Source organism: Pseudomonas sp. LH21 (assembly GCF_036549575.1).
Taxonomy (GTDB): Bacteria; Pseudomonadota; Gammaproteobacteria; order Pseudomonadales; family Pseudomonadaceae; genus Aquipseudomonas; species Aquipseudomonas peradeniyensis.
Map to the genome: position 1 here is coordinate 4,979,453 of NZ_CP144367.1, position 57,392 is coordinate 5,036,844.

Annotated in this window: 46 protein-coding genes, 3 pseudogenes and 1 riboswitch (2 of these 50 running past the window's edge); of the genes and pseudogenes, 24 read left to right on the forward strand and 25 right to left on the reverse strand. The window is 65.0% G+C overall.

Annotation, left to right across the window (positions count from 1 at the left end):
• Positions 1-369, reverse strand: the start of a protein-coding gene (locus VUG52_RS22655) for an anti-phage dCTP deaminase (RefSeq protein ID WP_082337631.1). It extends 1,359 nt beyond the left edge of the window; the window shows 369 of its 1,728 coding nt (coding positions 1-369); it begins with the start codon at positions 367-369; its stop codon lies off the left edge, out of view.
• A 182-nt stretch (positions 370-551) separates the two neighbouring features.
• Here VUG52_RS22655 and VUG52_RS22660 point away from each other — a divergent pair, with 182 nt between their 5' ends.
• Positions 552-857, forward strand: coding sequence for a hypothetical protein (locus VUG52_RS22660; protein ID WP_050703793.1), 306 nt, complete (start codon positions 552-554; stop codon positions 855-857).
• Positions 854-1,588 (forward strand): YkgJ family cysteine cluster protein, encoded by a 735-nt coding sequence (locus VUG52_RS22665; protein ID WP_331832108.1) that lies wholly within the window; start codon positions 854-856, stop codon positions 1,586-1,588. Before VUG52_RS22660 ends, VUG52_RS22665 begins: the two co-directional genes overlap by 4 nt.
• A 132-nt stretch (positions 1,589-1,720) precedes the next feature.
• Here VUG52_RS22665 and VUG52_RS22670 read toward each other — a convergent pair whose 3' ends face one another.
• On the reverse strand, positions 1,721-3,304 hold the full coding sequence (locus VUG52_RS22670) for a methyl-accepting chemotaxis protein (RefSeq protein ID WP_331832109.1): 1,584 nt from the start codon (positions 3,302-3,304) through the stop codon (positions 1,721-1,723).
• A gap of 222 nt (positions 3,305-3,526) precedes the next feature.
• On the opposite strand from VUG52_RS22670, the pseudogene VUG52_RS22675 reads away from it, so the two are divergent.
• From VUG52_RS22675 to VUG52_RS22705, 7 genes and pseudogenes are all read left to right on the forward strand, one after another.
• A pseudogene (locus VUG52_RS22675) lies at positions 3,527-4,648 on the forward strand (efflux RND transporter periplasmic adaptor subunit); the annotation flags it as partial.
• A gap of 140 nt (positions 4,649-4,788) precedes the next feature.
• Entirely contained in the window at positions 4,789-7,881 is a 3,093-nt protein-coding gene (locus tag VUG52_RS22680) for a multidrug efflux RND transporter permease subunit (protein WP_331832111.1), read from the forward strand.
• A 9-nt stretch (positions 7,882-7,890) separates the two neighbouring features.
• Positions 7,891-8,562, forward strand: a complete 672-nt coding sequence (locus VUG52_RS22685) for a heavy metal response regulator transcription factor (RefSeq protein WP_050703789.1) — start codon at positions 7,891-7,893, stop codon at positions 8,560-8,562.
• Between the two features lie 141 nt (positions 8,563-8,703).
• Positions 8,704-10,119 (forward strand): heavy metal sensor histidine kinase, encoded by a 1,416-nt coding sequence (locus VUG52_RS22690; RefSeq protein ID WP_050703788.1) that lies wholly within the window; start codon positions 8,704-8,706, stop codon positions 10,117-10,119.
• 130 nt (positions 10,120-10,249) lie between these two features.
• A complete protein-coding gene (locus tag VUG52_RS22695; RefSeq protein WP_050703787.1) occupies positions 10,250-10,474 on the forward strand; it encodes a hypothetical protein in 225 nt (74 codons plus the stop codon).
• Between the two features lie 204 nt (positions 10,475-10,678).
• Positions 10,679-11,989, forward strand: a complete 1,311-nt coding sequence (locus VUG52_RS22700; RefSeq protein ID WP_050703786.1) for an OprD family porin — start codon at positions 10,679-10,681, stop codon at positions 11,987-11,989.
• A 212-nt stretch (positions 11,990-12,201) separates the two neighbouring features.
• Positions 12,202-13,698, forward strand: a complete 1,497-nt coding sequence (locus VUG52_RS22705; protein ID WP_050703812.1) for a GGDEF domain-containing protein — start codon at positions 12,202-12,204, stop codon at positions 13,696-13,698.
• A 153-nt stretch (positions 13,699-13,851) separates the two neighbouring features.
• Here VUG52_RS22705 and VUG52_RS22710 read toward each other — a convergent pair whose 3' ends face one another.
• Positions 13,852-14,328 carry a ferritin-like domain-containing protein gene (locus VUG52_RS22710; RefSeq protein ID WP_050703785.1) on the reverse strand — a complete coding sequence of 159 codons (477 nt, stop codon included), beginning with the start codon at positions 14,326-14,328 and terminating at the stop codon, positions 13,852-13,854.
• A gap of 204 nt (positions 14,329-14,532) precedes the next feature.
• Between VUG52_RS22710 and VUG52_RS22715 the strand changes: the two genes are divergently transcribed.
• A complete protein-coding gene (locus VUG52_RS22715) occupies positions 14,533-14,754 on the forward strand; it encodes a DUF3820 family protein (RefSeq protein WP_050703784.1) in 222 nt (73 codons plus the stop codon).
• Positions 14,755-14,897: 143 nt separating this feature from the next.
• On the opposite strand, the gene VUG52_RS22720 is transcribed toward VUG52_RS22715, so the two are convergent.
• From VUG52_RS22720 to ptsP, 3 genes are read right to left on the reverse strand one after another with little or no spacing between them, the layout of a single operon-like run.
• Positions 14,898-16,619 carry a PTS fructose-like transporter subunit IIB gene (locus VUG52_RS22720; RefSeq protein WP_050703783.1) on the reverse strand — a complete coding sequence of 574 codons (1,722 nt, stop codon included), beginning with the start codon at positions 16,617-16,619 and terminating at the stop codon, positions 14,898-14,900.
• Entirely contained in the window at positions 16,619-17,566 is a 948-nt protein-coding gene (gene pfkB, locus VUG52_RS22725; RefSeq protein WP_050703782.1) for a 1-phosphofructokinase, read from the reverse strand. The genes VUG52_RS22720 and pfkB overlap by 1 nt, the downstream gene beginning before the upstream one ends.
• Positions 17,566-20,415: a phosphoenolpyruvate--protein phosphotransferase gene (gene ptsP, locus VUG52_RS22730; protein ID WP_050703781.1), complete on the reverse strand. Its 2,850-nt coding sequence runs from the start codon at positions 20,413-20,415 to the stop codon at positions 17,566-17,568. The genes pfkB and ptsP overlap by 1 nt, the downstream gene beginning before the upstream one ends.
• Positions 20,416-20,711: 296 nt before the next feature.
• Between ptsP and cra the strand changes: the two genes are divergently transcribed.
• The 4 genes from cra to VUG52_RS22750 all read left to right on the forward strand — a co-directional run bounded on the left by cra (position 20,712) and on the right by VUG52_RS22750 (position 23,699).
• Positions 20,712-21,707 (forward strand): catabolite repressor/activator, encoded by a 996-nt coding sequence (gene cra / locus VUG52_RS22735; protein ID WP_028689822.1) that lies wholly within the window; start codon positions 20,712-20,714, stop codon positions 21,705-21,707.
• Positions 21,708-21,709: 2 nt separating this feature from the next.
• Positions 21,710-22,486, forward strand: a complete 777-nt coding sequence (locus tag VUG52_RS22740; RefSeq protein WP_050703780.1) for a TatD family hydrolase — start codon at positions 21,710-21,712, stop codon at positions 22,484-22,486.
• A 156-nt stretch (positions 22,487-22,642) separates the two neighbouring features.
• A complete protein-coding gene (locus VUG52_RS22745; protein WP_050703779.1) occupies positions 22,643-23,281 on the forward strand; it encodes a DUF6036 family nucleotidyltransferase in 639 nt (212 codons plus the stop codon).
• The gene (locus VUG52_RS22750) at positions 23,265-23,699 is read left to right on the forward strand and encodes a hypothetical protein (RefSeq protein ID WP_082337630.1); all 435 of its coding nucleotides are present in this window, start codon (positions 23,265-23,267) and stop codon (positions 23,697-23,699) included. Before VUG52_RS22745 ends, VUG52_RS22750 begins: the two co-directional genes overlap by 17 nt.
• Positions 23,700-23,748: 49 nt before the next feature.
• Here the strand turns inward: VUG52_RS22750 and VUG52_RS27340 are convergent, their stop codons facing one another.
• The 5 genes and pseudogenes from VUG52_RS27340 to VUG52_RS22770 all read right to left on the reverse strand — a co-directional run bounded on the left by VUG52_RS27340 (position 23,749) and on the right by VUG52_RS22770 (position 29,526).
• The gene (locus VUG52_RS27340; RefSeq protein WP_408005701.1) at positions 23,749-24,462 is read right to left on the reverse strand and encodes a methyl-accepting chemotaxis protein; all 714 of its coding nucleotides are present in this window, start codon (positions 24,460-24,462) and stop codon (positions 23,749-23,751) included.
• 144 nt (positions 24,463-24,606) lie between these two features.
• Positions 24,607-25,728: pseudogene (locus tag VUG52_RS27345) on the reverse strand (HAMP domain-containing protein); the annotation flags it as partial.
• A gap of 165 nt (positions 25,729-25,893) precedes the next feature.
• The gene (gene ampE, locus VUG52_RS22760; protein WP_050703777.1) at positions 25,894-26,724 is read right to left on the reverse strand and encodes a regulatory signaling modulator protein AmpE; all 831 of its coding nucleotides are present in this window, start codon (positions 26,722-26,724) and stop codon (positions 25,894-25,896) included.
• Positions 26,721-27,287, reverse strand: coding sequence for a 1,6-anhydro-N-acetylmuramyl-L-alanine amidase AmpD (gene ampD / locus VUG52_RS22765; RefSeq protein ID WP_050703776.1), 567 nt, complete (start codon positions 27,285-27,287; stop codon positions 26,721-26,723). Before ampD ends, ampE begins: the two co-directional genes overlap by 4 nt.
• Before the next feature lie 94 nt (positions 27,288-27,381).
• Positions 27,382-29,526, reverse strand: a complete 2,145-nt coding sequence (locus tag VUG52_RS22770; protein ID WP_050703775.1) for a DUF1631 domain-containing protein — start codon at positions 29,524-29,526, stop codon at positions 27,382-27,384.
• Positions 29,527-29,770: 244 nt separating this feature from the next.
• Between VUG52_RS22770 and nadC the strand changes: the two genes are divergently transcribed.
• A complete protein-coding gene (nadC, locus tag VUG52_RS22775; protein ID WP_050703774.1) occupies positions 29,771-30,619 on the forward strand; it encodes a carboxylating nicotinate-nucleotide diphosphorylase in 849 nt (282 codons plus the stop codon).
• A 167-nt stretch (positions 30,620-30,786) separates the two neighbouring features.
• Here the strand turns inward: nadC and trxB are convergent, their stop codons facing one another.
• Positions 30,787-31,743 carry a thioredoxin-disulfide reductase gene (trxB, locus tag VUG52_RS22780; protein WP_050703773.1) on the reverse strand — a complete coding sequence of 319 codons (957 nt, stop codon included), beginning with the start codon at positions 31,741-31,743 and terminating at the stop codon, positions 30,787-30,789.
• Positions 31,744-32,059: 316 nt separating this feature from the next.
• Between trxB and cysZ the strand changes: the two genes are divergently transcribed.
• Positions 32,060-32,788 carry a sulfate transporter CysZ gene (cysZ, locus tag VUG52_RS22785; RefSeq protein ID WP_050703772.1) on the forward strand — a complete coding sequence of 243 codons (729 nt, stop codon included), beginning with the start codon at positions 32,060-32,062 and terminating at the stop codon, positions 32,786-32,788.
• A 78-nt stretch (positions 32,789-32,866) separates the two neighbouring features.
• Here the strand turns inward: cysZ and VUG52_RS27350 are convergent, their stop codons facing one another.
• Together VUG52_RS27350 and VUG52_RS27355 are read right to left on the reverse strand one after the other, a co-directional pair.
• Positions 32,867-33,298: a methyl-accepting chemotaxis protein gene (locus tag VUG52_RS27350; protein WP_371923703.1), complete on the reverse strand. Its 432-nt coding sequence runs from the start codon at positions 33,296-33,298 to the stop codon at positions 32,867-32,869.
• Between the two features lie 162 nt (positions 33,299-33,460).
• Positions 33,461-34,306: pseudogene (locus VUG52_RS27355) on the reverse strand (PAS domain-containing protein); the annotation flags it as partial.
• A 56-nt stretch (positions 34,307-34,362) separates the two neighbouring features.
• Between VUG52_RS27355 and VUG52_RS22795 the strand changes: the two are divergent.
• Positions 34,363-35,574, forward strand: a complete 1,212-nt coding sequence (locus tag VUG52_RS22795) for a glycosyltransferase family 4 protein (RefSeq protein WP_331832114.1) — start codon at positions 34,363-34,365, stop codon at positions 35,572-35,574.
• Here VUG52_RS22795 and VUG52_RS22800 read toward each other — a convergent pair.
• A complete protein-coding gene (locus VUG52_RS22800; protein WP_262951416.1) occupies positions 35,543-36,646 on the reverse strand; it encodes an NADH:flavin oxidoreductase in 1,104 nt (367 codons plus the stop codon). The two genes, VUG52_RS22795 and VUG52_RS22800, sit on opposite strands and share 32 nt — an antisense overlap.
• A 251-nt stretch (positions 36,647-36,897) precedes the next feature.
• Between VUG52_RS22800 and VUG52_RS22805 the strand changes: the two genes are divergently transcribed.
• Positions 36,898-37,245, forward strand: coding sequence for an HPF/RaiA family ribosome-associated protein (locus tag VUG52_RS22805; RefSeq protein WP_050703768.1), 348 nt, complete (start codon positions 36,898-36,900; stop codon positions 37,243-37,245).
• Between the two features lie 85 nt (positions 37,246-37,330).
• Here the strand turns inward: VUG52_RS22805 and VUG52_RS22810 are convergent, their stop codons facing one another.
• Positions 37,331-38,224: a hypothetical protein gene (locus tag VUG52_RS22810; protein ID WP_156329579.1), complete on the reverse strand. Its 894-nt coding sequence runs from the start codon at positions 38,222-38,224 to the stop codon at positions 37,331-37,333.
• Positions 38,225-38,228: 4 nt separating this feature from the next.
• Entirely contained in the window at positions 38,229-39,707 is a 1,479-nt protein-coding gene (locus tag VUG52_RS22815) for an AAA family ATPase (protein ID WP_256205959.1), read from the reverse strand.
• Between the two features lie 170 nt (positions 39,708-39,877).
• Between VUG52_RS22815 and VUG52_RS22820 the strand changes: the two genes are divergently transcribed.
• Positions 39,878-40,177 carry a DUF3509 domain-containing protein gene (locus VUG52_RS22820; protein WP_050703766.1) on the forward strand — a complete coding sequence of 100 codons (300 nt, stop codon included), beginning with the start codon at positions 39,878-39,880 and terminating at the stop codon, positions 40,175-40,177.
• A gap of 3 nt (positions 40,178-40,180) precedes the next feature.
• Here the strand turns inward: VUG52_RS22820 and VUG52_RS22825 are convergent, their stop codons facing one another.
• A complete protein-coding gene (locus VUG52_RS22825; RefSeq protein WP_050703765.1) occupies positions 40,181-40,651 on the reverse strand; it encodes a phosphate-starvation-inducible protein PsiE in 471 nt (156 codons plus the stop codon).
• Between the two features lie 222 nt (positions 40,652-40,873).
• On the opposite strand from VUG52_RS22825, the gene VUG52_RS22830 reads away from it, so the two are divergent.
• Positions 40,874-41,137 (forward strand): YebG family protein, encoded by a 264-nt coding sequence (locus VUG52_RS22830; RefSeq protein ID WP_050703764.1) that lies wholly within the window; start codon positions 40,874-40,876, stop codon positions 41,135-41,137.
• 69 nt (positions 41,138-41,206) lie between these two features.
• Here the strand turns inward: VUG52_RS22830 and VUG52_RS22835 are convergent, their stop codons facing one another.
• The 6 genes from VUG52_RS22835 to VUG52_RS22860 all read right to left on the reverse strand — a co-directional run bounded on the left by VUG52_RS22835 (position 41,207) and on the right by VUG52_RS22860 (position 51,917).
• The gene (locus VUG52_RS22835) at positions 41,207-41,899 is read right to left on the reverse strand and encodes a sensor histidine kinase (RefSeq protein WP_050703763.1); all 693 of its coding nucleotides are present in this window, start codon (positions 41,897-41,899) and stop codon (positions 41,207-41,209) included.
• Positions 41,896-43,503 (reverse strand): tetratricopeptide repeat protein, encoded by a 1,608-nt coding sequence (locus VUG52_RS22840; protein WP_050703762.1) that lies wholly within the window; start codon positions 43,501-43,503, stop codon positions 41,896-41,898. Before VUG52_RS22840 ends, VUG52_RS22835 begins: the two co-directional genes overlap by 4 nt.
• A 157-nt stretch (positions 43,504-43,660) precedes the next feature.
• Positions 43,661-46,378 (reverse strand): LuxR C-terminal-related transcriptional regulator, encoded by a 2,718-nt coding sequence (locus VUG52_RS22845; RefSeq protein ID WP_331832117.1) that lies wholly within the window; start codon positions 46,376-46,378, stop codon positions 43,661-43,663.
• A gap of 212 nt (positions 46,379-46,590) precedes the next feature.
• Positions 46,591-47,955 (reverse strand): DUF1329 domain-containing protein, encoded by a 1,365-nt coding sequence (locus tag VUG52_RS22850; RefSeq protein WP_050703760.1) that lies wholly within the window; start codon positions 47,953-47,955, stop codon positions 46,591-46,593.
• A 25-nt stretch (positions 47,956-47,980) separates the two neighbouring features.
• Positions 47,981-49,903: a DUF1302 domain-containing protein gene (locus tag VUG52_RS22855; protein WP_050703759.1), complete on the reverse strand. Its 1,923-nt coding sequence runs from the start codon at positions 49,901-49,903 to the stop codon at positions 47,981-47,983.
• A gap of 331 nt (positions 49,904-50,234) precedes the next feature.
• Positions 50,235-51,917 carry a fatty acid--CoA ligase gene (locus VUG52_RS22860; protein WP_050703758.1) on the reverse strand — a complete coding sequence of 561 codons (1,683 nt, stop codon included), beginning with the start codon at positions 51,915-51,917 and terminating at the stop codon, positions 50,235-50,237.
• 190 nt (positions 51,918-52,107) lie between these two features.
• On the opposite strand from VUG52_RS22860, the gene VUG52_RS22865 reads away from it, so the two are divergent.
• From VUG52_RS22865 to VUG52_RS22875, 3 genes are all read left to right on the forward strand, one after another.
• Positions 52,108-53,073 carry a 2-hydroxyacid dehydrogenase gene (locus VUG52_RS22865; RefSeq protein ID WP_050703757.1) on the forward strand — a complete coding sequence of 322 codons (966 nt, stop codon included), beginning with the start codon at positions 52,108-52,110 and terminating at the stop codon, positions 53,071-53,073.
• 52 nt (positions 53,074-53,125) lie between these two features.
• On the forward strand, positions 53,126-54,124 hold the full coding sequence (locus VUG52_RS22870; protein WP_050703756.1) for a class I SAM-dependent methyltransferase: 999 nt from the start codon (positions 53,126-53,128) through the stop codon (positions 54,122-54,124).
• 38 nt (positions 54,125-54,162) lie between these two features.
• A riboswitch (yybP-ykoY riboswitch) is annotated at positions 54,163-54,284 on the forward strand.
• Positions 54,285-54,374: 90 nt separating this feature from the next.
• On the forward strand, positions 54,375-54,959 hold the full coding sequence (locus VUG52_RS22875) for a TMEM165/GDT1 family protein (protein WP_177330817.1): 585 nt from the start codon (positions 54,375-54,377) through the stop codon (positions 54,957-54,959).
• 80 nt (positions 54,960-55,039) lie between these two features.
• Here VUG52_RS22875 and VUG52_RS22880 read toward each other — a convergent pair whose 3' ends face one another.
• Positions 55,040-55,855 (reverse strand): M48 family metallopeptidase, encoded by an 816-nt coding sequence (locus VUG52_RS22880; RefSeq protein ID WP_050703754.1) that lies wholly within the window; start codon positions 55,853-55,855, stop codon positions 55,040-55,042.
• Positions 55,856-56,007: 152 nt separating this feature from the next.
• Here VUG52_RS22880 and VUG52_RS22885 point away from each other — a divergent pair, with 152 nt between their 5' ends.
• Positions 56,008-57,392, forward strand: partial view of a methyl-accepting chemotaxis protein gene (locus VUG52_RS22885; RefSeq protein WP_050703753.1) — the 5' portion only. 757 nt of this gene lie beyond the right edge of the window; 1,385 of the gene's 2,142 nt are visible here — the first part of the coding sequence; its start codon is at positions 56,008-56,010; its stop codon lies beyond the right edge, outside the window.

The window sequence follows — 57,392 nt, forward strand, 5'->3', positions numbered from 1 at the left end:
CACCACTTTCAGGTCAGTTCCCAGTGCCCCGACAAATCCAAGAACCAACTCGGAATCCGCATAGGAATCATCCAGGAAGGACATATTCATAACTTCAGGAGCGTGCGCAAGGCTCTCCATGAGCGGCCTAGCATCGGACAGGGTTTCACCGGACTGTGACAGCATCCTTCTTACCAATTGCTCCAGTTCCTGGGATGACTCCGGCTTCCCCTGAAAACTCAGTTCACCCGTGCCCGGGTACCAAGCCATCACACCACCGCTATGGGTGCGAAACTCAAACTGGTTCGGATTAAGTTCTTTCCATGTTCCAACCTGCGCCAATATTTCCAGGCGCTCCTTCAGCTGCGCGAATGATCCCTCGAAACGCATTCCATGACCTCACCGTTGCCCGTTGGCTTTCGAATCCATACTAGCCACGAATTATCCTCTTTCCAGCGCGAGCAATGCTTGCTAATAAAGTTTCAGCCTTCCGCTAAAAACGTAGGAAAATTCGCAATTTGCGTTGCGCCAATGGGAAGGCATAATTCCCTCTCTTGTTGAGGTCATGCCCCATGCTACGTTCGATACTGCTTAGCCTTTCGTTACTAACCGTTTCCGCCCAAGCTTCGACGCCACAAGCCTGGAGCGACCAGCGCCAGCACATGCTCAAGGCCTGCCTGGCCGCCAGCCAGTTCAAGGATGCCCACGCCCTGGGCAAACCCGCCGAGTTCGACGACCAGGTCGGTTACAGCGCGCTGCTGATCGAGGGCACCTACCCCCAGAAACACATGCAGAACCGCACCGGTACCGAGCTGTGCCTCTACGACCGCCAACGCCAGCAAGCCTTCACCAGCGAATGGGAAGCCGGCAAGCGATGAGCGACAGTATTCGCTTCGCCTGCACCGGCTGCGGCAAATGCTGCACGGGCCATCATGTGCCCCTGACGCTTGCCGAGGCCCGTCAGTGGGCGGCCTCCGGCGGCCAGGTGGTGGTGCTGATCGAAGGATTCATTGCCGATGGCCCTGGCATGCCGGCGGACCAGCGCGAGCATGTGCTGCGCCGCGCGTTCCCGGTGCCCTGTGGCGCTGGGCAGTTGCACGTATCGGTCACCTTCGCCGCCTTCAACCCGGGGCGCTGCCGCAACCTTGATGACAACGACCTGTGCGGCATCTATGAAAGCCGGCCACTGGTCTGTCGCATCTACCCGGCGGAGATCAACCCACACCTGCCGCTGCGGCCGGAAAACAAGGACTGCCCGCCCGAGGCTTGGGAACAAGGGCCTGAGCTGATTCATGGCAGCCTGCCGGTGGATGAGGGACTGCGCGCCTTGATCGAGGCCTCGCGCCAGGCGGACCGCGACGATATCGCCGCCAAGGTTGCGATCTGCCAGGCGCTGGGGATGACCACCAGCGCGCTGAAGGGCAACGGGTTTACCGCGTGGTTGCCGGACATGGCAGCGTTCGCTGCGGTGTTGGAACAGTCGCCAACAGCGGTCGATGGGCCGTGGGTGGTGCATGTGCAGGACGAGGCGCTTGCGGCTGAACTACAGGCCCATCGCCTGCAGGTGACGGGCGAAGCGCCGGTCTACTACGCGTTCATCGGTTTCTAGCTAGGTCCAATCGCGGGGCAAGCCCGCTCCCACGCCCTGCCCCGTCGAGGCTTCGAGGCTTCGAGGCTTCGAGGCCAACATTGTGGGAGCGGGCTTGCCCCGCGATAGGGCCGGCACTGACAACTCAGTCAATCACTGACACCGCCGCCAGAACTCATCCGCCAACCGCCGCAGGTCCTTGGCCAGGTCCGCCACGTCACTGGCACTGCTGTGGCTGCGTCGCCCGACGCTGACCGTCGCCTCGCTGGCCTGGCGAATGCTGGTGATGTTGCGGTTGATGTTCTCGCTGACCTGGCTCTGCTGCTCCACCGCCGCGGCGATCTGCAGGCTCATCTCGTTGATCTGGTTGACCCGCACGCTGATGCTGTCCAGCGCGTCGCTGGCCAACTGCGCCTGCTCGACACTGTGCCCGGCATGGGCGCTGCTCTGCTGCATCACCTGCACCGCCGCACGGGCGCCGTCCTGCAGGGCGGCGATCATGCGCTGGATATCGTGGGTGGACTGCGCGGTGCGCTGGGCCAGGCCGCGCACCTCGTCGGCGACCACCGCGAAGCCACGCCCCTGGTCGCCGGCCCGCGCCGCCTCGATGGCGGCGTTGAGCGCCAGCAGGTTGGTCTGCTCGGCGATGCCGCGAATCACATCGAGCACCCCGGAGATCTCGCTGCTGTGGTTCTCCAGCTGATGGATCACCTCGCTGGCCTCGACCAGCGAGCCGGCCAGGTCCTGGATCGCGCAGCGGTTGCGGTCGACCAACTGGTGGCCGGACTGGGTCTCGTCCTCGGCCTGGTCGGCGGCCATCGCCGCCATCTGCGCGCTGCTGGCTACCTGCGCGACGCTGGCGCTCATCTGGTGGATCGCCGTGGCCACCTGGTCGGCTTCGCTCTGCTGCTCCAGGCTGTTGGCGTGACTGCTGTGCAGGGCCTCGACCAGCGAGCCGGAGTGTCCGGCCAGGCGTGACGAAGTATCGCCGATACGCCCGACCACTGCTCCCAGCTGCGCCTTGAGCATGCGCATGGCGAACTCGATCTGCCCCAGGCCGTCACGCCGGCCGGTGTACAACTGCTGGCTCAGCGAATTGTCGGCGATCGCCTGGGCCTGCTGGCGCAGCCGCTCGTAGGGGCGCAACAGCACCAGGATCGCCAGGCTGCTCAAACCTGCCGCCGCGGCCACTTCTGCCAGCGACTCCAGCAGCGGCGCCCCCAGCCACCACTGCCCGGCCCCCAGCACCAACGCCAGCACGGCTCCGACCGCCAGCGACAGACGCGAACCCAGCTCCAGCACCGGCAAGCGCTCGCGCCAGCCACGCCGGCCTTCGCGCAGACGCGCATAGCAGCGCTCGGCCGCCGCGACCTGCTCGGCCCCGGGCTTGGTCCGCACCGACTGGTACTCCAATGCCTGCCCGCCGCTGCTGATCGGCGAGACGAAGGCGCTCACCCAGTAGTGGTCACCGTTCTTGCAGCGGTTCTTCACCAGCCCCATCCACGAACGCCCGGCCTTGAGCGCCTGCCACATCTGGGCGAAGGCCTGGGGCGGCATGTCGGGGTGGCGGACGATGTGATGGGCACTGCCCAGCAGTTCCTCGCGGGAAAACCCGCTGACCCGCAGGAAATCGTCGTTGGCATAGGTGATGCGGCTGTCCAGGTCGGTGGTGGACAGGATGTTGGCGTCGCCGGGGTAATCCACTTCGCGACCGGTAACAGGCATATTGCACTTCATCGGAGGCTCTCGTTGTTGTACGGGAAATCGGCAGGGCGTACGACTGTAGGGGCAAACGTCGGTGCAATATTGATCCACGACAGGGTATTGGCACTTGGCCATCAACCCACCGAAACTGACAGCCGTGACAGCCAGGCGTCACGCTGCCGACCCGGTCGGCGCGCTATAACCCTGCAATAGCCGAATCTTTTTCCCAGCCCCTTGGCCAAGGTGCCCGCCCCGATGCGACGTCCGTCCCGCTCCCTCGTTCTCGCCGCCCTGGCCCTGGTCCTGCTGGCCGCCGTCGGCACTTGGCTGGGTGTACGCCAAGAGGCCCCGGCCAGCCGCACCGCCAGCGCGATCCCGGTGCGGGTGGTCGCGGTGACCCAGCAGGACGTGCCGCGCTACCTCAGCGCCATCGGCTCGGTACTGTCGCTGCACAGCGTCGAGGTCCGCCCCCAGGTCGAGGGCGTGCTGACCCAGGTGCTGGTCAAGGAAGGCCAGTGGGTCAGCCAGGGCGACCTGCTGGCCACCCTCGACGACCGGGCGATCCGCGCGAACCTGGACCAGGCCCGCGCCCAGCTCGGCCAGACCCAGGCGCAGTTGCAGGTCGGCAACGTCAACCTCAAGCGCTACCAGCTGCTGAGCACCGACGACGGCGTGTCGAAGCAGACCCTCGACCAGCAGCAGGCCCTGGTGAACCAGTTGCAGGCAACCCTCAAGGGCAACCAGGCTGCCATCGACAATGCCGCGGTACAGCTCAGCTACACGCAGATCCGCTCGCCGGTCACCGGCCGCGTCGGCATCCGCAACGTCGACCCCGGCAACCTGGTGCGCACCAGCGACACCCAGAGCCTGTTCAGCGTCACCCAGATCGACCCGATCGCCGTGGAGTTCGCCCTGCCTCAGCAGCAGCTCCCGGTCCTGCAGGGTTTGCTGAAATCGCCCACCGCCGCCGAGGTCGAGGCGTACATGGACGCCGACGGTGAACGCAGCCTGCTCGCCAGGGGCCACCTGATGCTGATCGACAACCAGGTCTCGGCCACCACCGGCACGGTGCGGGTCAAGGCCGAGTTCGACAACAAGGACGGCCGCCTGTGGCCCGGCCAGCTGGTCACCGTGCGCCTGCGCACGGCGGTGGACGAGGACGCCCTGGTGGTGCCGCCACCGGTGGTGCAACGCAGCATCGACGGCCACTTCGTCTACCGCCTGGACGGCGACAAGGTCAGCGCCGTACCGGTCAAGGTGGTGTACCAGGACAGCACGCTGAACGTCATCGCCGGGGTCAAGGACGGGGATTGCCTGGTACTCGATGGGCAGTCGCGGCTCAAGCCGGGGAGCCGCGTGGAACTCAGTGGCGAGTCACAGTGCAAGCAGTCGCAGCGCCTGGCGGATGGCAATCGCGGGGCAAGCCCGCTGCCACGACAACCACAGCAAGGCGTGGGAGCGGGCTTGCCCCGCGATGAGGCCTTCACCGACACCACCAAACCCGAGGCAAGCCAGCCATGAACACCCGCAATGGCGTCTCGGCCTGGTGCATCGATCACCCCATCGCCACCCTGCTGCTGACCTTCGCCCTGGTGCTGCTGGGCGCCATCGCCTTCCCGCGCCTGCCGGTGGCGCCCCTGCCCGAGGCCGACTTCCCGACCATCCAGGTCACCGCCCAGCTGCCCGGCGCCAGCCCGGAAACCATGGCCTCGTCAGTGGCGACGCCCCTGGAGGTACAGTTCAGCGCCATCCCCGGCATGACCCAGATGACCAGCAGCAGCGCCCTGGGCTCGACCAACCTGATCCTGCAGTTCACCCTCGACAAGAACATCGACACCGCCGCCCAGGAAGTCCAGGCGGCGATCAACACCGCCACCGCGCGCCTGCCCCAGGACATGCCCAGCCCGCCGACCTGGCGCAAGGTCAACCCGGCCGACAGCCCGGTGCTGATCCTCACCGTCAGCTCGACGCAGATGCCCGGCAACGAACTGAGCGACTACGCCGAGACCCTGCTGGCCCGCCAGCTCAGCCAGATCGACGGGGTCGGCCTGATCAACATCACCGGCCAGCTGCGCCCGGCCATCCGCGTGCAGGCCCAGCCCGAGAAGCTCGCCGCCATCGGCCTGACCCTGGCCGATATTCGCCTGGCCATCCAGCAGACCAGCCTCAACCTGGCCAAGGGCGCGTTGTATGGCGAGCACAGCGTGTCGACCCTTGCCGCCAACGACCAGCTGTTCCACCCCGAGGACTACGCCAGGCTGATCGTCAGCTACCGTAACGGCGCGCCGGTGCACCTGGCCGATGTGGCCAAGGTGATCGATGGCGCCGAGAACGCCTATGTGAAAGCTTGGTCCGGCGACCGGCCGGGGCTCAACCTGGTGATCTTCCGCCAGCCCGGCGCCAACATCGTCGATACCGTGGACCGGGTACTCGATGCTCTGCCGCGCCTGCAGGAGATGCTGCCGGCGGCGGTCGATGTCTCGGTGCTGCAGGACCGCACCCAAACCATCCGCGCCTCGCTGCACGAGGTGGAGCTGACCCTGATGATTGCCGTGGCCCTGGTGATCGGGGTGATGGCGCTGTTCCTGCGCCAGTGGTCGGCGACCTTCATCGTCTCCAGTGTGCTTGGCGTGTCGCTGATCGCCACTTGCGCGCTGATGTACGTGTTCGGCTTCAGCCTCAACAACCTCACCCTGGTGGCCATCGTCATCGCCGTGGGCTTCGTGGTGGATGACGCCATCGTCGTGGTGGAGAACATCCACCGCCACCTGGAGGCCGGCGACGACAGCCGCACCGCCGCGCTCAAGGGCGCCGGCGAGATCGGCTTCACCGTGGTGTCGATCAGCTTCTCGCTGATCGCCGCGTTCATCCCGCTGCTGTTCATGGGCGGCGTGGTCGGCCGGCTGTTCAAGGAATTCGCCCTGACCGCCACCGCGACCATCCTGATTTCGGTGGTGGTCTCGCTGACCCTGGCGCCGACCCTGGCCGCGCTGTGCATGCGCCGCCCACCCGAGGAGCAGCACGGCGGCCTCGGCCAGCGCCTGATGCGCTGGTACGAAAAGGGCCTGGACCGGGCCCTGGCGCACCGGCGCATCACCCTCGGCGTGTTCGGCCTGACCCTGGCGCTGGCGGTGGCCGGTTACGTGGCCATCCCCAAGGGCTTCTTCCCGTTGCAGGACACCGGTTTCATCCTCGGCACCACCGAGGCGGCGGCGGATGTCTCCTATCCGGCGATGATCGAGAAGCACCAGGCCCTGGCGAAGATCATCGAGGCCGACCACGCAGTGCGCGCCTTCTCCCACTCGGTCGGCGTCACCGGCAGCAACCAGACCATCGCCAACGGCCGCTTCTGGATCTCCCTCAAGCCCCGTGGCGAACGCGACGTCTCGGCCAGTGAGTGGATCGACCGCATGCGCCCGAAACTGATGCAGATCCCCGGCATCGTCCTCTACCTGCGCGCCGGGCAGGACATCAACCTCAGCTCCGGCCCCTCGCGCACCCAGTACCAGTACGTGCTCAAGAGCAATGACGGGGTGGCGCTGAACCTGTGGACCCAGCGCCTGACCGAGCGCCTGCGCGAGAACCCGGCGTTCCGCGACCTGTCCAACGACCTGCAGCTGGGCGCCAGCGTCACCCGCATCGACATCGACCGCCAGGCCGCGGCGCGCTTCGGCCTGACCACCACCGACGTCGACCAGGCGCTGTACGACGCCTTCGGCCAGCGCCAGATCAGCGAGTTCCAGACCGAGACCAACCAGTACAAGGTGATTCTCGAACTGGACGCCCGCCAGCGCGGCAAGGCCGAGAGCCTCAACTACTTCTACCTGCGCTCGCCGCTGTCCGGCGAGATGGTGCCGCTGTCGGCCCTGGCCCATGTCGCGCCGCCCAGCACCGGTCCCCTGTCGATCAGCCACGACGGCCTGTTCCCGGCGGCCAACCTGTCGTTCAACCTGGCCCCCGGCGTGGCCCTGGGCGACGCGGTGCAGATCCTCGAACGCACCCAGCGCGAGCTGGGCATGCCCGACTCGATCGCCGGCAACTTCCAGGGTGCGGCCCAGGCGTTCCAGAGCTCGCTGTCGAGCCAGCCGTACCTGATCCTCGCCGCGCTGGTGGCGGTGTACATCATCCTCGGCGTGCTCTACGAGAGCTGCGTGCACCCGCTGACCATCATCTCCACCTTGCCCTCGGCGGGCCTGGGCGCGCTGATCCTGCTGTGGCTGATGGGCCAGGACTTCACCATCATGGGCCTGATCGGCGTGGTGCTGCTGATCGGCATCGTCAAGAAGAACGGCATCCTGCTCATCGACTTCGCCCTCGACGCCCAGCGCCACCAGGGCATGACGCCCGAGCAGGCGATCCACCAGGCATGCCTGGTGCGCTTCCGTCCGATCATCATGACCACCCTGGCCGCGCTGCTCGGCGCGGTGCCGCTGATGTTCGGCTTCGGCACCGGCGCCGAACTGCGCCAGCCGCTGGGCATCGCCGTGGTCGGCGGCCTGCTGGTGAGCCAGGCGCTGACGCTGTTCACCACCCCGGTCATATACTTGGCCCTGGAGCGCCTGTTCCACCGCCGCCGGGCCGCTGCCGCCCCCGCGCCGACCGCCAGTTGAGACAAGACCATGCGTGTGCTGATCATCGAAGACGAAGAGAAAACCGCCGACTACCTGCATCGCGGCCTCACCGAGCAAGGCTTCACCGTCGACCTGGCCCGCGACGGCATCGACGGCCTGCACCTGGCCCTGGAAGGCGACTACGCGGTGATCGTGCTCGACGTGATGCTGCCGGGCCTGGATGGCTATGGCGTGTTGCGCGCACTGCGGGCGCGCAAGCAGACGCCGGTGATCATGCTCACCGCCCGTGAGCGAGTCGAGGACCGTATTCATGGCCTGCGCGAAGGCGCCGACGACTACCTGGGCAAGCCGTTCTCGTTCCTCGAACTGGTCGCCCGCCTGCAGGCGCTGACCCGGCGCAGCGCCATTCACGAGCCCTTGCAGATTCAGGTCGCCGACCTGTGGATCGACCTGATGGCGCGCAAGGCCACCCGCGCGGGGGCGCGTCTGGATCTCACCGCCAAGGAGTTCTCGCTGCTCAGCGTGCTGGCCCGGCGCCAGGGCGAGATCCTGTCCAAGACCGCCATCGCCGAGCTGGTCTGGGACATCAACTTCGACAGCGACGCCAATGTCGTCGAGGTGGCCATCAAGCGCCTGCGCGCCAAGCTCGACGGGCCGTTCGACAACAAGCTGCTGCATACCATTCGAGGCATGGGTTATGTCCTGGAGCACCGTGGATAAGCTGCGCGATATCGCGCTCACTACGTACATGGCGTGGGAGCGGGCTTGCCCCGCGATGCAGACGCCGCGGTGGATGGCACCGGCTTGGCCGGTGCTCGCGGGGCAAGCCCGCTCCCACGAACCTCCGACGGGCAATCGGACATGAACCTCTTGCGTGCCAAACCCGGCAACTCCATCGCCCTGCGCCTCTCGGCCCTGTTCACCCTGGTGGCCCTGGCCGTGTTCGTGCTGATCGGCAGCGCCCTGTACCGCCAGGTCGACCGCAGCCTCGACCTGCTGCCAGCCGCCGAACTGGACGCGCGCTTCAGCGTGCTCGAATCCACCCTCAACCGCTACGGCACCCCCGAACACTGGGCCAAGATCAACAACAAGCTCAACCTGCTCAGCGAGGAAGACCGGCGCATCCGCTTCTGGGTGGTGAGCAGCAACCCGGCCTTCGAATACGGCCATCCCACCGAACAGGTGCGCGGCTTCGCCGAGGGCGCGCCGGGCATGCGCGACCTGCGCCTGAGCGACAGCCCCTACCCGTACAAGGTGCTGGTCAGCGAACTGCCGGCGCTGGGTGAGCGCCCGCCGCTGCGCTTTCTGATCGGCATCGACACCGAGACCTTCTGGCAGGCCCAGCACAGCCTGCTGGTGGCCATCGTCGGCCTGGCCGCCTTCGGCGTGCTGCTGGCCTCGCTGCTCGGCTACTGGGTCGCGCGCATCGGCCTCAAGCCCCTGCTGGCGCTGTCGGACGAGGCCCAGGCTCTGGCCCCGCCACGCCTGGACGGCCGCCTGCAGACCCGCGACCTGCCGCCGGAGCTGGCGCAGTTCGCCGGCGCCTTCAACGCCGCCCTCGACCGGGTCAGCCAGGCCTATTCACAGCTTGAAGCCTTCAACGCCGACGTCGCCCACGAACTGCGCTCGCCACTGACCAACCTGATCGGCCAGACCCAGGTCGCCCTGACCCGTGGGCGCAGCGCCGAGCACTACTTCGAGGTGCTGCAATCGAACCTCGAGGAGCTGGAGCGGCTGCGCAGCATCATCAACGACATGCTGTTCCTGGCCAGTGCCGACCAGGGCAGCAAGGCCACCTCGCTGACCAGCGCCTCACTGGCCGAGGAAGTGGCCACCACCCTCGACTACCTCGACTACATCCTCGAGGACGCCCAGGTCAGCGTCAGCGTCAGCGGCGACGCCCAGGCCTGTTTCGAAAAGGCCCAGCTACGCCGGGCGCTGATCAACTTGCTCAACAACGCCGTGCAGCACACCGCGCCGCACCAGGTGATCCAGGTGCGCATCGAGGCGGGCGAGGAACAGGTCAGCATCGCGGTGAGCAACCCGGGGCCGGCAATTGCCGACGAGCACCTGCCGATGCTGTTCGAGCGCTTCTACCGGGTGGATGCGGCCCGCGCTAACAGCGGCGGCGGCAACCACGGACTGGGCCTGGCCATCGTCAAGGCGATCGCCCTGATGCACGGCGGCAGTGTTTTCGTGCACAGCGAAGCCGGGGCCAATACCTTCGGTATCAACTTGCCGAACGCTCAACTACGCGGGTTTGCGGTAAAAGTCTGAGTGTTTTTGCCGCGATCATTACTTTTTGCGCAACAGTGCTTATCTGAACAGCCTCTGTTTCCCCGCTGTTTACAGGACTAACTTTAGCCCTGTCTCCATTAGCACTTGCCCCGCAAGAAGGTTGCATCAAATGTCCAACAGTATGGGTATTGCCAGCGTGTTCGTCCTGTCTTCCCTGTTGTTGTCGCCCCTGGCCATGGCGGAAGAATCCCCGGCCTTCGTCGCCCGTAACGCAGAATTTGCCGCGGTTCACCAGGAGGCTCGCGAAGCCTACGCCGCGCAACAGGCCGATGCGGTAAAAGACGCACGGCAGACCGCTTCCAAAGTCTCTGTCGACACCGATGCCGACAGCTGATCGGCCCCACTCCAGTTTCCAGTTTTCCCTTGGCTACACCATGGGCAGTGCCCGTGACGATATGTTAGCCTTTCAAAGCCGCTGCCTTTCAGCGGCTTTTTTTATGCGTCGAAAATATCAGCCTGGCTGTTACGTCTCTAATAAGAACTTGCAGACACGACAATAAAAAACTGCCCCATCGCTTGACCAAAGGAGTTTGTACCGGTGTCTTTTGCGTTTCGTTTCACCCCGTTGTTCGTTGCATTGGCCGCAACGATGCCCGTGGCCGCACAGGCCGATGAAGACAAGGCTGATGGCTTCATCGAGGGTTCCACGCTGAACCTGCACTTCAGAAATGCCTACTTCAACCGCAACGAGAAGAATGCCTCGATCAAGGATAAGCGCGAGTGGGGCCAGGGCGCCGTGGCGCGCTTCGAGTCCGGCTACACGCCCGGCGTGATCGGCTTCGGCCTCGACGCCCACGCCATGGTCGGCCTGAAGCTGGACGGCGGCGGCGGCCGCGCAGGCACCTCGATCCTGCCGAGCGCGCCGGAAGACAAGGCACGCCACGCCTTCTCCACCGCCGGCGGCGCGATCAAGCTCAAGGGCTTCGACACCGAGTTCAAGGCCGGTGACCTGTTCCTCACCAACCCGGTGATCGCCGGTGGCGAAAGCCGCATGCTGCCGCAGACCTTCCGCGGCGTCGCCGTGACCAACCGCAGCATCGACGGGCTGATGCTCGAAGGCGGCAAGGTCAGCTTCACCAAGCCGTACAACCAGAGCGGCCACCGCCGCATCAACACCTACTACAGCAACCAGACGCGCGAGCAGGACAGCCAGAACCTGAGCTGGGCCGGCGCCTCCTGGAGCGGCACCGAAGGCGTTACCGCCAACGTCTACGCCGCCGAGTTGAAGGACATCTGGAACCAGTACTACGCCGACTTCGACTACACCTACCAGGTCAACGACCTGGTCAGCCTGAACCCGGGCGTGCACTTCTACCACACCCAGGACACCGGCCAGTCGAAGCTGGGCGACATCGACAACAACACCTGGAGCGTGCACTTCACCGTGGCCGCTGGGTACCACAGCGTCACCGCCGCCTACCAGCGGGTCAACGGCGACACGCCGTTCGACTACATCAACCTGGGCGACAGCATCTTCCTCGACAACTCGCGCATGTACTCGGACTTCAACGCGCCGAACGAGCGTTCCTGGAAGCTGCAGTACGACTATGACTTCGCCGGCATCGGCATGCCGGGCCTGAGCACCTCGCTGTCGTACTCGCGCGGCAAGGCCGACCTGACCAAGGCCAGCCAGGACACCCAGTACTACGCCTTCTATAACGCCGACGGCGAGAATGCCCGGCACTGGGAGCGCGACTTCGACGTGAAGTACGTGTTCCAGCAAGGCCAGCTGAAGGACCTGTCGGTGCTGCTGCGCTATGCCACGCACCGGGCCAACGCGGCGTACTCGAACATCCAGGACAATGACGAATTCCGCGTGATCGTGGATTACCCGTTGAACGTGTTCTGATCTGAAACCGATCGCGGGGCAAGCCCGCTCCCACGCCAGGTGGCTTATCAGGCGTGGGAGCGGGCTTGCCCCGCGATGGGCCTACTGAATCATTTCCGTCGGCCAAATCAGCTTTGATCTTGTCCGACAATCCCGCCTTGCCTAAAATACTGCCGCCGCTTTCCGGCCCACTCCCCATGGATCCCGGGGCTTATGCAGTTGCGAGCATGACGTTGCCCACCCGATCACCACGATCCGCCCTGTACAAGTCGCACCCCGAGCTGGTCCTCAACCTGGGCAGCTGCCTTGCCGTGCTCGCCATCGTGGCCATCGTCAGCTACCTGCTGGCCCGCGAGCGCGACAGCGTCGAGCAATCGGAAATGCGCTCTTCGAGCAACATCGTGCAGTTGATCGAAAGCGATATCCTGCGCAACGTCGAACTCTACGACCAGTCGCTCAAGGGCCTGATCTGGGCCGTGCAGCACCCTGAGCTGCTCAACGTGCCCGCCAAGCTGCGCCAGCAGATCCTCTTCAACCAGGCCTTCTCCGCCCCGGTGCGCGGCGACATCCTCTGGCTCGACGCCAAGGGCGACGTGCTTGGCGACTCCACCAGCGCAGTGCCGCGCCAGGCCAACTTCGCCGACACCGTGGCCTTCCAGGCCCACCGCGACCGCCCGGGCCTGGGCCTGCTGATCAGCCCGCCGTTCAAGGCGCGGCTGGGCGACCTGGACTGGTGCATCAGCTTCAGCCGCCGCATCTCCGGCGCCAACGGCGAATTCCAGGGCCTGGCCGCCGGGGCCCTGCGCCTGTCCTACTTCAACGAACTGTTCCAGCGCCTGGACATCGGCGTGGACAGCAGCATCAACCTGCTCAACACCGACGGCCAACTGCTGGCGCGCCAGCCGACCCGGCCGCAGGACCCGATGATCGGCACCAGTTTCAGCGAGCGCCCCAACTTCAAGCGCATCCTCGAGGAGCGCAGCGGCAGCTTCACCGCCCGCTCGACGGCCTACGAGGGCCAGCGCCTCTATACCTTCGCCCGGGTCGCCGACCTGCCGCTGATCGTGCTGGTGGCGCACTCGGCCGACGAGGTGTTCCAGTCGTGGCGCCGCACCGCGATCGTGGTCAGCGTGGCCACCGGCGTGCTGTGCATCGGCATCCTCTGGCTGACCCTGCTGCTGGGCCGTGAATTACGCCGCCGCCACGATGCCGAGCAAGGCCTGGCCACGCTTGCCGCCACCGACAGCCTCACGGGCCTTGCCAACCGCCGCCGCCTGGACCAGGTGTTGCGCCAGGAATGGGCACGCGCCCAGCGCAACCGCAAGCCGCTGGCGGTACTGATGGTGGATGTGGACCACTTCAAGGCGTTCAACCAACGCCATGGCCATGCCGGCGGCGATCATGTGCTGCGTGAGGTGGCCACGACCCTGGAGCTGTGCATCCGGCGCCCGGCTGACCTGGCGGCGCGCTATGGCGGGGAGGAGTTCCAGGTGGTGCTGCCGGAGACTGAACTGACCGGCGCCCGGCTGCTGGCCGAGCGCATTCGCGCCAGCGTCGAGGCGATGCCGCCGTTTGGCGATGATGAGCGGTCGGTGACGGTCAGCGTGGGGATCGGCCTGCATGTACCGGGCACCGCGCAGGATCTGTCGGCGCTGTTGGCCGATGCGGACGAGGCGTTGTACCGCGCCAAGGCCAATGGCAGGAATCGGGTGGAAGGGCCTCAGGCCTGAATGTAATTCTTTGATCCAACTGGGTTAGCGTGGGAGCGGGCTCGCCCCGCGATCACTGGCGAAGCCGGTGCCATACACTGCATCGCGGGGCAAGCCCGCTCCCACGATGTTCGAGGCAAATCAGAAAAGGGCCGCAGAGCGGCCCCAAAGATCTCAAGACCGGGCGCGAGCCGCGTTGCGCAGCGCTTTCACCTGGTCATGATTGCGCTGCACTCCCTGCAGCTGCTTCTCCACCAGCGTATAGCTCTGGTCATTGGCCGAGCGCCCCAGCTTGACCAGCTTCTCACGGGCCTCTTTGTAGGCCTTGAGCGCATGGTCTTCACCGCGCTCCACCTCGTTGAGCACCGCCTCTTCATCCTTGCCGGTGACCATCGACTTGAGGTTGACCCAACCACGGTGCAGGTCGCCACTGATACTGGTGCTGGTTTCCGGATCGCCACCCAGCCGGCGCACTTCGCTCTGCAGCTCGGCCGCGGCACTGGCGCACTCGCTGGCGCGCTGCACGAAGAAAGCTTTGAGCTGGGGATTCTTCACATCCTCGGCAGAGGTCTTGAAGCCTTTCTCACCATCCTTGCTGTACTCGATCAGGTCGTTGAGTACGTCGATCGTGTCTTTGTTGGGATTGCTCATGGCAACAAACTCCTTGGCAGGTGATAGTCACCTTTACCGTAGCAAGCTTCGTGCCAGGCCAATGAATATAAATTTACTTATTAAAATCAATAACTTGTAATTAAATAAACAAAGTCTTGGAATGGCGTTCTGCATGATCGCCGCTTGGGTCGTCGTGCAGTTTGCAGTATGGTCGGCGCTTCACCTGCCACAGGCCGATGCCCGATGAAACCCGAATCCCTGCAACTGCTGGTCACCCGCACCATGCCCTTCGGCAAGTACCAGGGGCGGATCATCGCCGACCTGCCTGGCGATTACCTGGCATGGTTTGCCCGCAAGGGCTTCCCGCCCGGAGAGCTGGGTGGGTTGCTGGCGTTGATGCATGAGATCGACCACAACGGGCTGGGCGATCTGTTGAAGCCATTGCGGGGCAAGCCCCGGGGGTGACGGCACCTCTGTAGGAGCGGCCTTGTGCCGCGAAAGGGCTGCAAAGCAGCCCCATTCACTGTGTATGACTCTGAAATCCTGGGGCCGCTCCGCGCCCCTTTCGCGGCACAAGGCCGCTCCTACAGGGATTGCGCCGGGCCTGGCTAGCCCTTGGCCGGCGCCACCACCATCTCCACCTGTTCGCTCTTCTTGATCACGGCATACACCACTGCCGTCAGCAGGCTGCCGGCCACGATCGCCAGCAGGTACAGCAGCGCATGGTTGATCGCATTGGGGATCAGCAGCACGAACAGCCCGCCATGGGGCGCCATCAGCTTGCAGCCGAAGTACATCGACAAGGCCCCGGTCAACGCGCCACCGGCGATGCTCGCCGGGATCACCCGCAACGGGTCCTTGGCGGCGAACGGGATCGCCCCTTCGGAGATGAAGCACAGCCCCAGCGCCAGCGCGGCCTTGCCGGCCTCGCGCTCGCTCTGGGCGAACTTGCGCCGGGCCAGGAAGGTGGCGATGCCCAGGCCTATCGGCGGCACCATGCCGGCGGCCATGGTCGCGGCCATCGGCGCATAGCTCGACGACGCCAGCAGCCCCACCGAGAACGCATAGGCGGCCTTGTTGATCGGGCCGCCCAAGTCCACGCACATCATGCCGCCGAGCAGCAGCCCGAGCAGGATGGCGTTGGTAGTGCCCATGCTGTCGAGGAAGTGGGTCAGCCCTTCGAGCATGGCGGCCACGGGCTGGCCGACCACATAGATCATCACCAGGCCAGTGAACAGGCTGGCCAGCAGCGGGATGATGAGGATCGGCTTGAGCGCGTCGAGGCTGCTGGGCAGGCGCACCCAGCGGGCGATGGCCTTGGCGCTGTAGCCGGCCAGGAAGCCGGCGACGATACCACCAATGAAGCCCGCCCCCAGCGTGCTCGCCAGCAAGCCACCGATCATCCCGGGCGCCAGCCCCGGACGGTCGGCGATGGACCAGGCGATGTAGCCGGCGAGCAGCGGCACCATCAGCTTGAACGCCGCCTCTCCGCCGATCTGCATCAGCGCGGCGGGTAGCGTGCCGGCCTCCTTGTAGGCCTCGATGCCGAACACGAACGACAAGGCAATCAGCAAGCCGCCGGCCACCACCATCGGCAGCATGAACGACACCCCGGTCAGCAGGTGCTTGTAGACGCCGGCCTTCTCGGCCTGCTGCACCGCGCCAGGCGCATCCCCCGCAGCCTCCACCTTGCCCTCGGCCAGTGCCCTGTCCAGCGTGGCACGGGCCTGTTTGAGGGCGATGCCGGTACCGCAGCGGTAGATGCGCTTGCCGGCGAAACGCGCAGCCGGCACTTCGATATCGGCGGCCAGCAGCACCACGTCGGCCTCGGCGATGGCCTCGGCCGGCAGCGGATTGCGCGCCCCGACCGAACCCTGGGTCTCCACGGTGAGCTGGTAGCCCATGGCCTGCGCTGCCTGTTGCAGCGCTTCGGCGGCCATGAAGGTGTGGGCCACGCCGGTCGGGCAGGCGGTCACCGCGACGATTTTCGGCGCGCTGCCCTGCGGTGCTGGTGACGACTCGTGTACCCGAGCCCCTGCGGCCGCTACGTCAAGAAACTCCTCACGATCTGCCAGTGCCTGGGCCGGCGTGCTCTGGTACAGGCGCTTGCCCGCGAAGCGCGCCAGGTCCACCGGCCCGGTGCTGACCACCAGCACCCAGTCGGCCTCGGCAATCTGCGCCGTGGTCAGGCGACGCTCGGGGTGCTCGGCATCCTGCACCTCGACACTGGTGCTCCAGCCCCGACGCTGGGCTGCGGCGGCCAACAGGCGGGCGCTGAGCACGCTGGACACCTGCCCGTTGGGGCAGGCGGTGACAATGGCAATGTTCATCAGCAGCCCTCTTCTTGTTGTTCTGCCAGGTGCACGGCGGCTTCCAGGCGGGCCAGTTGCTCGCGGTCCTGGATGCCGAAGCCGACCTGGGTGACCGCCTGGGCGGCGATGGCGGTGGCACGGCGCAAGGTGGCGGCGGGCGCCTCGGCCTGGAGCAGGCCATGGACCATGCCTGCGACCAGCGAATCACCGGCGCCGACGGTGCTGGCGATGCGCACCTTCGACGGTTGCGCATGCAGCGCCAGACCGGCGGCGAACCAGGTCACGCCCTGCTCGCCCTGGGACACCACCACATGCTCGACGCCGCTGGCCAGCAAGCGCTGCGCGGCGGCGCGCTGGCCGGCCGGGTCAAGCACGGGCTGTCCGAGCACCTCGCCCAGTTCCTCGGTATTGGGCTTGACCAGCCAGGGCGCGGCCTCGAGACCGGCGCGCAAGGCTTCGCCGCTGCTGTCCAGGGCCACCTTCAGGCCCTGCGACTTGAGCATCAGCAGCAGCTCGCGCAGCCACTCGGGGCTGATCCCTCGCGGCAGGCTGCCGGCCACCACCACGGCATCATGCCCCGGCGCCACCTCGGCCAGGCGGCGCAGCAAGGCATCGCGGGCGGCCTCGTCGACTTCAGGTCCCGGTCCGTTGATATCAGTGACCTGGCCATCGGCCTCGACCAGCTTGATGTTGCTGCGGGTCTCGCCGGGCACGCGGACGAAGCAATCGGCGAACCCACGCCAGGCGATCAGCGCCTCGAACGGCGCCAGGTTGTCGAGCCCGAGAAAACCGCCGACGGTCACGCTGTGGCCCAGGTCGGCCAGCACCTGGGCGACGTTCAGCCCCTTGCCGGCGGCATGGCTGTGCTGGGCCTGGCTGCGGTTGACCGCGCCGGGGTGCAGGCGATCGAGGCTGATGGTGATATCCAGCGCCGGGTTGAGGGTGAGGGTGAGGATCTTGGCCATCAGTAACGCTCCACCAGCGCCCGGACTGCCTCGGCGCTGTCTTGTTGCAGGGCCTCGCGCGCCAGGGCGCGGGCCGTCGAAAGGTCGGCCTGGCGCACCAGTGCCTTGACTTCAGGGATGCTGCGGGCGGCGACGCTCAGTTCGTCCACGTCCAGGCCCAGCAGCACGGCGACGGCCTGCGGATCGGCCGCCAGTTCGCCGCACACGCCCACCCACTTGCCCTGGGCATGGGCGGCGCGCACGGTCATGTCGATCAGGTTGAGCACCGCCGGGTGCAGGCCATCGGCCTGGGCCGAGAGGCTCGGGTGGCCACGGTCGATGGCCAGGGTGTACTGGGTCAGGTCGTTGGTGCCGATGCTGAAGAAGTCCACCTCGCGGGCCAGCTGCGGCGCCAGCAACGCGGCCGACGGTACCTCGACCATGATGCCCACCTGCAGGTCGGCCACCGGAATTTCCTGGCGCAGGCGCTCGACCATGGCCTTGGCGGCGCGCCATTCATGGAGCTGGCCGACCATGGGGAACATGATGCGCAGCGGGCGATCGTCCGCTGCGCGCAGCAGGGCCCGCAGCTGGTCTTCCATCACCTGCGGGCGTTGCAGGGTCAGACGCACGCCGCGCACGCCGAGGAACGGGTTTTCTTCAGCGGCGATCGGCCAGTACGGCAAGGGCTTGTCGCCGCCCACATCAAGGGTACGCACCACCAGCGGGCGCCCGCCCAGGCCGTCGAGCACCCGGCGGTACTCGGCCTCCTGGGTGGCCACATCGGGCAGTTGCGGGTGGGCCATGAAAATCAGCTCGGTGCGCAGCAGGCCGACGCCTTCGGCGCCCTGCTCCACTACCTTGTCGATGCCACTGCTTTCGCCGATGTTGGCGAACACTTCGATGGCATGGCCGTCGCGGGTCTGCGCCGGCTCATGGCGATTGGCCCAGGCGATCTGCAGGCGCCGCTCACGGGCATCGCGCTCGGCCAGCGCCCGTTGCAAGCGGGCCTCGGGCGGCGCGACCTCGACCTGCCCGCGCTGGCCATCGAGCAACAAAGGCGTGCCGCTCTCCAGCAGCAGCACTGCCGCCCCGGCACCGACCACCGCCGGGATGCCCAGGGCCCGTGCGACGATGGCGCTGTGGGCCGTGGCGCCGCCCTGGGCGGTGACGATGCCGGCGACCCGCGCCGGGTCCAGGCGCGCCACATCGGACGGGCCCACCTCGGCCATCACCAGCACGTAGGGCTGCTCGGGCTCGACCAGCGCCTGCACGCCACACAACTGGGCCAGCACACGGCGACCGATATCCCGCAGGTCGGCGGCGCGCTCGGCCAGCAGTGCATCGTGCAGCGCTTCCTGCTGGCGGGCGGCGCTCTCGATCACCGCCATCCACGCGGCGGCGGCGCTCTCGCCCTGGGCCAGGCGCAGCTCGACGTCGTCGGTCAGGGCCGGATCGGCGAGCATTTCCTGGTGAGTGACGAAGATTTCGCCGATGGCCTTGTCGCTGCGTTGCACCAGGGCCTGCAGGTCGGCGTGCACCTTGTCGATGGCCGCTCGCAACCTGGCGCGCTCCTGGCCGGGCGACTGGCCGCGCAGCGGGTAGTCGATCTCGCGTTCGACGCACACATGGGCCGGGCCGCTGGCGATGCCCGGCGCGGCCGCGACACCCTGCAGGGTGCTGCCGGGCGCCGGGGCCTGGTGGGTTTCGACCTGCGGCTGCTCCACTGCTGCCGTTTGCGGCAAGGGCTCGACCTCCTCGCCCAGCCCCTGCTCGATGGCGGCCAGCAGCACCGGCAAGGCATCGGCGGCAACGCCCGGTTCGGCGATCAGTTCCAGCACCTGGCCACGGCGAGCGCCCAGGCTCAGCAGCTTGCTCAGGCTCTTCACCGAGACGGCGGGCTGGGCGCTGTCTTGCAGGCGGATGCGGATCTCGCCCTCGAAGCCCTTGGCCAACTGCGCCAGCACCTTGGCCGGACGCGCATGCAGGCCATGGGCGTTGGCCAGCATCACCCGGACACTGGGCCAGTCGGCGGGCGCCTCGCCGCCAAGCACTTCGAGCACGGCGCGGCTGCTGGTGGCCTGGTAGAGCATCTGCCCACGGCCCTCGATCAGCACCTCGCACAGGCGCTCGAGCAAGGCCTGGTGGGCGGCGCCGAGGCTGGCCAGGCAGAACAGGCCATTGAGCGGCTGGTCGCGGTAGCGCAGTGGCTGCTGTGGGGTGACGAAGGCCAGGCCCGGCTGGCGCACCTCGCGCTCACTGTGCAGCCACCACAGGCCTTCGCCCAGCGGCAGCGGCTCGGTCTGCTGCAGCACGGCGGCAAAGCCGCTGTCGGCACAGCCGCCGCGTTGCAGCAGCCGAGCGCCGCGCCAGGCCAGTTCATCGAAGTCTTCCGCAGCCAGGTTGAGGCCGACCAGCTGGGCATCCAGCGCCAGCTCGCGCGGCGCGCCCTGCAGCAGCTTGAGCAGCGCCTCGGCGCTGCCGGCGCGACGCAGCGCCTCGGCCAGGTCGGTTTCGCCCAGGGCGCGGGTCAGCAGTTGCAGCAGGCGCAGGTGTTCGTCGGAGCGGGCGGCGATGCCGATGGCCAGGTAGACGATCTGCCCGTCGCCCCAGTCCACGCCGTCGGGGAACTGCAGCAGGCGCACACCGGTGGCGTGCACCAGCTCGCGGGTCTGCGGCGTGCCGTGGGGGATGGCGATGCCCTGGCCGAGGAAGGTCGAGCCCTGCGCCTCCCGGGCCTGCAGCCCTGCCAGGTAGCCCTCGGCGACCAGGCCATCGGCAACCAGTCGTTCGGCCAGCAACGCCAGTGCCTCGCCCTTGTCGGCGGCACGCTGGCCCATGGCAATCTGCTCCACGGCAAGCTCGAGCATGACCCTCTCCTTTTGCGGCAGCCCCGTCGGCTACCGAGGTATTGTTGTGGAATTCGACGGCAAAAGCCGCCAAAACGATCAGCGCAACGGGCGAATGCGCATTTCCAGGCAGGAAATTTCGTTTTGCTGAAACGTTTAATCTGACCAAGTGGCCACGTTACTCGATAATCTGCCAACGAAAAAGCCCCATCCTGTCGGACAATTGCGACAATGGTCGTCTGCGCGCGGGTCCGTGGATGGGTGAAACTAGCCGGTCCAGCCCCGTGGCCAGTCCCGGAAACAATAAGGAAAATTCGGTGAAACTCAGCGATATCGCCCGTCTGGCCGGTGTGTCCGTGACCACCGCCAGCTACGTCATCAATGGCAAGGCCGAACAGCAGCGCATCAGCAACAGCACCGTCGAGCGCGTGCGTGCGGTGGTCGAGGCCCACGGCTTCACGCCCAACCCCCAGGCCGCCGGCCTGCGCAGCCGCCACACGCGCACCCTGGGCTTCATTCTCCCGGATCTGGAGAACCCCAGCTACGCCCGCATCGCCAAGCAACTGGAGCAAGGCGCCCGTGCCCGTGGCTACCAGCTGCTGATCGCCAGCAGCGACGACCAGCCCGACAGCGAACGCCAGTTGCAGCAGCTGTTCCGCGCCCGACGCTGCGATGCGCTGTTCGTCGCCAGCTGCCTGCCGCCGGAGGACGACAGCTACCGCGAGCTGCAGGCCAAGGGTCTGCCGGTGATCGCCATCGACCGACGCCTGGACCCGGCGCATTTCTGCTCGGTGATCAGCGACGATCGTGACGCCAGCCGCCAGCTGGCTCAAAGCCTGCTGAAAACCCGCCCACGCAGCATCGCCCTGATCGGCGCCCGCCCCGAGCTGTCGGTGAGCCAAGCCCGCGCCGGTGGCTTCGACGAGGCCCTGCAAGGCTTCGACGGCGACGTGCGGCGCTACCAGGGCGAGGCCTTCAGCCGTGAATGCGGCCAGCGCCTGATGCAGCAACTGATCGATGAACTGGGCGGTCTGCCGGATGCCCTGGTGACCACCTCCTACGTGCTGCTGCAGGGCGTGTTCGACACGCTCCAGGCGCGCCCGGAGGATTCGCGCGAGCTGCAACTGGGCACCTTCGGCGACAACCAGTTGCTCGATTTCCTGCCGCTGCCGGTCAACGCCATGGCCCAGCAGCACGGCCTGATCGCCGCCACCGCATTGGAACTGGCCCTGGCCGCCATCGAGGACAAGCGCTACGAGCCCGGTGTGCACGCCATTGGCCGTACCTTCAAGCAACGGATCGCCAAGGCCTGAACATGCGCCTGATCGACACCCACACCCACCTCGACTTCCCCGATTTCGACGCCGACCGCCCGCGCCTGCTGGCCAACGCGGCGGCGCGCGGGGTGGAGCGCATGGTGGTGCTGGGGGTGCACCAGGACAATTTCCAGCGGGTCTGGGACCTGGCCTGCGCCAACGAAGGCGTGTACGCGGCGCTGGGGCTGCACCCGATCTACCTCGAGCAGCACCGCCCTGAACACCTGGTGCAGCTGCGCGACTGGCTGGAACGCCTGCGCGGCGATCCGCGGCTGTGCGCGGTGGGTGAGTTCGGCCTGGACTTCTACCTGCCCGAGCTGGACCCAACGCGCCAGCAGGCGTTGTTCGAGGCCCAGCTGCAACTGGCCTGCGACTTCGAGCTGCCGTCGCTGTTGCACGTACGCCGCAGCCACGCCCAGGTGATCGCCACGCTCAAGCGCTACAAGCCGGCGCGGGCGGGGATCATCCATGCCTTTGCCGGCAGCTACGAGGAGGCGCGGGAGTACATCAAGCTCGGCTTCAAGCTGGGACTCGGCGGCGCCGGCACCTGGCCCCAGGCATTGCGCCTGCGCAAGACCCTGCCACGGCTGCCACTGGACAGCGTGGTGCTGGAGACCGACGCGCCGGACATGGCGCCGGCGATGTTCCCAGGGCAGCGCAACAGTCCGGAATATTTACCAGAAATTGCACAGGCCCTGGCTGAAGTTATCGGCGTTGATGTCGAGCAATTGGCCGAGGCCAGCAGCCACAACGCCTGCGCACTATTTGGCTGGTAACCACCGCTGTTCAAGCCTGCCCGTTGGCAACATCCAGAAGCCACTCTCCTGTTTCCGGTACCTCGGCCTACCCAATAGATTGATGCATTAAATGCGCTTGAGTGCACATCGCTCAGGCAAGGCTTTGTGCTGATCAACAGGAAACCAAAGTTGCCAATGGACAGCCTGGATTTGATGCCTCCACGCCCGAACACCCACAGCGATCTGGGACAAGCCCTGATTTCCATGTTCAAGTCAGTAGAGGCGGAACTGGCACAAGAGCAAGCCGGGCCAGGCGCATTGAAAATCATCATCTTCGGTGGGTGTGCCGTCCATCTCTACACCCATCATCGCGTGTCCATGGATGTCGATGGCGAATGTTACGAGACCAGCCTTGCCGAGCACTTCGACCTGCAAGCTCTGCTTGCCGAGGTGCCCCAGGCTTTCTTCGACGTCCAGTCCGGACGAGTGCTGGAACTGCACTACGACCTGCATTACACCACCACTTTCGGGCCGATCCACGAAGACTACCTGGATCGCAGCCTGCCATTGGCAGAGTTCCCGGAAACCTCCCCCTTGCATGTTCGTATCGCAGCTCCGGTCGACATCGCCATATCAAAGCTGGCCAGGGCGACCGAACAGGACCTGAGCGACATTCACGCGCTATTGCGGTCTGGCCTGATCCTGACCACTGAGCTACGGCGGCTGGCACTGGAGGCAATCGATGTGTATGTTGGTTCCAAGGAGCCACCGACTACCGTATTGACCCATCTCTTGCGAGACTTCCTGGAGCCCGAAGATGGCGAAGCGTCTTGACGACAACCTCTTTACATCCGCCCTGAACAAGCTTGCCAGGTTCCCTCTGAGTCAAGCGGATGATTCGACCCTTGTCCGTGTGGCACAGGCTGTCTGGTATTCGGATGTCGACCTGGTCGGCGCTGCCCGAGTATTTCTTAGCCGCCACCCCGATGAGCTTCAGGTCCGTCGAGTGGGTTACTTGCTGGAAAAGCTGACGCGTTTTTCCTGTGCGTCAGTTCACCGAGTCATGGATACCCGCCATGCACTTGAGCTGTTTCCTTATGCCATGCCAATTGCCCAGCCACAGAGTGCTGTACGCAAGCGCCGTGATGAATTGGCAGCATCCTGGGGACTTGATGAAGGGCTCGGTTTGAAAGCGCAAGCCCTGCTGCCTTACCAGACCCGTCATTACGAAGCCCGCCAATCCTCCCCCTGAGACACCCCAAACGAAAAACCGACTTGCGTCGGTTTTTCAATGCCACTGCTTAGACCCGAAACGCCCCGATCAACCGCTTGAGCTCCACCACCTGCGCCGACAACGCCCGGCTGGCGTCTTCGGTCTGGCAGGCGCCCTCGGTGGTGTCCTGTGCCGCGCGGTTGATCGCAACGATGTTCTGGTCGATGTCGTGGGCTACGGCGGTCTGCTGCTCGACGGCGGCGGCGATCTGCTGGTTCTGCTCGACGATCCCGCCCACCGCGCCGAGGATATTGCCCAGGGCCTGTTGCACCTGACGCGCCTCGTCCACGGTGCCGGCAGCCATCTGGTGGCTGCTGCCCATCACCCGCACCGCCGCGCCCACGCCATCCTGCAGGCGCTGGATCATCTGCGCAATCTCTTCGGTGGAGTCCTGGGTGCGCCTGGCCAAGGTCCGCACTTCGTCGGCGACCACGGCGAAGCCCCTGCCCTGCTCGCCGGCCCGGGCTGCCTCGATGGCGGCGTTGAGGGCCAGCAGGTTGGTCTGCTCAGCGATGCTGCGGATCACTTCCAGCACCCGGCCGATGGCCTGGCTGTCGCCCGCCAGCTGGTTCACCGCCGCCACGCTCTGGTCGATCTCGCCGGCCAGGCGGGCGATGCTGCCCTGCTGGCTTTCCACCAGGTCGCGGCCCGAAGCGCTCTCGTGGTTGACCCGTTGCGCGCCTTCGGCGGCCAGGGCGGCGCTGCGGGCGACCTCCTGCGCGGTGGCGCTCATCTGGTTCATCGCCGTGGCCACCTGCTCGATCTGCTCGCGCTGGCCACTGACCGCCTGGTTGCTGCGGCTCGACACCGACAGCACCTGCCCGGCCTGTTCCTCGACCGTGGTCACGGTCTTGCCGACCTGCTCGATCAACCCGCGGATACGCCGCACCGTCTCGTTGAAGCCACGCCCCAACTCGCCGAGCTCGTCCTGGCTGTTGGCCTTGAAGCTGATGGTCATGTCGCCGGCGGCGACCTTGTCCATGGCGTTGCCCAGGTTGCCGAGGGTTTCCCGGGTGGAGACGTAGAAGCCACCGTAGAGGTAGACGATCAGCGCGAACACCGTGGCCAGGGCCGCGACCAGCGCGATCGTGCGCAGGCGGTGCTCGCCCAGGCGCTCTTCCAGTTGGCCGTGCAGGTGGGCGAGGACGGCGTCGTTGAAGCGGTAGGTTTGCGCCATCAGGTCGCTGGTCTGCTGGTAGAAACCTGCCCAAGGCGCATCCAGGGTCTCGGCTACCACCACCTGGTCCTCGAACAGGGTCGCGGCCTGCTTGACCGTGGCCTGGCTGGCCTGGGCGTCGCTGTTCAGCGCGGCCTTGAGCCCGGCATCGCTGGCCAGGACGTCATCCAGGCGGATGGCATAGTCGGCGGACAGCCGCTCCAGACGCTGCAGCAAGTCTTCGAAGCGCGCGCTGCCCGAGGAATCCATGAAGCCGCGGCCGAGGGCCACCGCGCCCATCGCCCGGCCCTCGCCCAGGGCCTGGGTGACCTGCGCCGTGGCGTTGCCGACCAGCTCGCTCAGCTGACGCACCGAGGCCTGGCTGTCCTGGTTCAAGCCCGACTGGCTGGCGACCAGCTTGCCCAGCACCTGGGCCTGGGCCAGCAGCTTGTCGAACAGCGCCGCCTTGTTCTGCAGCGAGCTTTCCTCACGGGCGCGGGCAAAGGCCTCGGCCAGCTCGACACGCTTGGCCTCGAGCGCCGGATCATTGCCCTTGAGGCCGTCGAGCCGGGCCTGGACCTTGTCCTGCAGACCGGCGATGCGGCTTTCCACATCGCCGGCCTGACCCGATTGGCCTAATACGGCGTTGATCTGCAGCAGGTTGCCCAGGGTCTCCAGGTCCCCGCGCAGGGCCAGGCTCTCGGACAGCGGCGCCAGCCCCTGGAGTTCGCCGCGGGTGGCCTGCAGCTGGTTGTAGGCGTCGCGGACCAGGTAAAAGCTGGTGACCAGCATGGGCAGGAAGAACAGGACGCTGATCAGGCTGAACTTCATGCCGAAGCTCAGCCGGTTCATCAGTGCGATGGCCGGATAGAGCAGACGCTTCACAGGTCACCTCCTTGAATTCTTGTTGTTCTGCGGGGTAGCACAAGGCCATCTAGGGCCAGTGGCTTTGTATAGCGCAGATTGGAATCAAGGTTTGTAACTTATGGTTAAGCAACCAACGCGTTGATGAACGGCTCAGACCAGCACGGTCCACAGGGCGAAGCAGGCATACCACAACACGGCGCAGCGCAGCAGCAGCTCCCACAGGCTGTCCAGGCGCTCCAGGCCTCGCTGGCGGTCCTCCTCCTCGGGAATGTCGTCGGCCACCCGACCGACCTTGGCCACCAGGTGCCCGGCGCTGACGTGCCAGTCGAGCAACTCGTGCAACATCACCCGGGTCACCGCGACGAAGTTGCCGACCAGGGCGAAGCTCACCGTCATCACCCGCACCGGCAGCCAGTCCATGGCATGGCGCAATTGCCCGGCCAGGGTCTGCAACGCCGGCTGGCGGCTGTGGTCCATGGTCAGCGCCAGCAGGCGGTAGGCCAGCGCCGCGCCCGGGCCGAGCAGGAAGTACCAGAAGATCACCGCGAAGAAGCTCTGGTAGGCCTGCCACAGCAGGTGGCCCTGGACCCGCGTGATCAGGCTCTGGGCATCGTCGGCGGCCAGGCCCAGGTCGCGTTCGGCCACATGCAGCGCAGCCTGGTCGTCACCACGGCGCCAGGCGTCGCGAAACGGCCCGAGCGCCGCCTTCACATCGCCGCGACCCAGGCTGTAGACCAGCACCAGCAGGTGCACCGGCAACGCCAGCAGGCCGTAGGCCACCGGCTCCAGCACATGCAGCAGCAGCGCGAGCAGCGCCACCGGCGCCAGGACCAGGATGCCCAGCGTCCACCAGGGATGGACCTTGCCGCTGCGCTCCAGGCGCACCAGCTCGCCCAGGTAGAAGCCATCGCGTTGCAACCGCTGGCGCAGGGCCGAGAACTTCTCGACCCACAGCGCCAGCACCAACACCAGAAAACTCATGCCTTGTCCTCGTTGCGTTGCAGCGCGGCCCGGTAGCGCGGCCAGTCGAAGGCCGGCCCCGGATCGGTCTTGCGCTGCGGGGCGATATCGCTGTGGCCACAGATGCGCTGGGCGTCGATCACAGGCCATGCCGCGCGGATCTCGCGGGTCAGCCGCTCCAGGGTGGCGTACTGGGCATCGGTGTAGGGCAGCTCGTCGGTGCCTTCCAGTTCGATGCCGATGGAAAAATCGTTGCAGCCCTCGCGCTCGCCGAAGCGCGACACGCCGGCATGCCAGGCGCGGTCGAGCAACGAAACGAACTGGGTCACCGCGCCATCGCGCTCGACGAACAGGTGCGCCGAGACGGTCAGGTGGTTGATGGTGGCGAAGTAAGGGTGCTCGTTCGGGTCCAGGCGGTTCTGGAAGAACTGCTGCACCTTGCCGGTGCCGAAGCAGGCCGGTGGCAGGCTGATGTTGTGGATGACCAGCAGCGCGATGGCCTCGCCCTCGGGGCGGGCGTTGAAGTTCGGCGAGGGGCAGTGGCTGACGCCGGTGAACCAGCCGGTCGCACGGTCCAATTGCATGGTGCAGATCCTGAAATGACGCCCGAGACAGGTGCCCAGTATGCCGTGGGCGGGCGGCGCTTGCATGTAAATGATTGTGCAGGGAAAGTCAGCGTTACTGCGCCTGCTGCCCACGCAGCTGCTCCAACACCGCTTCCAGCGCCCGCTCGAACAGCAGGCCGTCGTCCAGCAGGCGCACCTCGCCACGGCGCAGGGCGAGGGCCAGGCCCATGCGGTTCCATTCGCGTACCTTCATGCCGGTGCGGTTGGTGAAGACCAGGCGATCATTGCTGTCGATGCGCGCCACCAGCTTGCAGCGCAGTGGCTCGTCGTCGTCCATCACTTCGACCCAGTTGCCGACCTGCAGGCGCTGCACCTGGCGCAATGCCGGCTCCTGGTCGTCGAGCGGCAGGCCAGGGGCAAGGGCGGACTCGTCGCTGACCGCCAGCACGATAGCCTCCTCCAGCCACACTTCATCCAATGCGGCGTCCGGCTCCGGCGTGCCACCACAGGCACGCAGGTGCAGTTTCTCCAGTTGCAGGAAGAAATCACGCGTGGCGGCGGAGTCCAGCGCCACCCCCGCCAGGCCGTCGCGCAGCGCCTTGAGCAGGCCCGGCACCTGCTCCAGCAGGCGCTGTGGCTCACGGTACGGGGCAATGCTGACCAGCAGGTCGTCCACTGTCGCCAGGGCGTCGGCCCAGGCCGCCGAGGCCTCGCCCTGCTTCAGCCAGGCCAGCAGCAGCACCTGGCTCCAGGACTGCACAAGCATCTGCACCACCACCTGCGGCAGCACCCGGCCATGCAGGCGGTCGTTCAACTCCTGCTGTACCCGCTGGCGGGCTTGCAGGGTACGGGCACGGCCCTCCTCGGCATCGCGGGTGCGCTGCTCGAGCAGTTCGTTGCGTCGGCGCTCGTCCTGGCTGAAGGCGAGAAACTCATCGAGCAGCTCGTTGAACACCGCGCAGTCGTCGGAAAAGTCATTGAGCAGGCGCTGGACGATACGCTCGACCCGCAGGTGCAGGCTGTCGCGCAGCCCCTCGGCATCGCTCTCCCAGCCGATGGCCACGGCAGCGATCTCGTTGAGCAGGCGCCGCGCCGGGTGGCTGGCGCGGCTGAACATGCCCTTGTCGATCAGCGCGACCTTGAGCACCGGGATATGCAGGCGGGCGATCAGCGCCCGCAGGCTGGCCGGCAGGTTGTCGTCGCCCTGGATGTAGGCGAACAGCAGGTCGACCAGGTTGATCGTGTCCTCGTCGTCGGTGGCGATCCGTCGCCGCGTGCCGCTGCGCACGCTGACCCGCAGCAACAACTGCTCCAGCTGCTGGCCGAGGTTGAAGTCATCCGGCTCGCCGGGGGCCGGTACATAGTGCTGCAGGTGGGTGAGCAGGCGCAGCAGGTCGCCGGTGCTGGTCGGCTGCGCGGATCCGGCCGCCTGCAGCCGCGGCGCGACACGCCCGCGCACCGGCGCCAGCAGCGTCTGCACCGAGGCGAAGAAGGCCTGGCCGGCGGAGTCGGACATGCCGCCCAGCGCCGGGCTGGCCGGGACGCGCCGGGCGATGCTGCGCCGGTCCTCGGCGCGGCGCCGCGGGGCGGGCATCAGCTCCGGCAGCACACCGGCGCTGGCGAGCAACTGGCTGGCTTCGCCGTAGAGCAGGTCGAGGTCGCGCAGCACGTAGCGCTCGAACAGCTTGAGCAGCACCATCTTGACGCTGGCGCCGACCCCGAGGTTGCGCCCGGCGTCCAGGAAGTAGCCACACAGGTTGCCGGGGCCCAGGGGATTGCCTGCGCTGGTCAGCGGCAGCTCCAGCAGCGTGGTGAAGCGCAGGTTCAGTTGCTCCAGCAAAAAGCCGTCGCGGGACAGCACCCGGTCGACCATGGCCTGCACGGCCACCGAGCGCTCCAGCGACGGCTTGTCCAGCGTCTGCGCCCTGACCAGGGACTCGAGCCCGTCGCCCTGGCCGATGCGGGCGAAGGCCTCGTAGAAGGTGTCGAGGAAACCCCGCTCGATGCTCTTGCGCTTGAGGCGCAGGTCGCGCATGGCTTCGAAATACAGGTTCTGGTCGAGGCGACCACTGGCCTTGTCGGCCATTTCGAACAGGGTGTCATCGGCATTGTCGAACAGCGCCTGCAAGCCCTGGCGCAATTGCAGGGCGGCCTTGTCGCGCACCTGCAGGAGCAGCACGGGAAGGCATGGCGAGGGCGCGCGCGCACCCCGGTCGATGGCGGCCGCCAGGGGCACCACCTTGCCTTCATCATGCATCCCGGACTCCTTGCTGGATGTTACGTTGTTCGACTGGAAGGGAATCGTCAAAGCTATGACGCCAAATACTGGGCGCTATTATCAGTGAAAACACTGATAGCTGCCAGCACGCCTTTCGCACGCCTCAACTGACAGTGCGTTCGCAAGAATGCTCAAACCGCCTGACCAAAGGTCATCGGACCGACGGCTGTACACGAAGCCCCCCTGCCCTATAATCGCCGGCACCTAGCTTGTGGAGCCGACCATGCCGAACCTACGCCTCGCCGACCTGACCGCCGAAATCGAAGCCAACGTGCGCCGCGCGCTGCTCGAGGACATCGGCAGCGGCGACATCACCGCCCAGCTGATCCCGGCCGAGCGCCTGGCCAAGGCGACCATCATCACCCGCGAGGACTGCGTGATCGCCGGCACCGCCTGGGTCGATACGGTATTCCGCCAGCTCGACCCACGGGTGGCGGTGCACTGGCAGGTGGCCGACGGCGAGCGGGCCACGGCCAACCAGGTGCTGTTCCACCTCGAAGGCCCGGCGCGCTCGCTGCTCAGCGGCGAGCGCACGGCGCTGAACTTCCTGCAGATGCTTTCGGGCGTGGCCACCCGCGCGCGCTTCCTGGCCGACCTGGTGGAAGGCACCCAGGTGCGTCTGCTCGACACCCGCAAGACCCTGCCCGGCCTGCGCCTGGCGCAGAAGTACGCGGTCACCTGCGGCGGCTGCCACAACCACCGCATCGGCCTGTACGACGCCTTCCTGATCAAGGAAAACCATATCGCCGCCAGCGGTGGCGTGGCCGAGGCCGTGACGGCGGCGCACCGCATCGCCCCGGGCAAGCCGGTCGAAATCGAAGTGGAAAGCCTGGACGAACTGCGCCAGGCGCTGGCGGCCGGGGCCGATATCGTCATGCTCGACGAGCTGACCCTGGACGAGATGCGCGAAGCGGTGCGCATCACCGCCGGCAAGGCCAAGCTGGAGGCCAGCGGCGGCGTCAACGAGACCACCCTGCGGGTGATCGCCGAGACCGGCGTCGACTACATCTCGATCGGCGCGATGACCAAGGATGTGAAGGCGGTGGACCTGTCGATGCGCCTGAGCCTTTAAGAGACTTGGCGCCTTTACTGGCCTCTTCGCGGGTAAACCCGCTCCCACAGAAGCGCGGTGCCCCTGTGGGAGCGGGTTTACCCGCGAAGAGGCCAGTAAAGGCACAGCAGATTCAAGGCATGAAAAAACCGGCCAAAGGGCCGGTTTTTTCATGCTGTGGTACCGACTCAGGCGTTGGCCAGGCCGTCCAGGTAACGCTCGACGTCCAGGGCCGCCATGCAGCCGGCGCCAGCCGAGGTGATGGCCTGGCGGTAGACGTGGTCGGCCACGTCGCCGGCGGCGAACACGCCCTCGACGTTGGTGGCGGTGGCGTTGCCTTCACGGCCGCCGTGGACCACCAGGTAGCCGTCCTTCAGGGTCAGCTGGCCTTCGAACAGCGAGGTGTTCGGGGTGTGGCCGATGGCGATGAACACGCCGTCGACCTTGATTTCGTCGAAGCTGCCGTCGTTATTCTTCAGGCGCGCACCGGTCACGCCCATGTTGTCACCCAGCACTTCGTCCAGGGTGGCGTTGAGCTTGAGCTCGATCTTGCCTTCGGCGACACGGGCGTGCAGCTTGTCGATCAGGATCTTCTCGGCGCGGAAGGTGTCGCGGCGGTGTACCAGGGTCACCTTGCTGGCGATGTTGGCCAGGTACAGTGCTTCTTCCACGGCGGTGTTGCCGCCACCGACCACGGCGACCGGCTTGTTGCGGTAGAAGAAACCGTCGCAGGTGGCGCAGGCCGACACGCCCTTGCCCATGAAAGTCTCTTCCGACGGCAGGCCCAGGTAGCGGGCGCTGGCGCCGGTGGCGACGATCAGCGCGTCGCAGGTGTAGGTGCCGCTGTCACCCTGCAGGGTGAACGGCTTGTTGGCCAGGTCGACGGCGTTGATATGGTCGAAGACGATCTCGGTCTCGAAGCGCTCGGCGTGCTCCTGCATGCGCTGCATCAGGGCCGGGCCGGTCAGGCCGTGGGGGTCGCCCGGCCAGTTGTCGACTTCGGTGGTGGTGGTCAGCTGGCCACCGGCCTGCATGCCGGTGATCAGCAGCGGCTTGAGGTTGGCGCGGGCGGCGTACACCGCGGCGCTGTAACCGGCAGGGCCGGAACCGAGAATGATGACGCGCGAATGACGTACTTCAGACATGTCGAACTCCTGTCGAGCGGGCCGCACGGGGCCGGCATCATAGGTGCCGGTTGCGCCAGCTGGAATTAAAAGGGACCCACGCAGCACTTGGGGAAGGCTACAACGCGTTGGTCCAAAACCGAAAAAGTTGAGCGCACTGTAGCGAGGCCGCAGAGATTAAGGAAATATCCTTCGACAATCCACCTTATAGACAGTCTCTATCCGCCAGCCATTGTGCCAATGCTTTGTTACACGCCGTTTCCCAGATGCGCGGTGCCTTTCGTCGGCGCGCCAAACTCGGTAAGGTCAGCGCGTTTTCCTCAAGCGGAGCATTCCGATGCAAGCCCCCGTCCTGTCCGGCCCCCAGTACCTGCGCGAGGGCCTGAAACTGGTCCTGAGCCCGAGCCTGCGCCTGTTCGTGCTGCTGCCCCTGGCGGTCAACCTGCTGCTGTTCGGCGGCCTGATCTACTTCGCCGGCCATCAGTTCAGCCTGTGGGTCGATGCGCTGATGCCCACCCTGCCCGACTGGCTAAGCTTTCTCACCTACATCCTGTGGCCGCTGTTCGTCGCCCTGGTGCTGTTGATGGTGTTCTTCACCTTCACCCTGCTGGCCAACGTCATCGCCGCGCCGTTCAACGGCTTCCTGGCGGAAAAGGTCGAGGTGGTGGTGCGCGGCCAGGACACCTTCCCGCCGTTCAGCTGGGCCGAGCTGGTGGCCATGGTGCCACGCACCTTCAGCCGCGAGATGCGCAAACTGGGCTACTTCCTGCCGCGGGCCATCGGCTTGTTCATCCTCTCGTTCATCCCGGTGGTGAACGTGATCGCCGCGCCGCTGTGGCTGGTGTTCGGTATCTGGATGATGGCCATCCAGTACATCGACTACCCGGCGGACAACAACAAGATGAGCTGGCAGGACATGCTGGCCTGGTTGCGCCAGAAGCGCTGGCAATCGATGGGCTTTGGCGGGATCACCTACCTGGCGCTGATGATTCCGGGAGTCAACGTGCTGATGATGCCGGCGGCGGTGGCCGGGGCGACGTTGTTCTGGGTGCGTGAGCGTACCTGAATGAAGCCATCGCGGGGCAAGCCTGCTCCCACGCGGAATGCGTGGGAGCGGGCTTGCCCCGCGATGGCTTAAGCTCGGTCAGTGGCTCAACTGACTGGAAAACTGCCCCACCGCATCCACCACCTTCTTCGCACCTTCCTGGATCTCGACGATCACCCCTCCGGTATCGGCGGCCAGGGCCAGGCCCTGCTCGGCCTGGCGCTTGCTGGTGTCGATGATGTCCACCGCAGCCTGGGCCAACTGTTCGTTCTGCTGCACCACCTTGGCGATCTCCTCGGTGGCGCTGCTGGTGCGCGAGGCCAGCTGGCGCACTTCGTCGGCGACCACGGCAAAGCCACGCCCCTGCTCGCCGGCGCGGGCCGCCTCGATGGCGGCGTTGAGCGCCAGCAGGTTGGTCTGCCCGGCGATGTCGCTGATGGTCTTGATGATCGCGCCGATCACCTTCGACTGCTTGTCCAGCGCCTGGATGCCATCGGCGGCGTCCTGCATAGAACCTTCCAGGCCACGCATCACCTCGACGGTCTGGGTCACCACATCGGTGGCCTTGCGTGCACTGTCGTCGGTCTCCAGCGAGGTGGTGTAGGCGATGTCGGCGGCCTGGGCCACGGCCAGTTCCTGGTTGACCTGATCGGTGATCACGGTGGCGAACTTGACCACCTTGTACAGCACGTCATGGGCGTCGATGATCGGGTTGTACGAGGCTTCCAGCCAGACCACGCGGCCATGGGCGTCGATGCGCTTGAAACGCTCGGCGACGAACTCGCCACGGCGCAGCCGGTTCCAGAACTCCTGGTAGGCCGCAGAGTTGGCCTCCTCCGGCTCGCAGAAAATCCGGTGATACTTGCCACGGATCTGTTCCAGGCTGTAGCCCATGGTCTGCAGGAAGCGGTCGTTGGCGGTCAGCACCTGGCCTTCGAGGTTGAACTCGATCACCGCGGTGGAGCGCATCAGCGCCTTGATCAGGCTCTCGTGCTCGCGGGAGGTCTCGATGGTGCGGGTCAGGTCGCTGGAGTGCAGGGAGAAGTACTTGATACGCCCCTGGCTGTCCTTGACCGGCTGCAGGATCGAACGTAGCCAGGCCTCGTCACCGTTGCCGCGCAGCAGACGGAAGGCGCCATTGAGGTGCTCGCCACGGGTGATGGCGTGCTTCATGCGCTGGTAGAAATCGAGCTTCTTCACATGCGTCGGCACGATCTCTTCGATGTTGCGACCGATCAGTTGCTCGGCGCGGTAGCCCATCTCGGCCTCGAAGTTGCTGTTGACCGACTCGATGCGTCCCTGGGGGTCGAGCTGGAGCACCAGCATCTCGCTGTCGAGGCTGTTCTTGACCTGCTCGATGGACATCAGTTCTTCGCGCAGTTGCTGGATTTCTTTCTTCAGTTTGCTGTTGAACATGGCCGCTCTCCCGGAGCGAATTCCTGTAGTCGAATGCCTCTGCATCGGCTGCGTGACGAGGGTTCTTGAGTGCGCTGCAAGGAAATATTCAAACGGGTGCCAGTGCCGGAAATCAGGCGTCATGCGCACGTCACAAAGTCGTCACATGGGCGCAACGGGGGCGGCCCAGACTTTTTCCCATGAGCACACCGTCCCTGCGTATCACCCTGGTCAGCGAAACCTTCCCACCCGAGATCAATGGCGTGGCCAACACCCTTGGCCGCCTCAGCGAAGGGCTGCGCCTGCGCGGCCACCAGGTGGAGCTGATCCGCCCGCGCCAGGCCACCGACAACGGGGTCGGCAACGACGAGGCCCTGCTGCTGTGCAGGGGTTGGCCATTGCCGGGCTACCCTGGCCTGCAATGGGGCGAGGTGTCGATGCACAAGCTGTGGCGCCGCTGGCGTCGGCAACGCCCGGACGTGCTGTACATCGCCACCGAAGGGCCGTTGGGCCTGAGCGCCCTGCGCGCCGCCCGGCGCCTGGGCGTGGCGGTGGTCAGCGGCTTTCACACCAACTTCCCGCAGTACTCGGGACAATATGGCCTGGGCCTGCTGTCGCGGCTGCTCACCCACTACCTGCGCTGGTTCCATCGGCGCACCGCCATCACCCTGGTGCCCAGCGCCAGCCAGCGCCTGGAGCTGGAGCGCCGCGGCTTCGAACGGCTCGGCCTGATGGCCCGCGGGGTCGACGCCAGCCTGTTCAATCCGGCACGGCGCAGTCAGGCCCTGCGCGAGCAGTGGGGGCTGGGTGTGGATGACATTGCCGTGCTGCATGTCGGGCGCCTGGCCGCGGAGAAGAACCTGGCCCTGCTGCGCCCGTGCATGGAGGCGCTGGGCGAGGCTTATCCGCAGCGGCGGCTGCGCCTGGTGATCGTCGGCGACGGCCCGATGCGTGGCCAGCTCGAACAGCAACTGCCCGATGCCGTGTTCTGTGGCGCGCAACGCGGCGAGGTGCTGGCCGAGCACTACGCCAGCGGCGACCTGTTCCTGTTCCCGAGCCTGACCGAAACCTTCGGCAACGTCGTGCTCGAGGCGCTCGCCTCGGGACTGGCCGTAGTAGCCTACGACGAGGCCGCCGCCGCCCAGCATATCCGCCACGGCCACAGCGGCGCCCTGGCCATGCCGGGGGACCAGGCGGCGTTCATCGACGCCGCCTGCTGGTTGCTGGAAGAAGGCGAAACCCTGCGCCGGGTGCGCCTGAACGCCCGCCAGCACGCCAGCCGTCAGGGCTGGCCGGCGATCGTCGAGCAGTTCGAGGGCTACCTGTACAGTGCCTGCCGCGAGCCGCAGGCCGCCCGCGAACAGGTCCCGCCACTGGTGATCAAGCCAGGGTCGTCAGCGCCTCACGGCTGAACGGCAGCACGGCGTCCTCACGCCCCTCCCGCACTTTGCGCGCCCACTCGGCGTCCACCAGCAGGGCGCGGCCGACGGCCACCAGGTCGAACTCCTGGTCCTGCAAGCGGCGCAGCAGTCCTTCGAGGCTGGCGGGCTTGGCCACCTTGTCGGTGGCGACCATGAACTGCAGGAACTCGCCGTCCAGGCCGACACTGCCCACGGTGATGGTCGGCTTGCCGGTGAGCTGGCGGGTCCAGCCGGCGAGGTTAAGCTCGCTGCCCTCGAACTCCGGTTCCCAGAAGCGCCGGGTGGAGCAGTGGAAGATATCCACGCCCGCCTCGGACAGGGGCTTGAGGAAGGCCGCCAGGGCCTCGGGGGTTTGCACCAGGCGCGCGCTGTAGTCCTGCTGCTTCCATTGCGAGAAACGCAGGATGATCGGGAAATCCGGGCCGACGGTTGCGCGCACGGCCTGGATCAGTTCGATGGCGAAGCGCGAGCGCCCTGCCAGGTCACCGCCGTACTCGTCATCGCGACGATTGCTGGCGTCCCAGAAGAACTGGTCGATCAGGTAGCCGTGGGCGCCATGGATCTCCACGCCGTCCATGCCGATGGCCTGGGCGTCGCGCGCCGCCTGTGCGAAGGCGGCGATCACCTCGCGGATATCCTCCCGGCTCATGCCGTGGACCAGCACCTGGCCGTCCTTTTCCTTGCCGCTCGGGCCATAACCCGGAACGCTGGCGTCCGGCTCGGTGCCCAGGCGGCGCACACTGCCCACGTGCCAGAGCTGCGGCACGATGCGCCCGCCCTCGGCATGCACGGCCTCGACCACGCGTTTCCAGCCGGCCAGGGCATCCTCACCGTGGAAGCGCGGCACGTTGGGGTAGCCGTTGGCGGCCTTGTGCCCGACCGTGGTGCCCTCGGTGATGATCAGGCCGACACCGGCGGCGGCGCGGCGGCGGTAGTACTCGACCACGTCGTCGTGGGGCACGCCGCCGGGGCACAAGGTACGGGTCATCGGCGCCATGACCACGCGGGTCGGCAGGTCGAGGGAGCCGAGGGTGAAGGGCTGGAACAGAGGGTTGCTGGACATGCGGCGCTCCCGAGGGATGAAGTGATGCGCCCGAGCTTAGGGGCCGCCAGGTGAGTGTCACAGCATCATTGATTGCAGTGATCGGCAGGTATCGCTGCGAGCGGGCCGATTTGCAACAGGAAATTTATTTTGCAAAAGGGCTTGAATTCGTCCGGCGGTTGCCTGACTTTAGAGTCAAGAGGCGCAGAAAACCCAACGTCCTCAGTGGCCTAGGCACGCCTCTCGCGAGCAAGCTGAATAAGGATTGAATCATGCAAATCCAGGTCAACAGCAGCAACCACATCGAAGGCAACATCCGTCTCGACCAATGGGTCCGCAGTACCCTGCAAAGCAGCCTCGAACGTTACGAGGACGACCTCACCCGCATTGAAGTCCACCTGCGTGACGAAAACGGCGCCAAGCCCGGTCCCCACGACAAACGCTGCCAGATGGAGGCTCGCCCGAAAGGCCACCAGCCGATTTCAGTGACCCACACCGCCACCTCGCTGGAACATGCCGTCGATGGCGCCGCCAGCAAACTGAACCACGCCCTGGAGCATTTCTACGGTAAGTTGCGCAGCAAGCGCGGTGCCCTGGAGTTAGCTGACCCCGATGCCTGAGAACGTCGAAGGGTGAACAACGCCCGGCCAATTGCCGGGCGTTTAACACACTGGTCTCTGCTAAAAACATACAGGGCAAAGTGTGTCACAGCCCCTCAAAACCTTCACTAGGAAGGTAGTATCTCTTCATATTCTCGAACCATTGATAGTCACTCTGCATAAACACTGAAGACGCTAGAAGCGCTTTACATGTCACCCATTTCCAATGATCGAACGTATGCCGCGCACGCGGGTAAAACCTGGCATTATCTGCGAGCTTGCTCAATTCGGAATGGATATGTTCCTCCAAGCTAATGCCCTCTACCTTGGCATACGCCACCATTTCTCGAGTTTTCCTCAGCGCCTCAAGTTCGTACACCGAGTGCAACCCGTGAACCTCCATATGCGTTGCAATTCTAGCGTGAGCTACCGAACCCTCTGGGTACAAGCAGGTATTGGGACTGAAAACAACCTTTCTATTGACGCAGTCATACTCACCCTGCAGCCAGTCCGAGCTGAAAATATCGTCAAACTTATAATGTATAGCTTGCCTCTTTGGCGAGGATGGTTTAAAGGTCGACTTCACACCATTACAACCAAGACAACAGGGGACCAGATTATAGGGTGAGATCGATAGCGAAGGATATGATTCCTTGGGCAAAAAATGATCCAAACTCTCTACTTTTCCGAGCAAGCAGACCTGACACTTATTATCAGGCGCCAGCCTTACCAGTACATCATAATACTTTCGCCCTGCTGCCCTTTTATTGGAGAGTTGCTCCTCATACAGCGCCACAAATCGACTCTTCTGCCAGCCAAACGTGAGACTTTCATCCTTGTAAGTATAAGCGCCACCATAATAATAGTGAATCTTAAAAACTTCCTGAGCGGCCCGCAAGAAACGATACATTTGCATATCATTATGGCTCAACGGCCTGTTGCGGTATCGCTTACCGTTCACACAGGCCTCGAACACATCGTAGAAACTATGCTTCTTCATGGTGCTACCGCTCCCGCGGCAAGGACGACAGCACAACCGAACGCCCCTCAGTACCTACCTGGCCTTTATATATACTCATAACACCTTCGTAGTCGCCAACCTCTTGAGCATCTTGTTTTAAAAGCGCATAGAATCCTGAGTGCCGCCTATCGAGGTCAAACACGTCCATTGTAATGTCCCCCACACTCTCGCCAAACGTTTCGATGTGCGGCCGCATGAACTGCCCGACACCATCGATTCTCCACACACAACCACGTGGGATCTCTTGCAACACTACCGGAGAGTGAGTAGCAAGAATAGCGATACCGTTGCTTTCAGAAAGAAACTCAGACAGCACCCTGATGAACCCTGCTAAAAGAGGAGGGTGAAGGTGATTTTCAGGTTCATCAAAGAGACAGATGGTTTTATCTTCTACCAACTCCACCACTTTGGTCATGTAAAAAAGAACTGTCGCATGCCCCGAACTCAGCAGGGAGAACATCTCCATTGCACGCCGAATCAATTCATTTTTATCTTCAACATCTACCAGCGCGGCAACATCCAAATCACCAAAATCAACACCAACCTGCAACCTACTAACCGCACTGAACCACTTTCTCTTTTTCACGTCCGAACCTAACACACAGGTCGCGATAGACTCCGACAGCTCCATACCCATCTCTTCATCTACCCGTTTTAAAGAGCCATCCTCCTTATAAATACCAATATAGCGCTTCTTAGTTCTCCCCTGTTTTAGCCTATCATCACCAAACTCAGCGACCCCCAGCGGGTTACCAAATATTCCGAGCGAAAAGTACAACAGCAACCCAAAGTCGGAAGATGTGACATCTCGACCATCCATGCTGGTAACTACGCCATCGGACATATCAATAGAGCGGGCAATCCTTTTCAGCACATGGCTTTTACCAACACCATTGCGCCCTATCAAAGCATGCACGTTACTCGGAGGTTTCGACTGACTAGAGACGCTGAACTTCAAGTATGCCTGTTGGTCATGATGATAGATAAAACCATAATCTCTGGGCTGGACACCAGCGTCAATGATATTCTTAAAGTGACCTTTTATGCTTGACTCACTAACAAATCTCGACAACGACTCAATAAAAACACGCTGCTCATAGACCTGTGGCACTACGCGCTCATTATAGGCCACATCTCTCATCGCAATAAAAAATTCATCCTGCTGCGCCCCTAACTTCCTGCGAACGTTTTCATAATACTCCGGATTTTGTCCGAGCGAAAAATAACGTTCACCCAAAGCAGTAAATGATGGTTCGAGCTCCTTATAAGTCGCCACGCTTGGATCCTGCTGCACAAAGCCGATCTTGACTTCTCCCAGTCGTACCGAAACATTACGCCGCACCAAATAAGCATAAAAAGTTGTTACAAATCGGTAGTCATTCCAGCCCGTATTCGGCAATAGAACAATCGCGTCACCACCGCTGTAAGTATTGGGGTTTCCAACTATGAATCGCATATTCATCTCCATCCTTGTATTCGTTATGCGCGTCAGCGTTTGCTAGGTTATCGCAGTATGTGCAAGAGTGAAATTATCCTTGTGAGTACCGCCTTGCGCGGATATTGACCAGTGGCAGTGAACTAACGCGATGCCCGCCAGGTCGACTCTTCAACTAGCAACGACAGAGTTTCACCATGAACAACCCTTTCGATCACATCAGCGCCGCCTTCGCCCCCGAGTACCGGGTCAACCTGAGCATCGAGCGCCTGGACGGCAGCATCATGCTTACCCTGTCCGACGACAGCGGCGTGGTCGCCAGGCGCCTGATCAGCCAGGCCCAGCGCAACGATCCGGTGCGCCTGCAGCGGGTCATCGACAGCATCCGCCTGGGCCTGGCCATCGAGCTGGGGCAGAACCCACTTGAGGTGCTGGCGGCCCTGACCCGCACCTGGCATGGCGAACAGCGCTTTCCCGCCGCCGGCATTGCCAACTGAGGGCTACTTGCTCTCGTCCACTTCCTTGCCACTGGCATCCAGCGCCTTGGTCGACGGGTAGCGGTAGGAGGCGTAGCGCACCACCAGGATGGCGAAGGCCAGCAGCAGGATGCCGCCGCACACGTACAGCAGCCCGACATCCGGCGCCTTGTGGTGCGAGACATCGCCGATCAGCAGGCGGGTCAATGCGGTGATCGCCACGTAGAGCAGGAAGCGGATCGGCATGTGGTTGGTCTTGAAGTAGATCCCCACCATCGCCCCCAGCTCCAGGTAGATGAACAGCAGCAGGATGTCATCGACGCTGACCCCGCCCTTGCCCAGCATGTCCAGGAAGGTCACCACCGCCGCATAGGCGGTGATCGCGCCGATGCCGAACAGCGCCAGGTAGTGGAAGGCTTCCACGCACAGGTTGCCCAGCGAGTCGGCGGAGCCGTGCAGGCCCTTGCGCAGTCTTTCTGCCCATTTGATGTTCACGATGTTCGATTCCTAGATACGGCTGAAGGTCTTGTGCCATGCAGTTAAAGGGCCACGGCCCCTGTCTTGGAAGGCGGCCGATTGCCGCAGGGCACCTGTGGGCTACGCTGATTTTCAGTTTGCCGGGCCATCATTGCGTTTGCAGGGTGATGGCCTGGCGATGTACTGTATAAAAATACAGTTACCCGCAACCCCATCAGCAAAAAGGCACAGAGGTGATGAATGGCCGTCGAAGTGGTGTACCGCAGCAGCCGCGACCCGGAGCGCTTGTTCATGGATAAGGCCGAAGCAGACCGTCACGACAAGATGCTCGAGCTGGCCGAACGCCTGGCCGAGGTACTGCAAAAAGCCGTACCGTCGCTGAGCGAACAGCAAGTCGAGGAAGCCGGTATCTACATGGCCAAGAACCGCGACGTGTTCGCCCGGGCGTTCAAGAGCCAGCCGGATGCGCTGGCCGAACTGCTCGAAGGCGCGGCAGCCGAGTGACGGCTGCACCGGCCATTTCGCGGCCCCTTCGCGCCTGAGGCGGCACGGCGGCCAACGCCGTGCCGCGATTCAAGGCAGGTACAAGCGGAACAAGCCGCCCCCCAGCGTACCGCCATTGGTTATCTCGATCCGCCCGCGCACACCGTTGCGCTCATGCAGCGCGGCAATTCGCGCGGCGAAGTACAACCCCAGCCCGGTACTGCCGCTCTGCGAATCGATGCCCTGCACGTAGTCGTGCTGGCGCTCGAGCATGCGCTGTGGATAACCGGCACCGTCGTCGTTGACGCTGATCACCAACTGCTCGCCCTCCTCCTCGATGCTGATCAACAGGGCGTGGCCGGCATAACGGATGGCGTTGGTAAGCACGTTGGCCACCACCGAGGCGACCAGCTCACGGTCGAAGAAACCCAGCGGGCTTTCGGTCTCGATACGCCAGGTGGCAAGGATGTCGCGGTGCTTGATCACGTCTTCCTGGGCCGCCAGCTGGGCCTCGATGAAGTCGTCCAGCTCGTGGTAGTCGGGGCAAATGGGTAGCTGGTTGACGCCAAGCTTGTACAGCCCCAGCAACTGCACGAGCATGCCGTTCAAGTGGCTGAGCTCATGCTCCACCACGCCCTGCTCGACACCGCCGCGCAACTCTTCGGGCAGGCGCGCCAGCCACTGGCTGTGAGCATGGGTAAGCGCCGAAAGGGAGTTTTTCAGGTCGTGCACGGTGGAGGCGATCACCGTGGAGAAATCCAGCCCCTGGTTGTCCTGGTTCATGCGCCGAAGACCCGGATGTGCAGTTTGCGGTAACGGTCATAGCGACTGTCGCTGGCGGGAATGCCGGCCACGCTGGTGAGGCAATCGCGACACTCCTGCATCAGCGCCGGCGGTGGCGTCTCGCCGCCGATGCGCAGCAGTGCCTGGGCGGTGTTCAGGGCGATGCTGATGTTCTTCGGCTGCAACGACAACGCCTTGCGGAACATGCCCAGCGCTTCGTTGAGCTGGCCGCCCTGGTAGCTGCGCACGCCCTGGCGGTTGAGGTCCACGGCTTCGGTCACCGCCCCCAGCACCAGCGGGTCGTCGGTGAGCTTGGCGACGCTCTGCATGACCTTGGGGTCGTCGCCGTAGGTTTCCACGCAGCCCTTGAGAATCGAGGTACCGGCCGCATCCTGGCCAAGTTGCTGCAACTGCTTGGCCACCGTCAGCGCCGCCTCCACGGAGAAGAACTGGTCCATCTTCTCCAGGCGCTGCATGGCCTGCTCGGTGAGCTTGGCGGCGGTCTCCGGATCGCCGGCCTGTTGCAGGCTGGCAGCCTTCATCAACCGCGCGCGTACTTGCAGGCCCTGGTCCTCGACGTTTTCCTTGGCCACCTCGCTGAGCACGGTGTTGATCTCGACCCGGGTACGGGCATCGAGACCGTTGCCGCTGTTCTTGTTCATCAACGCCTGGACCAGCCCCAGGTTGCTCTCGGCGTCCTTGTAGCGCGAACTCTGCCCCTGGTTGACCGCATGACGAAAGGCCTTGGAGGCACTCTCGAAGTCGGCGTTGTCCAGCGCCAGCTTGCCCAGCGCGGCCTGGCGGCGCACGGCGAGCGGCGACAGGCGCACCGCTTCCTCGAGCATGTGCTGAGCACGCCGGGTCTCGCCCTGGGCCACCAGCACCTCGGCCATGCCATCGTACAGGTTGGGCATGATCGGGAAGGCCTTGAGGGCCTGCTCGTAGACACCCTGGGCCTGGGCATTCTGCCCGCGCTTGTGCAACAGGCTGCCGAGCGCGGCGTAGACCCAGGGCTGCGGGCGGCTGGCGAGGATGTTCTTGAGGAACTTCTCCAGCTCCTCGAAACGGTTGAGGTCGCGCAGGGCGTCGGCACGATAGCGCAGGCACAGAGGGGCGAAGCGCGGGTCCTTCTTGCACAGCTCGGCGCAAGCGGCGAGCACTTCGGCCGGGCGCCCGCGATCAAGAGCTTGGAGAATGGGCTTGAGCAGCGTCTTGCGCTGGGTCAGCTTCTCCAGGCGCTGGGCCAGGCCGACCCGGTTGAAGGGTTTGGTCAGGTAAGCATCGGGCTCGTGTTCGATGGCACTGAGCACGATCGACTGGCTGCTTTCGGCGGTAACCATGATGAACACGCATTCATGGCTGATCAGCTTGTCGAGGATCAGGTCCTCGAGCACCTGCTGGCCGTTCTTCTTGCCGTCGCCCAGGTGGAAATCCTGGAGGATGAAGTCATAGCGCTTCTGCCCGCACATGCGCAGCGCCTGTTCGCCACTGTCGGCGGTGTCGACGTCGCGCACGCCCAGCTCGCGAAGCATCGAGCGGGTCGAGGTGCGGAAGTCGGTGAAGTCGTCGACGATCAGAAAGCTTTTTTGCCCATACTGCAGCATCAACACGACCTGTATTGAAAAAGTGGGGAAGTGGCGCGTGGCGATGCATACCGCCGAGGTCTGTATCGGCAGCGGTTCAGAAAAGATGAGCCCGGAAAGGTAACGCCGAATGATGGCCTAAAGCCGCTATCTTAACGGCCGTCCTCGCCCCAAGCCACTAGACCAGCAAGCCAAGGGACTTGGCCCTGGCCACCGCCTGGGTGCGGCGCTCGACACCGAGCTTGCTGTTGATATGGCTGGCGTGGGTCTTGACCGTGTGCAGGGAGATGAACAGGCGCTCACTGATCTGCTGGTTTGAACAGCCTTGGGCGATCAGTTCCAGCACGGCGAACTCACGGCTGCTCAGGGCCTCGGCGGCACTGCCGCCGGTGGCCAGGGCCTGCGGCAGATGGGCCAGCAGATCGCTCTGCGCCGGGCAGGCCACACGTCCCGTCAACTGCTCGCGCAGCCAGTGTGGCTGCTCTTCGATCAAGCGTTGGAAGGCCTGCAGGGCACCACCCTGCGCCGCCTGCAGAGCAGGTGTGAGCAACCTGGCCGCTTCGGCGTCACGCCCCTCGGCCAGCAGCAGGGCAATCAATTGGCACTGCGCGCTGACCACCAGCGTCATGCCACCGCTGGCCTGGCCCCGCTCGACCAGCGTGCGCAACCGCGCTTCGGCATCGCCGGGGCGGGCCAGCACCCGTTCCAGCAAGGCCTGCTGCAATTCGATGTGCAGCGGCAACAACGGGTGGAACTCCGGCGCGGCCGCAGGCTGCTCGCCACCGTAGGTCTGCCCCAGGCGCAGCAGCCAGGACTCGGCCAGGTCCGTCCGCCCCTGGGCCAACCAGAGCTCGCACTTCACCAGGGTAATCATGGCCAGGTAGAAGATCGGCGGCACGTCCCAGATATGCATCAGCCGCTCCGCCTCGGCCAGTTCCGAGAACGCCTCGGCAAAACGCCCTTCGCGGCCGTCCAGCGAGGCGATTACGCAATGCCCGATCAGGACGCTGATGTCGCGGCAGCTGCGCGCCTCGCTGAGCCCGGCGCGCAAGCGCGCACGGCCCTGGGCACAGTGCAGTCGGGCCGCCAGCAAGTAGCCCTCGTACAAGGTCAGGCGCGCGCGCACGGCATACAGGCGCTGCCCCGAAAGGCCCTGCAACCGCTGCAATCCCTGGTGCACTTCGTCCAGGGCGCGCAGCACTTCGCCGCGGGCGTGCAGTACCCTCGCCCGATCGTAATGGGCCAGGGCCTCGAACAGCGGGTTGCCGACCCGTTGCGCCAGCTCCAGGGCCTCGCGGTTCCAGCCCCGCGCCCGCCAGAAATCGCCATCGGCGATGGCCAGGTTCGAGAGCGTCGACAGGCACACCAGGCGCTGGCCGTAGCGCTTGTTCGGCAGGCTCTGCAGCGCCTCGCCACAGTAGGCGAGTGTCCGCTCGCGATCGCCGCGGCCACGGGCGATGACCCCGCTCAGGGCCAACCACTGGGCCAGCATCGACTTCTGCGCCGTGGCCGACGGTGCGGGCAGGAAGCGGCTCAGGTAGGCCGCAAGCTCCTCGGCGGCGTCCAGTTGGCAGGCCAACCCCAGGGCCCAGCTGTACAGGACGATCAGCCTGGGCGTGCTGATCAACAGGCTGTCGGGCAGGTCCATCTTCCAGCGCAGCAACATGCCGACATTCTGCTCCGCCAGCAGTTGCTCCTCGGACAGGCTCTGCACCAGGTCCGCCGCCACGTCCAGATGGCCCGCGCGCAGGGCCTGCTCCACCGCCTCGTCCAGCAGGCCCTGCCCTTCGAACCAGCGGCAGGCGCGCAGGTGCAGCCCCGCCAGCGGCTCGCTGGCCTGCCGGCTGCGCAGCAGGTCGGAGAACAGGTGGTGATAACGGAACCACAGTCCATGCTCGTCGAGCGGCACCAGGAACACCTGGTGGGCCTGCAGGTAGCTCAGGATCTCGCCGCTATCTTGGCGCTCACGCAGGGCGTCGCATAATTCGGCGCAGAAACGCTCCTGGCAGGCAGTCTCGTAGAGAAACGCCTGCACGGGGGCCGGCAGGATGTCGATGACTTCCTCCAGCAGGTAGTCGCGGATAAGCCCTTCGCCGCCATGCAGCGCCTGGGGCAAGGCGTGGTCCTCGCCGGACTCGCTGGCCGCCAGTTGCCAGAAGCGCAGCCCCGCCACCCAACCGTCGCTGCGCTGGATCAGGTTGTCCAGGGCCTGGCCGCGCAAGCCGGTGGGCTGACGGCCGATCACCGCCAGCGCTTCATCGGGGGTCAGGCGCAGGTCCTGCTCGTTGAGCTCGACCAGTTGCCGTGACAGGCGCAGGCGCGCCAGGTGCCAGTCAGGGCGCTGGCGGCTGGTGACCAGCAGGACCAACCCGGCCGGCAGATGGTTGAGGAAGAACTGCAGGCAACGATCGAGCACCGGCCCCTGGGCCAGGTGGTAGTCATCCAGGACCAGCAGCAGGGGAGTGTCCGGCTGCAGATAGAGCGCGAGCTCATCAAGGAGCCCATCGAGCCATTCCTCGAAGGCGAAGGGCTGATGACGCTGGCGCATCTTCAACAGGCCCATGGCCTGCCCGCCGAGCGCCGGGCAGAACTGCTGCAGCCCTTCAAGCAGGCGCTCGAGAAAGCGGCCCGGGTCGGCATCGCGCTGGCTCAACCCAAGCCAGAGGCTGCGCCAATGGCTGGGCAGCTCCTGGCAGAACTCGATGGCGAGCGAGCTCTTGCCGAACCCGGCCGGGGCGTTCACCAACAGCAGACGCCCGCCCAGCCCGCCTTGCAAGCGCTGGCACAAGCGCGCTCGGGGGACGTGAGCCTCCGGCAGGGGTGGACGGAAGAAACGCCCGTCCAGCAGGCCCAGGGCCTGGCTGGCGACTCCATGCGTACGGGACAAATCTGTCATGGCCGGCTCGTTCTGATTGGAGTAATGCGGCAGTACGGATGGTTGCGAGACTAGCGGCAAACGCGGCGCATTTGAAGATGATGGAAACGCATCGAGCGAAAAAGACTACAACAAAAAGAAACAATGCTGATGGACAGGCGCCTCTGGAACAGAAACGCCCCGGCAAGCCGGGGCGTTCTGGGAGATCAAACGGAGTTGTAACGACTGTCAGCTCAACGCACACCTGCCTGACGCAGGGCTGCCGGCTGGAAGTCGGCCTTGCTGGCGCTGAAGCCGAAGTTGTAGGCACTCTTCTCTTCGTTCTTCATGCCCAGGGCCAGGTAGCGGCCCGACTGCAGGTCGTAGATGGCCTCAAGGGTGTACCACGGCACCTGCACGTTGTAGTACGGCTGGGCGTGGGCCTCGGAAATGCGCCACAGCTGGTTGCGACCGTCGTACTGGTCGATCACCGCGGCCTGCCAGGTGTCCTCGTCGATGTAGAAGTCACGCTTGGCATAGATGTGGCGCTGGCCCGGCTTGAGGGTGGCGACCACGTGCCAGACGCGGCGCAGCTCGTAGCGCGCCAGGTCCTGGTTGATGTGCCCGGCCTTGATGATGTCGCTGTACTTGAGCTTCGGATCGTCCAGCTTGTAGGCGTTGGAGGCGATGTACATCTCCTTCTTGCCTTCGAGCTTCCAGTCGTAACGATCCGGCGCGCCGTTGTACATGTCCAGGTTGTCGGAGGTGCGCAGGCCGTCGGCGGCGGTACCCGGGCCATCGTACGACACTTGCGGCGCCTGGCGCACGCGGCGCTGGCCAGCGTTGTAGATCCACGCCTTGCGCGGTTCCTTGACCTGGTCGAGGGTCTCGTGGACCAGCAGCACGGTCCCGGCCAGTCGCGCCGGGGCGGTCACTTCCTGCTTGAAGTAGAACAGGATGTTGCCCGGGTTGGCCGGATCGTAGTCCTTCATCTTGTCGCGGAACACGAACTGGTCCTGGAAGTACACCAGGCTGTACGAGCCGTTCTGCTGCGGGGTGGCCTGGGTGACCAGGCGGGTCACGCTGCCGCCACGGTAGCGGGTGATGTGGTTCCAGATCACCTCCAGGCCGTCCTTGGGAATTGGGAACGGCACGGCGGTGCGGAAGTTCTCAAGGCCGTTGCCGCCCGCGACCAGGGTGGTCTTGGTGGCGTTTTCCTTGATCGCGGCGAACACGTCGTCCGGCACCGTGGAGCCGCGGTGGGTCTTGTACACCGGGATCTTGTAGCTGTCCGGATAGCGCTTGAGCATCGCCAGTTGGCCAGGCGAGAGCTTGTCCTTGTACTGGTCGGCGTTCTGCGCGGTGATGGTGAACAGCGGTTTCTCACTGGCGAAGGGGTCGGACAGGAAGCCCTTGGCGTCGGCACTGCCGGCGCTCTTGGACAGCGGCTCCCACGGGCCGATCGAGCCATCGGCGTTACCGGCCTTCTCCGCGCCCATCGGGGTCAGCGTGGAACCCAGCTTGGCCGCTTCGGTGGCGGAAACCGCAGCCATGACGCTGGTTGCCAGCAGGGACATGCCCAGTACACCGGCCTGCAGCAGACGTGTGGTCATTTTCATTGTGTGTCGTCCTGGATCAGATTTCTTAGAAGTTCACGCCGAAGCTGAGGGCGACGAAGTCGCGATCATCCACGGTGGTGTACTTGCCATCGAAGAAGTTGGTGTAGGACAGGCTCGCCGTGTAGGTGTTCTGGTACTCGGCGTCCAGGCCAAGGCTGACCGCCTTGCGGCCTTCCTCGAAGTTGCCGCCTGGGCCCGGGGAGTAACCGTCGACGTCATGCGACCAGGCCACGCTCGGACGCAGGTTCACACCGGCGAAGACGTTGTTGTAGTCCCAGATGGCACGGACGCGATAACCCCAGGAGTCGGAGGTGGTGAAGCCGTCGTTTTCGCAGTAGCGCGACAGGTTGTTCTGCTCGACGCCTGCCAGCGTGGTGGCGTTGAGGCTTTGGCAGCGGCCGTTGGGCAGCGGGCCGGGACCGTAGACCGGGTCGCGGCCATAACGCGCCTTGGAGGTGCTTTCCAGGCCACCGACGTGCGTCCAGCCAACTTCACCGACCATGGTCAGACGCTCGGCGCCCATGACCTGGTCGAAGAAGTGGGTGAACGTGGTCTGCAGCTGGGTAATCTCCTTGCGGCGATAGCCTGGCTGATCGGTATCCGGCGTGCCTCGCAGGACCGAGGCATTGGGGTCAAGCGGCGTCAGCCCCGAGTACAGGATATCGGTGGTGTTCAACTGCACCGGCGCATTCGGGCGGTAGCTGATCTCACCGCTCCAGGCCGTGCCGGTAGGCAAGGTGGTGGAGAAGCTCAGGCCGTAGAGACGGATGTCCTCGGGGTACTCCACGTAGTAGCTGGAATTGCCCGCCACATACAGCGGCATGAGTTGCTGGAGCAAGGCCGGGCTGATCGCGCCGCCCGGTACGCCAGCCCCCACCAGTGCGGCGGCCAGGTTGTTCGGGTTGTAGAAACGGGCATTGGCCCCACGGCCGCTGAAGATCGGCGCACGGCTGTGGTAGTTCATGAAGTAGCCACCGAACTCGGTGTTCAACGGCTCGTACATGTAGCGCAGTGCCAAGCCGAACTGACCGCCGTCACGGGCGTCGCGATCGGGGCCGCGGCGCACGATCACACCTTCGTCAGGCGAGCCCCAGGAGACGCCCTGGGCGGCAAGGGCACGCATGGTCGGCGCGGCAATCGGCCCCAACCGCCCCGCCACGTTGGCCTGCTTGGCCAGCACCGCCAGGTTGTTGTTGCAGCCATCGGCGATCACGTCGGGCTGGGAGAAGAAGGTGCCGCAGTTGTCGACAACGGTCTGGTCCCACTCGATCTGGTAGAAGCCTTCGGCGGTCAGGTTGTCGGTCACGCTCTGCGACAGGTAGAACATGTTGACCGGAATCAGGCCTTCCTTGATCTCCGCACCCGGGCGGCGGAACGCCGAGACGTCGATGGGGTTGATGGAGTTTATGCCACCCCCGATGAAGGTACTTTCACCCCAGCTCACCACCTGCTTGCCCAGGCGCACGGTGCCTGGCAGGTCGGCGATGCTGTAGTTGTGGTAGACGAAGGCGTCGAGCAGTTCCGCGCCCGAGGACTTGGCGCCTTCCTTGCGGTTGGAGTCGCTGATGTCCTTGAACTCGCGGTTTTCATCCTTGAGCTCGAAGTCGTACCAGTACTTGCCGCGGACGAACACGCCGGTGTCGCCGTACTTGAGCTCCAGGTCGTGGATACCCTTGAAGATCTTCGAGAAGGTCTCGCCTTTCTTGAAGTTCAGGTGGCCATCGTCGGAGGTCTGCGACAGCCCCCTGCCGCCGTTGTTGGCCCCGATGAGGTTCTTGTTGGGGTTGGCAGTCGACCAGCTGGCGCCAACGGAGAGCGAGGAGTCGAACTGGCCTTCGATTTCACCGATGTTGAAGCTGACAGCGAAAGCAGGACTTGCGAGCGTGGAAGCGAGGCTGACGGCCAGGGGCAGTTTCGCCCGGCGCCAGAACAGGTTTGCAGATGTCATCGACGCTACTCCATGTACTTTTTTGTTATGGCAGTGAGTCCTTTCAGAAACGGCTCGAGCGCCTGGTGAAGCAGGCTCCTGCCCGTGGCGCCGCGCGTTGCCGCGTGGTGCCCTCCCCCATTCCTGAAAATCCCCTGACCCGACTATAGCCAGCGGTCACAGGTGCTTGATCCCTCTAAAGTGTGATTTGCGCGTCCTGCTTGCGGCCCACCCCGATCGGCCGGCCTGCGCGCTGGCAGTGCTCAAGCATGGCTCAATTCTGCCGTTTGACAAGGCACGATCCTGTCTAGCCTGCGGGGTCGCGCTTGAAAAAGCGCGACCCGCGCCCGGGTTACAGGGTGGAAAGGAAAGCGCTGTTACTGGCCTGCCATTGGCTGATGTCCACGCGGATGCGCTTCTTGTCGAGCTTGCCGACGCTGGTCTTGGGAATTTCAGTAACAAGGGCGATCTGGCTGGGAATCGCCCACTTGTTGATGTGCCCTTGCTCGACGAAAGGCTTGAGGTGTTCCTTGAGCGCACGCGCATCGATGCTCTGCCCCTCGCGCACCACCAGCAATGCGAACGGGCGCTCGCCCCACTGCGGATCGGGCACCCCGACCACCGCGACCTCGCGCACCGCCGGATGGCGGCTGACCAGGTCTTCGAGGTCGAGCGAGGAGATCCATTCGCCACCGGTCTTGATCACATCCTTGATGCGGTCGCGGATGTCGATGAAGCCCATGCCGTCCAGCGTGGCGACATCGCCGGTATGCAGCCAGCCGCCCTGCCAGAGCTCCTCGCCCTTTTCCGGTTCACGGAAGTAGCCCATGGTCAGCCAGGGCGCGCGCAGCACCAGCTCGCCCTGGGTTTCGCCATCGGCGGGCAGGAAGTTGCCATTGCCATCGACGATGGCGGCCTCGACCAATGGCACCGGCACGCCGGCCTTGATCCGGTAGCTGGTGCGCTCATCTTCGCTGCCGGCCTGCAACTCGTCGTTCAGGTGCGCGGCGCTGATCAACGGGCAAGTCTCGGACATGCCGTAGGCGGCGGTGAGCTGGATGCCCCGGGCCAGCGCCGCCTGGTAGAGGGCGCGGTTGAGCGCGCTGCCGCCGATGATGATCTTCCAGCCGCCGAAATCCTGGCCTGCCGCCGACGGGCAGTTGAGCAGCATCTGCAGGATGGTCGGCACGCAGTGGGAGAAGGTGACCTTTTCCTCGCGCCACAGCCTGATCAGCATGTCCGGCTCGTAGCGCCCCGGGTAGACCTGCTTGATGCCCATCATGGTCGCCGCGTAGGGGATGCCCCAGGCGTGCACGTGGAACATCGGCGTGATCGGCATGTAGACGTCGTTGCTGCTCAGCAGCCTCACGCTGTCCAGGCTGCCCAGTACCGAGGTTTCGGCCAGGGTGTGCAGCACCAGCTGGCGATGGGTGAAGTACACCCCCTTGGGGTTGCCGGTGGTGCCGGTGGTATAGAAGGTGGTGGCCACCGAGTTCTCGTCGAAATCGGGGAAGTCGTACTGCGGGCTGGCCGCGGCCAGCAGTTGCTCGTACTCGCCCACCAGGTTCGGCAGGTCGGCGGTCTTGTCCGGGCCGTCGGTCAGCAGCAGGGTCTTGTCGACCGTGGTCAGCTGCCCGGCAATGGCGTGGTAGAGGCCGATGAAATCGCTGTTGACCAGCACGAAGCGGTCTTCGGCGTGGTTCATGGTGTAGAGGATCTGCTCGGGCGACAGGCGTACGTTGATGGTGTGCACCACCGCGCCGATCATCGGGATGGCGAACATGCACTCCAGGTAACGGTGACTGTCCCAGTCCATCACCGCCACGGTGTCACCGGCCTTCACACCGGCCGCGGTCAACACGTTGGCCAGGCGGGCGATGCGCTCGTTGAGCTGCGGGTAGGTGAGGCGGATCTGGTCGCGGTAGACGATCTCGCGGGTCTTCTCGTAGCGGCTGCCGGACATCAGCAGGCGCTTGATCAGCAACGGGTATTCGTAGGCGCCCTCGGCGGGCTTGATGATGCGAGTCTGCAACATGGGTATCCCTTTTCTTCAATACGGGCAGAACGGTTCAGTAATCCACTGTAGTTCGGTGACGCACCGGTCAAATCAGCCGAAGGAATGATTTGCGCCCGCGAGGTATGAGTGCGGACGGCACCGTTGACGAATGGCGCCGGCGGACCAGACACTGCGTCGATGCCCTGCCGCCCAATCACCGGAGCCCCTGATGCCCAGCCCACGTCGTGCCGTGTTTCTCGATCACCAGTCACTGGACCTCGGTGACCTCGACCTTTCACCGCTGCAGGCGCAGTTCGATGAACTGCAGTTGCACGCCGCTACCACTGCCGATCAGGTCGCCGAACGCCTGCAAGGCGCCACGGCGGTGATCAGCAACAAGGTGATGCTCGATGCCGCCACGCTGGCCGCCGCCACCGACCTCAAGCTGATCCTGGTGGCCGCCACCGGCACCAACAATGTCGACCTGGCCGCCGCCCGCGCCCAGGGCATCACCGTGTGCAACTGCCAAGGTTACGGCACGCCGTCGGTGGCCCAGCACACCCTGGCCCTGCTGCTGGCCCTGGCCACGCGCCTGTGCGACTACAACCAGGCGGTGAAGGCCGGACAATGGGCCAAGGCCAGCCAGTTCTGCCTGCTGGACTTCCCCATCGTCGAGCTGGAAGGCAAGACCCTCGGCCTGCTCGGTCACGGCGAGCTGGGTGGCGCGGTGGCGCACCTGGCCGAGGCGTTCGGCATGCGCGTGCTGAGCGGGCAGATCCCCGGCCGGCCGCCGCGGGCCGATCGCCTGCCGCTGGACGAGCTGCTGCCGCAGGTCGATGCCCTGACCCTGCACTGCCCGCTCAACGAGCAGACCCGGCACATGATCGGCGCCAACGAGCTGGCCCTGCTCAAGCCGGGGGCGCTGGTGGTCAACACCGCCCGCGGCGGACTGATCGACGAACAGGCCCTGGCCGACGCCCTGCGCCGTGGCCACCTGGGCGGCGCCGCCACCGATGTGCTGAGCGTCGAGCCGCCGGCCAAGGGCAACCCGCTGCTGGCAGCGGACATCCCGCGCCTGATCATCACTCCACACAGCGCCTGGGGCGCGGTGGAGTCGCGCCAGCGCATCGTTGGCCAGCTGGCCGAGAACGCCCAGGCCTACTTCACCGGCCAGCCGCGGCGGGTGGTCGGCTGATCCGCCGACGCCTCTGGTACACTGCGCCACTTTTTTTCAGGAGGCGTCGTCCATGGACCCGCGCAGTGAAGTGTTGCTCCGCCAGGCGGAACTGTTCCAAGGCCCGCTGCTGATCGCCGGCGCCCAGGCCGACGGCCTGCTCGGCCAACTGCCCGGCGCCCATGGCTGGACCTGGCATGCCGGCGATCAGGCGCTGCTGCAAGGCCGTTTCGCCGGGCGCAGCCACTATGGTGTCGAGGTGCCCGAGGTGGCGTTCGACGCCGCCGTGCTGTTCCTGCCCAAGTCCCGCGAGCTGGCTGCCTACCTGCTCAACGCCCTGGCCTCGCGCCTGGGCGGTCGCGAGCTGTACCTGGTGGGGGAAAAGCGCGGCGGCATCGAAGGCGCGGCCAAGCTTCTGCAGGCGTTCGGCAAACCGCGCAAGCTCGACAGCGCCAGGCACTGCCAGCTGTGGCAGGTGACCGTGGACAACGCCCCCGAAGCCACACCGCTGCAAAGCCTGGCCGAGCGCTTCGAACTGCCGCTTGAAGATGGTCCGCTGCAGGTCATCAGCCTGCCCGGGGTGTTCAGCCATGGGCGCCTGGACAAGGGCACCGCGCTGCTGCTGGAACACCTTGACGGCCTGCCCGGCGGTCATGTCCTGGACTTCGGCTGCGGCGCCGGCGTGCTTGGCGCCACGATCAAGCGACGTTATCCGCAGAGCCGGGTCACCTTGCTCGATGTCGATGCCTTCGCGGTCGCGGCCAGCCGCCTGACCCTGGCGGCCAACGGCCTGGAAGGCGAGGTGATCAGCGGCGACGGCATCGATGCCGCGCCGTCCGGGCTGGACCTGATCCTGAGCAATCCGCCGTTCCACACCGGTGTGCACACCGACTACCAGGCATCGGAAAACCTGCTGAAAAAATCAGGCGAACATCTGCGAAAAGGTGGCGAAATGCGGCTGGTTGCCAACAGCTTCCTGCGCTACCAACCGCTGATCGAAGGCGCCCTGGGCAACTGCGAAATCCGCGCCGAGGCACAAGGCTTTCGCATCTACCGAGCGACCCGTGGCTAAAAACAGGGCTTGCCGAAAGCGTTTCGCCTAGGCAGAATCCGCTCCGTCCTAGGGGAGTAGTCTCCCGCGAGCGCCCTGCTCGCCCGGCACGCGTCAACACACTTGGCCCACAGGCCATGGCGCGTGCGACCCACGATCTGCGCAGACAGGTCCAGGGTTTGACAAGACCTATGACACGCACACCTTACCCGGGGCGGGAAGGCTGTACGTGTCATAGCCGTGTCGACCCGCCCCCGTAGGAATCCTGATGCTGGAATCGTTACTCGTCCCCACCGCCATCGTTGCCCTCGCCGAAATCGGCGACAAGACGCAATTGCTTGCGCTCATCCTCGCTGCACGCTTTCGCAAGCCTTGGCCGATCATTGCCGGGATCGTCGCCGCGACCCTGGCCAACCATGCCGCCGCCGGTGCCGTGGGCGCCTGGGTCAGCGGTTTCTTCAGCGAGTCGGTGCTGCACTGGATTCTTGCCGCGAGCTTTACCGCCACGGCGCTATGGACCCTGGTACCGGACAAGATGGACGATGACGAAACCAGCAACGCACGCCGTTTCGGGCCGTTCGTCACCACCCTGATCGCCTTCTTCCTCGCCGAGATCGGCGACAAGACCCAGGTGGCCACGGTGATGCTGGCCGCCCAGTATCCGCACCTGATCATGGTCATCATCGGCACTACCCTGGGCATGCTGATCGCCAACGTGCCGGTGGTCCTGGCGGGCAACTTCGCGGCGGAGAAACTGCCGCTGACGCTGATCCGCCGCCTGGCGGCGACCGCGTTCATCGTGCTGGCCATCGTCGCGGTGTATTCGGCGATGAAGACCAGTGGCTGGATAGGGTGAAGCAGCGGCAAGTGGCAAGCTACAAGCGGCAAGAAAGAGCAGATGCGTCCTTACTTGCCGCTTGAAGCTTGAAGCTGCTTTTACTTCTTGGCCGCCTGATACAACGGCATCACCTTCGGAATTGCCGCCTGCAACGAGGCGATCCGGCTGCTAGACGCCGGGTGGGTGCTCATGAACTCCGGCGGCGCGCCTTCGGACGCCTGGCTCATCTTGTTCCACAGGGTGATCGCGGCGTTCGGGTCGTAGCCGGCGCGGGCCGACAGCTCGAGGCCGATCAGGTCGGCTTCGTTCTCGTTGGCCCGGCTGTTGGGCAGGGTCATGGCGTAGTTCACCACGGTATCGGCCATGGCCATGCTGTCCTGGCCCAGGCCGAAGATCGCGCCGGCGCCCTGTCGGGCCATTTCCACGCCGTAGGCCTTGGACATCGCTTCACGGCTGTGCTCGCGCAGGGCGTGGGCGATCTCGTGCCCCACCACCGCGGCGATCTCGGCGTCGGTCAGCTTGAGCTGATCGATCAGGCCGGTATAGACGATGATCTTGCCGCCCGGACCGCAGTTGGCGTTGAGCTCGTCACTCTTGATCACGTTGACTTCCCAATTCCACTGCGCGGCATCCGGCCGGAACTGCGGTGCCTGGGCAATCAGGCGCTTGGCGATGGCCTGCACGCGCTTGGCATCATTGCTGCTCTTGTCCAACACGCCCTTGCTCGACGCCTCGCCGAGGGTCTGCTGGTAGGACTGGGCATACATCTGGTTGACCTCATCGGTCGAGAGCATGCTGAACATGTACTGCTGGCGCTGGACGCCCACGGCACCACCACTGGTGGTATTGACCGCCTGGCAGCCGCCGAGCAGGACGCTGGCCGTCAGCATGCTGACAACGAATGACTTACGCATGAAAACACTCCCTATTTACGTGCCGCGTATCCTAGGCCCTGACGCCCGTGCCTGCCAGAGCCACAGGTAAGATTTCTGACAAGCCCCTCATGCTTTGGTATTAGCCCGCCGATAACCCTCGGTAACGACCTCCTTGCGCGCGGAGCTTTGCCATGAAGTTCAAGTCGATCCAGTTTTCCGTGGCCGCCCTGGCCGGTGCCATCGTGCTGAGCATTGTCGCGGCGTTGGTGCTGTATGCCGTGTACTCCGGGCAGCGGACCCAGGCACTGGTGCAACAGCGCACGCAACAGCAGTTCGAGACCGTCATCGAGCAGCGCCTCTCGGCCCTGGCCCGCACCCAGGTCAGCGAGATCCAGCGTGGCCTGGAAGCGCCCCTGGCGATCGCCCGCGGCCTGGCCACCGGCAACGCCATGCTCGGCATGCAGGGCGCCGACGGCCAGCCACTGATGCGCGTCGATCGCGAACACCTGATCAACCAGCTCAAGCGCACCGTGGAGGTCAACCCGAGCGTGCTGGGCGCCTACCTGGGTTGGGAACCGAACGCCCTCGACCATGCCGATGGCCGTTACGTCGGCAGCCACCTGGTGGGCATCGACAGCGCCAGCGGGCGCTTCCTGCCCTGGTGGTTCCGCAATGGTGACGGCAGCCTCGGCCAGGACAAGCTGGCCGATGTCGACGACCGCACGGTGCTCGCCACCGGTGTGCGCGCCAGTGAATACTACCTGTGCCCCAAGGAGTCGAAGAAGGCCTGCGTGATCGATCCCGCACCTTATAAGGTGGGCGACAAGATGGTCATGCTCGCCTCGTTCGTCGAGCCGATCATGATCGACGGCCAGTTCCAGGGCATGGCCGGTGCCGACCTGTCGGTGAACTTCATCCAGGACCTGCTCAATGCCGCCGACCGCCAGCTCTACGACGGCGCCGGCGAACTGGCGCTGGTCTCCAGCAACGGCCGCCTGGTGGCCTACACCCGCGATCCGGCCAAGTTCGGCGAAAAGGCCGGCGACGTGTTGGACAGCGACGAAGCCAACACCCTCAAGAACCTGAGCGGCGAGGCGCTGCACTATGAAGTGGACGCCGCCAAGGACCGCATCGAGCTGTACCTGCCGTTCAAGATCGCCGGCACCGACGCACGCTGGACCCTGCTGCTGGAACTGCCGCTGAGCACGGTCATGGCCGACGTCAACCGCCTGCAGCAGGACCTGGCCGAACAGCGCCGCACCGATATCGCCGGCATGACCGTGGTCGGCCTGGGCATCGCCGCCCTCGGCCTGCTGGTGATCTGGCTGCTGGCCCTGGGCATCGCCCGCCCGCTCAAGCAGATGGTGAGCATGCTCGACGACATCGCCCAGGGCGAAGGCGACCTGACCCGGCGCCTGCAGAGCGACCGGGCCGACGAGCTGGGCGCCATCGCCAAGGGCTTCAACACCTTCCTGGCCAAGTTGCAGGCGATGATCAGCCAGGTGGTCAGCTCGGTACAGAAAGTCAGTGACTCGTCCGAGCACACCGCCGACATCGCCATCCGCACCAACCAGGG

Coding starts and splice junctions, on each gene's coding strand:
- ampE (WP_050703777.1), bottom strand. CDS start 26,724: ATGAGTTTTCTGGTGTTGGTGCTGGCGCTGTGGGTCGAGAAGTTCTCG.
- VUG52_RS22685 (WP_050703789.1), top strand. CDS start 7,891: ATGCGTGTGCTGATCATCGAAGACGAAGAGAAAACCGCCGACTACCTG.
- VUG52_RS22745 (WP_050703779.1), top strand. CDS start 22,643: ATGGACAGCCTGGATTTGATGCCTCCACGCCCGAACACCCACAGCGAT.
- VUG52_RS22870 (WP_050703756.1), top strand. CDS start 53,126: ATGGACCCGCGCAGTGAAGTGTTGCTCCGCCAGGCGGAACTGTTCCAA.
- VUG52_RS22680 (WP_331832111.1), top strand. CDS start 4,789: ATGAACACCCGCAATGGCGTCTCGGCCTGGTGCATCGATCACCCCATC.
- VUG52_RS22750 (WP_082337630.1), top strand. CDS start 23,265: ATGGCGAAGCGTCTTGACGACAACCTCTTTACATCCGCCCTGAACAAG.
- VUG52_RS22740 (WP_050703780.1), top strand. CDS start 21,710: ATGCGCCTGATCGACACCCACACCCACCTCGACTTCCCCGATTTCGAC.
- ampD (WP_050703776.1), bottom strand. CDS start 27,287: ATGCAATTGGACCGTGCGACCGGCTGGTTCACCGGCGTCAGCCACTGC.
- VUG52_RS22795 (WP_331832114.1), top strand. CDS start 34,363: ATGAGCACACCGTCCCTGCGTATCACCCTGGTCAGCGAAACCTTCCCA.
- nadC (WP_050703774.1), top strand. CDS start 29,771: ATGCCGAACCTACGCCTCGCCGACCTGACCGCCGAAATCGAAGCCAAC.
- VUG52_RS22670 (WP_331832109.1), bottom strand. CDS start 3,304: ATGAAGTGCAATATGCCTGTTACCGGTCGCGAAGTGGATTACCCCGGC.
- VUG52_RS22850 (WP_050703760.1), bottom strand. CDS start 47,955: ATGAAAATGACCACACGTCTGCTGCAGGCCGGTGTACTGGGCATGTCC.
- VUG52_RS22815 (WP_256205959.1), bottom strand. CDS start 39,707: ATGAATATGCGATTCATAGTTGGAAACCCCAATACTTACAGCGGTGGT.
- VUG52_RS22710 (WP_050703785.1), bottom strand. CDS start 14,328: ATGAGCAATCCCAACAAAGACACGATCGACGTACTCAACGACCTGATC.
- VUG52_RS22695 (WP_050703787.1), top strand. CDS start 10,250: ATGTCCAACAGTATGGGTATTGCCAGCGTGTTCGTCCTGTCTTCCCTG.
- VUG52_RS22820 (WP_050703766.1), top strand. CDS start 39,878: ATGAACAACCCTTTCGATCACATCAGCGCCGCCTTCGCCCCCGAGTAC.
- trxB (WP_050703773.1), bottom strand. CDS start 31,743: ATGTCTGAAGTACGTCATTCGCGCGTCATCATTCTCGGTTCCGGCCCT.
- VUG52_RS22720 (WP_050703783.1), bottom strand. CDS start 16,619: ATGAACATTGCCATTGTCACCGCCTGCCCCAACGGGCAGGTGTCCAGC.
- VUG52_RS22880 (WP_050703754.1), bottom strand. CDS start 55,855: ATGCGTAAGTCATTCGTTGTCAGCATGCTGACGGCCAGCGTCCTGCTC.
- VUG52_RS22800 (WP_262951416.1), bottom strand. CDS start 36,646: ATGTCCAGCAACCCTCTGTTCCAGCCCTTCACCCTCGGCTCCCTCGAC.
- VUG52_RS22845 (WP_331832117.1), bottom strand. CDS start 46,378: ATGACAGATTTGTCCCGTACGCATGGAGTCGCCAGCCAGGCCCTGGGC.
- VUG52_RS27340 (WP_408005701.1), bottom strand. CDS start 24,462: ATGAACCAGATGAGCGCCACCGCGCAGGAGGTCGCCCGCAGCGCCGCC.
- ptsP (WP_050703781.1), bottom strand. CDS start 20,415: ATGCTCGAGCTTGCCGTGGAGCAGATTGCCATGGGCCAGCGTGCCGCC.
- VUG52_RS22805 (WP_050703768.1), top strand. CDS start 36,898: ATGCAAATCCAGGTCAACAGCAGCAACCACATCGAAGGCAACATCCGT.
- pfkB (WP_050703782.1), bottom strand. CDS start 17,566: ATGGCCAAGATCCTCACCCTCACCCTCAACCCGGCGCTGGATATCACC.
- VUG52_RS22810 (WP_156329579.1), bottom strand. CDS start 38,224: ATGAAGAAGCATAGTTTCTACGATGTGTTCGAGGCCTGTGTGAACGGT.
- VUG52_RS22715 (WP_050703784.1), top strand. CDS start 14,533: ATGAAACCCGAATCCCTGCAACTGCTGGTCACCCGCACCATGCCCTTC.
- cysZ (WP_050703772.1), top strand. CDS start 32,060: ATGCAAGCCCCCGTCCTGTCCGGCCCCCAGTACCTGCGCGAGGGCCTG.
- VUG52_RS22660 (WP_050703793.1), top strand. CDS start 552: ATGCTACGTTCGATACTGCTTAGCCTTTCGTTACTAACCGTTTCCGCC.
- VUG52_RS22835 (WP_050703763.1), bottom strand. CDS start 41,899: ATGAACCAGGACAACCAGGGGCTGGATTTCTCCACGGTGATCGCCTCC.
- VUG52_RS22860 (WP_050703758.1), bottom strand. CDS start 51,917: ATGTTGCAGACTCGCATCATCAAGCCCGCCGAGGGCGCCTACGAATAC.
- VUG52_RS22690 (WP_050703788.1), top strand. CDS start 8,704: ATGAACCTCTTGCGTGCCAAACCCGGCAACTCCATCGCCCTGCGCCTC.
- VUG52_RS22865 (WP_050703757.1), top strand. CDS start 52,108: ATGCCCAGCCCACGTCGTGCCGTGTTTCTCGATCACCAGTCACTGGAC.
- VUG52_RS22840 (WP_050703762.1), bottom strand. CDS start 43,503: ATGCTGCAGTATGGGCAAAAAAGCTTTCTGATCGTCGACGACTTCACC.
- VUG52_RS27350 (WP_371923703.1), bottom strand. CDS start 33,298: ATGCGTGGCCTGGAAGGTTCTATGCAGGACGCCGCCGATGGCATCCAG.
- VUG52_RS22855 (WP_050703759.1), bottom strand. CDS start 49,903: ATGACATCTGCAAACCTGTTCTGGCGCCGGGCGAAACTGCCCCTGGCC.
- VUG52_RS22830 (WP_050703764.1), top strand. CDS start 40,874: ATGGCCGTCGAAGTGGTGTACCGCAGCAGCCGCGACCCGGAGCGCTTG.
- VUG52_RS22770 (WP_050703775.1), bottom strand. CDS start 29,526: ATGCATGATGAAGGCAAGGTGGTGCCCCTGGCGGCCGCCATCGACCGG.
- VUG52_RS22665 (WP_331832108.1), top strand. CDS start 854: ATGAGCGACAGTATTCGCTTCGCCTGCACCGGCTGCGGCAAATGCTGC.